51 protein-coding genes and 5 pseudogenes (2 of these 56 running past the window's edge) are annotated in these 56,242 nt (G+C 61.9%); 21 read left to right on the top strand and 35 right to left on the bottom strand.

From position 1 onward, the window contains the following. On the bottom strand, positions 1-417 hold the 5' portion of the coding sequence (locus QOS90_RS07360) for an RraA family protein (RefSeq protein ID WP_085273784.1). Its footprint begins 246 nt before the window's first position; 417 of the gene's 663 nt are visible here — the first part of the coding sequence; it begins with the start codon at positions 415-417; the stop codon falls past the left edge of the window. Positions 418-476: 59 nt separating this feature from the next. After that, positions 477-1,826 (bottom strand): MFS transporter, encoded by a 1,350-nt coding sequence (locus QOS90_RS07365; protein ID WP_085273785.1) that lies wholly within the window; start codon positions 1,824-1,826, stop codon positions 477-479. Between the two features lie 176 nt (positions 1,827-2,002). Between QOS90_RS07365 and QOS90_RS07370 the strand changes: the two genes are divergently transcribed. Further along, positions 2,003-2,902 carry a LysR family transcriptional regulator gene (locus tag QOS90_RS07370; protein WP_085273786.1) on the top strand — a complete coding sequence of 300 codons (900 nt, stop codon included), beginning with the start codon at positions 2,003-2,005 and terminating at the stop codon, positions 2,900-2,902. A gap of 99 nt (positions 2,903-3,001) precedes the next feature. Then, entirely contained in the window at positions 3,002-3,667 is a 666-nt protein-coding gene (locus tag QOS90_RS07375) for an RraA family protein (RefSeq protein ID WP_085273787.1), read from the top strand. A 75-nt stretch (positions 3,668-3,742) separates the two neighbouring features. On the opposite strand, the pseudogene QOS90_RS07380 reads toward QOS90_RS07375, so the two are convergent. The 6 genes and pseudogenes from QOS90_RS07380 to vasI form a co-directional block, all read right to left on the bottom strand. Further along, positions 3,743-4,272, bottom strand: a pseudogene (locus QOS90_RS07380) (helix-turn-helix domain-containing protein); the annotation flags it as partial. 34 nt (positions 4,273-4,306) lie between these two features. Continuing rightward, on the bottom strand, positions 4,307-4,762 hold the full coding sequence (locus tag QOS90_RS07385; RefSeq protein WP_085273788.1) for a hypothetical protein: 456 nt from the start codon (positions 4,760-4,762) through the stop codon (positions 4,307-4,309). Further along, positions 4,759-5,784: a hypothetical protein gene (locus QOS90_RS07390; protein ID WP_085273789.1), complete on the bottom strand. Its 1,026-nt coding sequence runs from the start codon at positions 5,782-5,784 to the stop codon at positions 4,759-4,761. The genes QOS90_RS07385 and QOS90_RS07390 overlap by 4 nt, the downstream gene beginning before the upstream one ends. A gap of 10 nt (positions 5,785-5,794) precedes the next feature. Further along, a complete protein-coding gene (tssM, locus tag QOS90_RS07395; RefSeq protein ID WP_085273790.1) occupies positions 5,795-9,403 on the bottom strand; it encodes a type VI secretion system membrane subunit TssM in 3,609 nt (1,202 codons plus the stop codon). After that, positions 9,400-10,866 carry a type VI secretion system protein TssA gene (tssA, locus tag QOS90_RS07400; RefSeq protein WP_085273791.1) on the bottom strand — a complete coding sequence of 489 codons (1,467 nt, stop codon included), beginning with the start codon at positions 10,864-10,866 and terminating at the stop codon, positions 9,400-9,402. Before tssA ends, tssM begins: the two co-directional genes overlap by 4 nt. After that, complete coding sequence (gene vasI / locus QOS90_RS07405; protein WP_256577483.1) at positions 10,854-11,393, bottom strand: type VI secretion system-associated protein VasI; 540 nt, start codon at positions 11,391-11,393, stop codon at positions 10,854-10,856. Before vasI ends, tssA begins: the two co-directional genes overlap by 13 nt. Positions 11,394-11,749: 356 nt before the next feature. Here vasI and tssB point away from each other — a divergent pair, with 356 nt between their 5' ends. From tssB to QOS90_RS07445, 8 genes and pseudogenes are all read left to right on the top strand, one after another. Beyond that, positions 11,750-12,253: a type VI secretion system contractile sheath small subunit gene (tssB, locus tag QOS90_RS07410; RefSeq protein WP_085273793.1), complete on the top strand. Its 504-nt coding sequence runs from the start codon at positions 11,750-11,752 to the stop codon at positions 12,251-12,253. Positions 12,254-12,270: 17 nt separating this feature from the next. After that, positions 12,271-13,044: pseudogene (gene tssC, locus QOS90_RS07415) on the top strand (type VI secretion system contractile sheath large subunit); the annotation flags it as partial. A gap of 845 nt (positions 13,045-13,889) precedes the next feature. Continuing rightward, complete coding sequence (locus tag QOS90_RS07420; protein ID WP_143491087.1) at positions 13,890-14,942, top strand: hypothetical protein; 1,053 nt, start codon at positions 13,890-13,892, stop codon at positions 14,940-14,942. A gap of 61 nt (positions 14,943-15,003) precedes the next feature. Further along, the gene (locus tag QOS90_RS07425) at positions 15,004-15,555 is read left to right on the top strand and encodes a hypothetical protein (RefSeq protein WP_085273795.1); all 552 of its coding nucleotides are present in this window, start codon (positions 15,004-15,006) and stop codon (positions 15,553-15,555) included. 55 nt (positions 15,556-15,610) lie between these two features. Further along, positions 15,611-16,852, top strand: a complete 1,242-nt coding sequence (locus tag QOS90_RS07430) for a hypothetical protein (protein ID WP_143491088.1) — start codon at positions 15,611-15,613, stop codon at positions 16,850-16,852. Between the two features lie 60 nt (positions 16,853-16,912). Next, positions 16,913-17,092: pseudogene (locus QOS90_RS07435) on the top strand (hypothetical protein); the annotation flags it as partial. 17 nt (positions 17,093-17,109) lie between these two features. Further along, positions 17,110-17,217 (top strand): annotated as a pseudogene (locus tag QOS90_RS07440) (type VI secretion system tube protein Hcp); the annotation flags it as partial. Positions 17,218-17,290: 73 nt separating this feature from the next. Then, a pseudogene (locus QOS90_RS07445) lies at positions 17,291-18,274 on the top strand (type VI secretion system Vgr family protein); the annotation flags it as partial. A gap of 257 nt (positions 18,275-18,531) precedes the next feature. Here the strand turns inward: QOS90_RS07445 and QOS90_RS07450 are convergent. The 13 genes from QOS90_RS07450 to pedF all read right to left on the bottom strand — a co-directional run bounded on the left by QOS90_RS07450 (position 18,532) and on the right by pedF (position 31,767). Beyond that, positions 18,532-20,259, bottom strand: a complete 1,728-nt coding sequence (locus tag QOS90_RS07450; RefSeq protein WP_027596455.1) for a PAS domain-containing hybrid sensor histidine kinase/response regulator — start codon at positions 20,257-20,259, stop codon at positions 18,532-18,534. Next, a complete protein-coding gene (gene ercA / locus QOS90_RS07455) occupies positions 20,243-21,406 on the bottom strand; it encodes an alcohol dehydrogenase-like regulatory protein ErcA (protein ID WP_027596454.1) in 1,164 nt (387 codons plus the stop codon). The genes QOS90_RS07450 and ercA overlap by 17 nt, the downstream gene beginning before the upstream one ends. A gap of 89 nt (positions 21,407-21,495) precedes the next feature. After that, on the bottom strand, positions 21,496-22,638 hold the full coding sequence (gene pqqE, locus QOS90_RS07460) for a pyrroloquinoline quinone biosynthesis protein PqqE (protein WP_085273798.1): 1,143 nt from the start codon (positions 22,636-22,638) through the stop codon (positions 21,496-21,498). Beyond that, a complete protein-coding gene (pqqD, locus tag QOS90_RS07465) occupies positions 22,616-22,888 on the bottom strand; it encodes a pyrroloquinoline quinone biosynthesis peptide chaperone PqqD (protein WP_085273799.1) in 273 nt (90 codons plus the stop codon). The genes pqqE and pqqD overlap by 23 nt, the downstream gene beginning before the upstream one ends. Next, positions 22,885-23,637, bottom strand: a complete 753-nt coding sequence (pqqC, locus tag QOS90_RS07470) for a pyrroloquinoline-quinone synthase PqqC (protein ID WP_027596451.1) — start codon at positions 23,635-23,637, stop codon at positions 22,885-22,887. Before pqqC ends, pqqD begins: the two co-directional genes overlap by 4 nt. A gap of 31 nt (positions 23,638-23,668) precedes the next feature. Beyond that, complete coding sequence (gene pqqB / locus QOS90_RS07475; RefSeq protein WP_085273800.1) at positions 23,669-24,583, bottom strand: pyrroloquinoline quinone biosynthesis protein PqqB; 915 nt, start codon at positions 24,581-24,583, stop codon at positions 23,669-23,671. A 53-nt stretch (positions 24,584-24,636) separates the two neighbouring features. Further along, positions 24,637-24,708, bottom strand: coding sequence for a pyrroloquinoline quinone precursor peptide PqqA (pqqA, locus tag QOS90_RS07480; RefSeq protein WP_003253598.1), 72 nt, complete (start codon positions 24,706-24,708; stop codon positions 24,637-24,639). Between the two features lie 229 nt (positions 24,709-24,937). Next, entirely contained in the window at positions 24,938-26,458 is a 1,521-nt protein-coding gene (exaC, locus tag QOS90_RS07485; protein WP_085273801.1) for an acetaldehyde dehydrogenase ExaC, read from the bottom strand. Between the two features lie 135 nt (positions 26,459-26,593). Then, positions 26,594-28,408: a PQQ-dependent alcohol dehydrogenase PedH gene (gene pedH, locus QOS90_RS07490; protein WP_027596448.1), complete on the bottom strand. Its 1,815-nt coding sequence runs from the start codon at positions 28,406-28,408 to the stop codon at positions 26,594-26,596. A gap of 278 nt (positions 28,409-28,686) precedes the next feature. Beyond that, positions 28,687-29,625 (bottom strand): quinoprotein relay system zinc metallohydrolase 1, encoded by a 939-nt coding sequence (locus tag QOS90_RS07495; protein ID WP_027596447.1) that lies wholly within the window; start codon positions 29,623-29,625, stop codon positions 28,687-28,689. Between the two features lie 41 nt (positions 29,626-29,666). Next, positions 29,667-30,428 carry a quinoprotein dehydrogenase-associated SoxYZ-like carrier gene (locus QOS90_RS07500; protein WP_027596446.1) on the bottom strand — a complete coding sequence of 254 codons (762 nt, stop codon included), beginning with the start codon at positions 30,426-30,428 and terminating at the stop codon, positions 29,667-29,669. After that, the gene (locus QOS90_RS07505; RefSeq protein ID WP_027596445.1) at positions 30,425-31,300 is read right to left on the bottom strand and encodes a substrate-binding periplasmic protein; all 876 of its coding nucleotides are present in this window, start codon (positions 31,298-31,300) and stop codon (positions 30,425-30,427) included. The genes QOS90_RS07500 and QOS90_RS07505 overlap by 4 nt, the downstream gene beginning before the upstream one ends. A gap of 5 nt (positions 31,301-31,305) precedes the next feature. After that, on the bottom strand, positions 31,306-31,767 hold the full coding sequence (gene pedF, locus QOS90_RS07510; RefSeq protein WP_027596444.1) for a cytochrome c-550 PedF: 462 nt from the start codon (positions 31,765-31,767) through the stop codon (positions 31,306-31,308). A gap of 254 nt (positions 31,768-32,021) precedes the next feature. On the opposite strand from pedF, the gene exaA reads away from it, so the two are divergent. Then, entirely contained in the window at positions 32,022-33,917 is a 1,896-nt protein-coding gene (gene exaA, locus QOS90_RS07515; RefSeq protein ID WP_033694345.1) for a quinoprotein ethanol dehydrogenase, read from the top strand. A 65-nt stretch (positions 33,918-33,982) separates the two neighbouring features. Beyond that, positions 33,983-34,642: a pentapeptide repeat-containing protein gene (locus tag QOS90_RS07520; RefSeq protein ID WP_085273802.1), complete on the top strand. Its 660-nt coding sequence runs from the start codon at positions 33,983-33,985 to the stop codon at positions 34,640-34,642. 177 nt (positions 34,643-34,819) lie between these two features. Here QOS90_RS07520 and QOS90_RS07525 read toward each other — a convergent pair whose 3' ends face one another. Together QOS90_RS07525 and QOS90_RS07530 are read right to left on the bottom strand one after the other, a co-directional pair. Next, complete coding sequence (locus QOS90_RS07525; RefSeq protein ID WP_027596441.1) at positions 34,820-35,458, bottom strand: response regulator; 639 nt, start codon at positions 35,456-35,458, stop codon at positions 34,820-34,822. Then, positions 35,458-36,732: a sensor histidine kinase gene (locus QOS90_RS07530; protein WP_085273803.1), complete on the bottom strand. Its 1,275-nt coding sequence runs from the start codon at positions 36,730-36,732 to the stop codon at positions 35,458-35,460. Before QOS90_RS07530 ends, QOS90_RS07525 begins: the two co-directional genes overlap by 1 nt. 164 nt (positions 36,733-36,896) lie before the next feature. On the opposite strand from QOS90_RS07530, the gene QOS90_RS07535 reads away from it, so the two are divergent. From QOS90_RS07535 to QOS90_RS07560, 6 genes are all read left to right on the top strand, one after another. Then, positions 36,897-38,084: a lanthanide ABC transporter ABC transporter substrate-binding protein PedA1 gene (locus QOS90_RS07535; RefSeq protein WP_085273804.1), complete on the top strand. Its 1,188-nt coding sequence runs from the start codon at positions 36,897-36,899 to the stop codon at positions 38,082-38,084. 30 nt (positions 38,085-38,114) lie between these two features. Continuing rightward, positions 38,115-39,104 (top strand): YVTN family beta-propeller repeat protein, encoded by a 990-nt coding sequence (locus tag QOS90_RS07540; protein WP_085273805.1) that lies wholly within the window; start codon positions 38,115-38,117, stop codon positions 39,102-39,104. Beyond that, positions 39,101-39,847, top strand: a complete 747-nt coding sequence (locus QOS90_RS07545; protein ID WP_085273806.1) for a lanthanide ABC transporter ATP-binding protein PedB/LutE — start codon at positions 39,101-39,103, stop codon at positions 39,845-39,847. Before QOS90_RS07540 ends, QOS90_RS07545 begins: the two co-directional genes overlap by 4 nt. Then, on the top strand, positions 39,847-40,638 hold the full coding sequence (locus QOS90_RS07550) for a lanthanide ABC transporter permease protein PedC (protein ID WP_027596436.1): 792 nt from the start codon (positions 39,847-39,849) through the stop codon (positions 40,636-40,638). The genes QOS90_RS07545 and QOS90_RS07550 overlap by 1 nt, the downstream gene beginning before the upstream one ends. Before the next feature lie 616 nt (positions 40,639-41,254). Further along, positions 41,255-41,815, top strand: a complete 561-nt coding sequence (locus tag QOS90_RS07555; protein WP_085273807.1) for a PQQ-dependent catabolism-associated CXXCW motif protein — start codon at positions 41,255-41,257, stop codon at positions 41,813-41,815. A gap of 57 nt (positions 41,816-41,872) precedes the next feature. Then, the gene (locus tag QOS90_RS07560) at positions 41,873-42,538 is read left to right on the top strand and encodes a response regulator (RefSeq protein ID WP_027596434.1); all 666 of its coding nucleotides are present in this window, start codon (positions 41,873-41,875) and stop codon (positions 42,536-42,538) included. On the opposite strand, the gene QOS90_RS07565 is transcribed toward QOS90_RS07560, so the two are convergent. The 10 genes from QOS90_RS07565 to QOS90_RS07610 form a co-directional block, all read right to left on the bottom strand. Further along, positions 42,535-44,838, bottom strand: coding sequence for a hybrid sensor histidine kinase/response regulator (locus tag QOS90_RS07565; RefSeq protein WP_085273808.1), 2,304 nt, complete (start codon positions 44,836-44,838; stop codon positions 42,535-42,537). The genes QOS90_RS07560 and QOS90_RS07565 overlap by 4 nt on opposite strands. Then, positions 44,768-45,931, bottom strand: a complete 1,164-nt coding sequence (nosP, locus tag QOS90_RS07570; protein ID WP_027596432.1) for a nitric oxide-sensing protein NosP — start codon at positions 45,929-45,931, stop codon at positions 44,768-44,770. Before nosP ends, QOS90_RS07565 begins: the two co-directional genes overlap by 71 nt. Before the next feature lie 145 nt (positions 45,932-46,076). Further along, positions 46,077-47,264: a porin gene (locus QOS90_RS07575; RefSeq protein ID WP_027596431.1), complete on the bottom strand. Its 1,188-nt coding sequence runs from the start codon at positions 47,262-47,264 to the stop codon at positions 46,077-46,079. Between the two features lie 215 nt (positions 47,265-47,479). After that, positions 47,480-48,844 (bottom strand): sensor histidine kinase, encoded by a 1,365-nt coding sequence (locus QOS90_RS07580; RefSeq protein WP_085273809.1) that lies wholly within the window; start codon positions 48,842-48,844, stop codon positions 47,480-47,482. Beyond that, on the bottom strand, positions 48,841-49,503 hold the full coding sequence (locus tag QOS90_RS07585) for a response regulator (RefSeq protein WP_027596429.1): 663 nt from the start codon (positions 49,501-49,503) through the stop codon (positions 48,841-48,843). The genes QOS90_RS07580 and QOS90_RS07585 overlap by 4 nt, the downstream gene beginning before the upstream one ends. 2 nt (positions 49,504-49,505) lie before the next feature. Continuing rightward, complete coding sequence (locus QOS90_RS07590; RefSeq protein ID WP_027596428.1) at positions 49,506-50,147, bottom strand: tetratricopeptide repeat protein; 642 nt, start codon at positions 50,145-50,147, stop codon at positions 49,506-49,508. Further along, positions 50,144-50,950 carry an SDR family oxidoreductase gene (locus QOS90_RS07595; RefSeq protein ID WP_027596427.1) on the bottom strand — a complete coding sequence of 269 codons (807 nt, stop codon included), beginning with the start codon at positions 50,948-50,950 and terminating at the stop codon, positions 50,144-50,146. The genes QOS90_RS07590 and QOS90_RS07595 overlap by 4 nt, the downstream gene beginning before the upstream one ends. Beyond that, positions 50,937-51,626, bottom strand: coding sequence for an iron-containing redox enzyme family protein (locus QOS90_RS07600; protein WP_027596426.1), 690 nt, complete (start codon positions 51,624-51,626; stop codon positions 50,937-50,939). The genes QOS90_RS07595 and QOS90_RS07600 overlap by 14 nt, the downstream gene beginning before the upstream one ends. An 8-nt stretch (positions 51,627-51,634) precedes the next feature. After that, complete coding sequence (locus QOS90_RS07605) at positions 51,635-53,098, bottom strand: AMP-binding protein (RefSeq protein WP_085273810.1); 1,464 nt, start codon at positions 53,096-53,098, stop codon at positions 51,635-51,637. Next, entirely contained in the window at positions 53,088-53,765 is a 678-nt protein-coding gene (locus QOS90_RS07610) for a thermostable hemolysin (RefSeq protein ID WP_027596424.1), read from the bottom strand. The genes QOS90_RS07605 and QOS90_RS07610 overlap by 11 nt, the downstream gene beginning before the upstream one ends. Positions 53,766-53,900: 135 nt before the next feature. Between QOS90_RS07610 and QOS90_RS07615 the strand changes: the two genes are divergently transcribed. Beyond that, positions 53,901-54,392, top strand: a complete 492-nt coding sequence (locus QOS90_RS07615) for a DUF1543 domain-containing protein (RefSeq protein WP_085273811.1) — start codon at positions 53,901-53,903, stop codon at positions 54,390-54,392. Positions 54,393-54,556: 164 nt separating this feature from the next. Here the strand turns inward: QOS90_RS07615 and QOS90_RS07620 are convergent, their stop codons facing one another. Next, positions 54,557-55,198: a DUF1109 domain-containing protein gene (locus QOS90_RS07620; RefSeq protein ID WP_085273812.1), complete on the bottom strand. Its 642-nt coding sequence runs from the start codon at positions 55,196-55,198 to the stop codon at positions 54,557-54,559. Beyond that, positions 55,185-55,772, bottom strand: coding sequence for a sigma-70 family RNA polymerase sigma factor (locus tag QOS90_RS07625; RefSeq protein ID WP_027596421.1), 588 nt, complete (start codon positions 55,770-55,772; stop codon positions 55,185-55,187). Before QOS90_RS07625 ends, QOS90_RS07620 begins: the two co-directional genes overlap by 14 nt. 167 nt (positions 55,773-55,939) lie before the next feature. On the opposite strand from QOS90_RS07625, the gene QOS90_RS07630 reads away from it, so the two are divergent. Together QOS90_RS07630 and bufB are read left to right on the top strand one after the other, a co-directional pair. Next, positions 55,940-56,218 carry a BufA1 family periplasmic bufferin-type metallophore gene (locus QOS90_RS07630; RefSeq protein WP_085273813.1) on the top strand — a complete coding sequence of 93 codons (279 nt, stop codon included), beginning with the start codon at positions 55,940-55,942 and terminating at the stop codon, positions 56,216-56,218. A gap of 16 nt (positions 56,219-56,234) precedes the next feature. Then, positions 56,235-56,242, top strand: partial view of an MNIO family bufferin maturase gene (gene bufB, locus QOS90_RS07635; protein ID WP_085273814.1) — the 5' end (the start) only. 826 nt of this gene lie beyond the right edge of the window; only the first 8 of its 834 coding nucleotides appear in the window; its start codon is at positions 56,235-56,237; its stop codon lies beyond the right edge, outside the window.

A 56,242-nucleotide genomic window follows, 5' to 3' on the forward strand; every position in this document is an offset into this window, starting at 1 on the left:
ACGGTCCTTGCCTGTGCGCATGAAGCGCCCCTGGGTAAACAGCGGATAGCCATCGCCCAAGGCCTTGTTCACATCGCGGCAGACGCCGTCGATCACCGTGCCAGCAATCTTCCGGGCCCCAGCATACTGGGTCATGATATCGCCCCACACGGTGCAGTCGGTGCGGCCATCATTGTCGATCACCACGATGTCGCCCTCAGCGACCTCTTCGATGAAATCACCAACGGTGCCCGGTGGCACGCTCGCCGATACGTACTTCACCGTGAACGCCGGCCCCACGACCACCTGCTTGTAGTTGTCCAGCGGCATCACACCAAAGCAATGGCCAGGCAGGCCGAGCTTGTCCAAGGCATCCGAGACGCCGGGCGTATCCAGGCCTTCGAACAGTGCGACCAGCGCTTTATCTTCTGCGTGCATCATTAGCTCCTTTCAAACAGACGGATTGATCACAACGGGTGACACCACAGGCCGTGAGGTCACGCCTTTTGGGTCTTCGACACCGGCTCCAGAATCGTCAGCAACAGCACAAAGCTGGCGAACGAACCCATCGCAAGGTAAGAGAACACGTAGTTCCAGCCATAACTGTCAAGCAACAAGCCGGTCAAAAACGGCGTCGCCGCAGCCCCCAGCTGCCCGACCATGTTGACGATGGCGTTGGCGACGGGGAACGTCTGCTTGGTCGCCAGTGCCATTGGGTAAACCATGTAAGAAGAGAACCCGAAGCTCAGCACGATGCCGGTCGCCATCAGCAACAGGCCATACGAGAACGGGTCGGCAGGCGAATGAATCAACAGGTACATCATCACCGAGGTACCCAGCGCTGAGAGCAGCATCCCAGGCTTGCGCCGCCCGCCCAACCAGCGGTCCGAGCAATAGCCGCCCAACAAGTTGCCCAGCACTGCCCCAACCCAAGGCGCAGCCGAGACCAACCCCATATTCATCAACGAGAAGCCTTTGACGGTGATCAGGTAGGTGGGGATCCAGGACAACAATACGCTGGAAACACCCAGCTGGAAGCAGTACGCCAGCGCACTCCCCCAGATCAACCACGAACCGAAGACCTGGCGCTTGGTCTCCAGCGCCGCTACCTCGCGCCGACGAATGAAGAAGTCCAGGCGCTCGAAGCCTCGCCCTGAGGTCGTCTGCACGGTGGGTTCAGTGCTGGCGACGTTTTCGCGCGGCGTTTCGTCAGTGATGTAATCAAGCTCCGCCTGATTGACGAAGCGGCTTTTCGAAGGGTGGTCGGCAATCAGAAAGTACCAGGCGATCGACAGCAAAATGCCCGGCACGGCGAAGAAATAGAACACCTCGCGCCAGCCCCACACCGCGATGATCACGGCACACAGCGGCGGTACGATGACCGGGCCGAACTTGACCGCAGACAGAAAAATGCCTGAAGCAATGCCCTTTTCTCTCGGGGGAAACCAGTTGTTGATGGTGGTGGTCATGCTGATCGGCAGCGGCCCTTCGGCAAGGCCCAGGCCGAACCGATAGATTTTCAACGCCAGCAGTGAGCCTGCGGTACCTACCAACCCGGTCAGCACCGACGTCATGACCATGGCGGTCGGCAAGATCCGGCTCACGCCCAGGCGGCTGAAGGCCAAGCCTGCCGGGATTTGTGCCAAGGCATAAGCCAGCAGGAACAGGCTCATCAGCCCACCCGCTTCGGCGTTGCTCATCTCGAACTCTTTGCGAATAAAAGGCAGCGCCACGCCGAGATTGGCGCGGTCGGCGGCAGCGATGGTGTAGATCGAGAAGATCATGCCAGCCACGATCCACCGGTAACTGCTGCGCCCTTTGGCATAGGCAACTTCAGCGATCGACATAGGTACATACCTTTGTTTTTGTAATTCGGCGGTAATCTAGGCGCCGCAAAGGTAGAAAAAAAGCGACAAATACTCACCACTTATCATCACTTTTAGTGGACAATCGCTTTCATTCACCTGCCTTGAAATCACTTCGGGGCCGCTCTGAAACGGGCTTTTCACACCTGGAGCACGCGATGATCACGCTGAAGCAAATCGAGGCCATCTACTGGATTGTCGAGCTGGGCAGCTTTGAAGCAGCTGCCGCCAAACTCAATATGTCTCAATCGGCGATCTCCAAACGCGTGCAAGAGCTCGAGGATGCCTTTGGCGTAGCCATCTTCGACCGCTCGAAACGCAGCGCCCGGCTGACCCAAAAGGGCTTAGAGCTACATGGCTGCGCCGTTGAAATGTTGCGCCAGCGGGATAACCTGCTGGAGCGCATCAGCTCGAAAGAAACGCTGGTCCGACGCTTCAGGCTCGGCGTAACGGAACTCACGGCGCTCACGTGGTTGCCGAACCTGGTCGATCAGATTCACCAGACCTACCCCAAGGTCGATCTGGAACCCTCGATCGAGTTGAGCACCGACCTGTTGCGCCGGCTCGAGGCTGACGAGCTTGACCTGATCATCGTGCCTGACATCTTCCGCGATGCCCGCTTCATCAGCACCCCGCTCGCCTCTGTCGAAAACGCGTGGATGTGCTCACCCTCGCTGTACCCGAGTGACGCCCCCATGGACTTGCAATCGCTGTCGTCTTTTACGGTACTCACCCAGGGAGGCAGCTCAGGCACCGGAAAAACCTACGAACGCTGGCTGGCGGAACATGACGTGCGGCTGACCAAGACGCTCACCAGCAACTACCTGGTGGCACAAGTCGGGTTGGCGATTTCGGGTGTCGGGCTCAGCTACCTGCCCAGGCAATGCATGAGTTCGATGATCGAGCAGGGCCGTTTGAAGGTCGTACAAACCGACTTGCCACTGCCGCCGATCAGCTATGTCTGCGTGCACCGGGCTGACCGCTACCAAGGGCTCAGCAATGAAGTGGCGCGGTTGGCGCAACAGGCCTGCGACTTCACCCGGCTTATCATCACCTGAAGCGATGTTTTTTGATCAATAAATATCGCTAAAAGTAACGGCAGTTCTCTCCTACTATCGACCCATACCCCACTGGGTCAAGTCATTCAGGAGATTGTCATGCTGTTACCCGGGTCTCGTATCCTGCCGTCGCCAACACTCGCCCCTGCGCATGTGATCGAATCGTTCCGATCGGTCGTCACGCCGCACATCAGCGACAACCTGGGTCGACACATTGGCGCGCGAGGGCTTACCCGCTACAACACCTCGGGCAAGCTGGTCGGCACTGCGCTGACCGTCAAAACGCGCCCCGGCGACAACCTGTTCATCTACAAGGCACTGACGCTGCTCGAACCCGGTCACGTACTGGTCATCGATGCCCAGGGTGACACCAACAATGCGGTCATCGGCGAGTTGATCAAGCTCTACGCAGAGCAGCGTGGCTGCGTCGGTTTCATCGTCGACGGGGCGATTCGCGACGTTGAAAGCTTCAAGACCAGCCCTTGCTATGCACGGGCTGTCGTGCACTGCGGCCCTTACAAGAGCGGGCCGGGCGAAATCAACGTGCCGGTTTCGATTGGTGGCATGCTCATCTCACCCGGTGACATCATCGTTGCTGACGAAGACGGCATCGTCGCCTTCCCCCAGAACCTGGCTGAACTCGTGCTAGGCAAAGCGCGCGAACACGAGGCTCACGAAGAGGCCGTCAAGGCAGAGATTGCCACGGGTGCACTGGACCAGTCGTGGCTCGACAAGGTGCTGGATAAAGCAGGCTTGTCGAACTGAAGTGAACTGAATTGCCATTCCAGGCTAGCCGGCTCCCCCCGTGTTAGTGTGGTGTTTCAGAAATACCACTAAAAATTACTTGCCCAGTGCCCGTGCCGCACGGGCGACTGAGGCAAGGATGTCCTCGGCCTTTTTTATACCACCGAAATGGCTTCGGGTTTTGGTTGTGGGTTTCCAGATAGTGCTCGATCGACGCTTCAAGATCCTTGACGCTGACACGGGCCTGGCGCTTGATCCACTTTCCGCTCAGCGTTGAGAAAAATCGCTCAACCAGATTCAGCCATGACGCCGAAGTCGGCGTGAAGTGGATGTTGTAGCGTGGCCTCGCCGCAAGCCATGCCCTGATCTTTTCGGTTTTGTGTATTGCGTAGTTACCCACGATTCGGTGAATCGGCATCTCAGCAGGGACTTATGCGTAGGCCCGTCTCACGGCTCATCCGTCGCGTGCTCCAGTGACTGGAATCGTCGGGCTTACCCTGCAATACCTGATTTACTACTTGCTGAACTAACTCATCCGAAATGGTACGAGGGCGGCCAGGGCGCGGCTCATCGCTCAAACCCAGCACTCCCAATTTTGAGAAGCGTTGGCGCCAGCGTGACACGACAAGGGTGACAGCTAGACCGAAGCCTGATGCGCGCTTACGTGCAATCATCAAGCATCTGCTCAGGCGTCAGCGCAATGGCCACCGTCACCTCACTACACACTGCTGTGCGTATCTCCTCATAGGCCTTGCGTGGCAGCAAGCGCTTGGCATGACGCATGAACAGTGCTTGCTCCGACAGTTGGGTCAGCAAGGTCAATCTTCGTCGCTCCTCCTTTTGCTGGAACTGCGCCAGACCACGATCAACCCGAAGTCCTGCCAACTCCTTCTTGGCCATGATGATCGCGTAGTTGATTCTTCTCAGCCACTGGGTGTCCAGCGCCTTACGCCCTGCGTGAGCCTCCTGCCGGGCGAGCTTGACCTGTTCACGCATCGAGGCAATTTCCGAGACCAAAGTGGCTTCCCGACTGAGCATGTCGACAAGGCGGCAACCTCGCTCATGTTGTTCCTTTGCCAGCCGATCGATGACCTCCCCCAGTACACCGCTCGTCATCGCTGGACCTCCCGAGATGGGCTGAGTGAATAGTCCTTGTGGATCATCTCCCCTGTCGCACTCGGATTAACAAGCGCCGGCCTCACCCACACCATCCGATCCTGCAATCGTCGAATGTGCCCCCGCCGCAAATGCCCCCTTGGAGAGGCATGATGACCGCCTGCGCTAGCAGCCCCACTTCGGGGTGCCTCGACCTCAAGCACGTGGTAACTGAAGAACGGCGGTTTGCCTTTGGCCTTGCGTTTCTTGTTCAACAGACTGGGAGCAGCAACGTCGCCCAGGCGCACATTGGCGCAGTTCAGCATCACGCTGGCTTGCAGGAAGGCCCCGACCTCTTCACGGGTTTCTTTGATAATGCATGCAAGGGAGCTTTCAAGCCCAAGCTCGACACAGCAATGATCGAACTTCTCGGGCATGAGAACCGTAGGCGCGACATTGAATTTTTGTAGCCTGGAACAGGCTGGGTTCACCTCCAGCAACCAGTCGCTGGCCAAGCGGTCTAACAATGTCGCCTCCTCTGGCACATAGTCTGCCACCTCGTTCTGATGGGGAACAAACACGCCACCTATCGGCAGGGTCCATCGACTCGTCGCGTCATTCCAATACAACGAGTACACCACCACGCCACCATGCTCCTCTTTGAGAAACTTTCTGGTATCGGGCAGCAACTCAGCCAGCTCAGGCCCCATAGTGACGCACAGGGCGATGCGCTTTGTTGAACGGTGACAGCCTGGCTTATCCTCGCCTTCGTTGCCGACGAACACCCAGGGTGATTCCAGCGCTACCACCGGAAAGGGCAGTCTCGCCAAGTCCAGATGTGCCTGGCGGATTTCGCCCATATCAACCAGCTCAGCGCAGTTGGGCAGGATAAACTTCACACTTTCACGCAAAAGCCTCACCAAGACGTGATGGGCGTGCAAGATGCCGGGCATATCCTTACGCACGGTACGCATGCCTAACTCCAGTTGCTCGATGGCCTGCGTACAGTAATTCAACGCTTTTACACGCTCTTCCGTTTGCATGAGCTCCCCCTTATAAGCCGGCCTGCGTGGTCGGCTCCAGCTTGGGCGATTTCTGCAACAACCCTCGTGGCAACTGGAAGCCTTTGAAAGGTTCTTGCGTGATCGGGTTGAAGGCCTTCTCCGCGTTGAGCCTGTAACGCATCACGCCATCGCCGGTCCTGAAACTCAGGTCCACGCTGGTCGCCGTACGCCCGTTGAGCGATCCACGGCTGAGCAAGCGGAACATCGACCAGGGGCCACGGTATTCAAGGCTGCTGCTATTGCCGTTCTGCCTGAGCAAGGTCAGGTTGCTGCGCACCTGCTGCCCCAAAGTATTAGGCCAGACAATCCCGGTGATCTGACTCGGGCCATGGGTGTAGGAAATCAGTTGGCCGTCCAGGTCCAACAAGCTTGTGCGCTGATTGGCACTCAACCCCAACGGCTCGATGCTGAACTGCACGCTCAGGTTGCCGCGCTGATCAAAGAAGGTCTCGCGGATACGATCTGCTCGCTCCAGCTGTTCGAGCACATCACTGCGGATCAGTGATTGCCCCTGCTGGCCGGCTTGCAGGGCTTCGAGGTTATCCTTCAGGAAGACCTTGAGGTACTGATCATGAAACTGCTGTAGCCGCCCTTTCGGCCCGAAGAAAGCCTCGAAATCATCCAGTGAGGCATCGGGTGCCCTCACCACGAAGGGGTAGCGTCCTGCCAGCCGCTGCTGGAAGAAGCTAAACACTTCGGCATCCCAGCGCCGCTCCAGCTCGCGTAGGGCTTCGACATTCAGCACTTGTGCTGTTTGATCGGCAATCTTCCTGACCTGATGGTTGATGGGCTCCGGTATGCCAGTGGCCACCCGCTGCAGGGTGCCGATCGGGTCTTGCCCTGTCATCGAGAATCGCTGATGCACGGCCTGCAGTGCAGCCTTGCCTCTGTCGGGGCTGTCTTGCACCGCCTTGGCATATTCGTGCACGGCCGCGATGGCGCCATGGGTTTCATCGTAGTAGCTGGGTTTCTCACCGGTTGCCTGTAGCATGGCACTCAGCCCGGCAAAAGCCCGCTGAATAGCCCATGCCTGCTGTTGCTCGGGGTTGCTACTGTTCGGTCGCAACGCGTCGGTCTCTGCAGGGGACTCAACGCCCACGGGTGATGAAAGTGATGTGTTGTCCCTTACAGTATCCAGCAGCCGCTGCAGCGGGGCCGTTGGACCGGTGAACTGCTGCAGGATAGCCACCCCATGATCCAGATCGCGGAAGTCAGCCACCGAAATTGCGTTCAAGGCACGCCGCCAACTGTCAATGAAATCGGCGCTGTACAAGTTGCGCAGCCGCTCGCTCAGCGCCTCCCGGTCAGCGTCCGAGTAATCAAGCTGGCCGCGCTCGCCCAGTGCCCATTGGTCGATCATCGCCATGTCGGCAAACCGCTGACTGCGCGGCTCAAAGTAATCCTTGAAGCCTTTGGCGGTGAGCATCGATGCCAGCAAGACGTCATCGTCCTTCCTGGAACTGCCAGTTGACTGATACACCACATCAAAGGCCGGCCCCACCTGCTGACGCAGATCCAAACCGGTGTGCAGCTGTTCCGCGGCCTGCTGTTTCAGGCTCGCATAGACCCGCTCTGGCAGCGGCACTTTGCGCAGAACCTGCTGCACCTCGGCGATACGCTGGTTGTACTGTGGCAGTTCGGTATCGGCATAGGCCAACGCGTACTTCAGGTGCTGCATGAGGTCGCGTTGCAGTTGCCCCTGCCCTGGGAAACGCTGCTGCCACTGGCGTGCCATCCAGTCTTCGACCCATTCGGGCCGGCGGTTCTGGCGATCCTCCAGCATGCGGTAAACCCTGAGTGCAGCCATCTGCTGCTCACTGCCTGGGGGCGCCGCGTTCATGGCATCGATCACACCACTGGCCAAGGCCGGCAGGAAGCGTTTGGAAAGCAAGCTCAGGTAGGCCTCGTCGACCGTAGGGCCGATGGCACGCCCTTGGTACAACCCCAGGTCAGCAACACCCGGCCACGCAGCACGATAGTCACCAAACACCGAAACGGCATCGCGGATCTGGTCCAACGGCCCCAGCAGGTTGCGCCCGGTCGGATCCAAACGCTGGTCCACTTCGTGGTGGCTGTATTCCTTACTCTTGGCGAGCACGTTGGCGGCTTTGGCACCATTGATATCAAAGAAGCGCTGCCAACTGGCGAGGCCGACACAGACCGCCAGGACGCCCACAGCGGAGCCGACCCAGAGCAGCTGGCGCTTGCTGCGCGCCACTTTGATGTTGTCCCCGGCAAGGCCGGCTTCCTGATAGATGACCCGTCTGAACGCGTGCTGGATGAAATAGGCCAGCGCCTTGCCTTGCGCCTTGCCCTCACGCAGGGGGAGTTCCGTCTTATAGGGTTGTGCCGCCTCACGCACGAACGCATTGAGCATGTCGCCCTGCTGCACGACCGAAGACCAGTACACGCCACGCACCAAGGCAGGCGTAGTGAAACGATCGCTTGCCAGTGTTTCTTTCAGAAAGCCCAACAGTATCGGGCGCAGCCCGATCAACTGGGCATGTAACGAGAACAAGCGAGCTCGCAGTGGCGCACCGCCTACTCCATCGAGTCGGTCCACCACCTGCTCAAACAATTGACTGATCAACCGATCGTAATGATCGCCATATTCATCCAGCCAGGCATCGAACGTGCCGACCGCATCCAGTTTGAAGGTAAAGCCCAGCATCTTTTCCCGCGTGCCAGCGGGAAGCCCGGCGTACAGCTGGTCAAAACCGTCCAGCAGATCGAACTTGGTCAGTACCACATACAGCGGCAGGCGCGAACCCAACTGGCTACTCACTTCATACAGCCGCGTGCGCAGCACATGCGCCAAGGCGACACGTTGCTCAGGCGTGCCATGCAACAGCGCAGGCAAGTCGACGACCAACAGCAAGCCGTTGAGGGCTCTCTGGCTGCGGTTGCGCAGCAGCCAACCCAACAAGTGCTGCCACAACCTGGCCGGAGTGGCGGGAGGAACTTGCGATGCGTCTGCTTCCTCGGCTGACAGAACTGACCGCGATGCTTGACTGATGAAAGTGCCCGGAGGATCGATGATCACCGCATCGTTGCTGACCCACCAACCGATCGGGTAGGCCAGCGCTTGCGCTTGTCGGCCGCGCGCCTGTGCTTTGTCGATGCGGGTCAGAGAGAAACTTTGTTCGGTACGGTCGATGAAGCTGGTCTTGCCTGCCTGCTGGTCGCCCAACACCAGGTACCAGGGCAATCGGTACAAGGCGCGTCGCCCACCCGCATTGTGCAGAAACCGCGAAAGCCCTTGGTCCAACGCCTTCTCTTGCGCTTGAACGAACGGCAACGCTCGGTCCAGTTCGGCGGCCACTGCCTGATTGCGTTCTGCCTGCAAGCGGCGAAAACGCCTGCGCAGCACAACAAGCCAGCACAGCAGTGGTACCAGCACGAGTACCAGACTTGCCAGCCCTCGATGGGCCACGCTGGACAACGGCTGCTGCTCACGCCACGTCCATTGCGGACCGAGCCACCAGATGGCAACGAGCATCAGTGCAGCCCCCAGCCCGAGCAGCAGCGGCATGGCCAGACCGATACGGGTCACCAAGGGCAAGCCCCAGCGTTTTAGGTGCTTCCATAGTTGATTCATCGTGACTCCCGTTCCTTGTTCCGATCAGTCTGCATGTGCGGTGCCGCATACTGCTGAAGACGTTGAAACACCTCCGGTTCCCAGGCGCTTGCGGTGGTTTCCTGCATCGTTCTGGCTACACCTGCGCACAAGTCGCGGGCCAACCAGGACACGCCCCGAGCGGCCAACAGGTCAGCTGCAATGACGGTGGTATGGCAGCGTTCGCGGGGGGCGTGGAGCTCCGCCTGCATCCCCTGCAACCTGAGCAAAACCGGCTCCACGCCGCCCGTTTCCAGCTGGCTGACTAATTCTTCGCGCAGGCTGACAAACTCATGGGTGGCCGCCCCCTGATCGGATGTACCTTGTGTACCCTTGAGCCACGCCAGGCTTTGGTCATCGACAAATACCCTGCCGTCGCTGAAACACAGCTGCTGCAGCGCTGGCATGCGCTGCACGAACCGCGCAGTCGCAGCGCGAATGGCCTCGGCCACCTCGCCCATGGCCAGCCGCGTGGCAGCGGTTGCCGCCAGGAAACTGCCGCGTATCCAGTAGGGGCAAGCCGTCACGCTCTTTTCGATCCGCAGAAGCAATGCCGCGTCAATCGCGCTGCTCGAAATGGCCTCTTCATAATCACTGGCAATATCCTGAGGCACTGCCATCAGCTCTGTGCGGTTGCCTTGCTTGGTTTGAGGCGCCGCCTGGATATGGGCCCACAAGCCGAACCGCCGTAGCTGGTAACCGGTCGGGTCATACGGGTCCTGCTGATTGATCTGCTCGGCCATAGACAGCACGGCCCTTCGTGACTCACGCTCGTTGCCTAGCGATACGCGCGGCATCGGTGTAGCGACGACCTCGGCCAGCGGTACGGGCTTGATGCTCGCCGCAGAGGCCTTGACCGTGGCCGACTCGTCCACGCCGTTGGCAAGCTCTGTGTGTTTGTCAAGCAGGCGCGTCAGTTCGCCCAGGGCTGCTTCATCCAGCTGCGCAGCAGCTTGCTGCTGTTGCAAACGCTGCAATGCGTCCTGGGCCGCCGCCGCATGAGCAGGGCTGTAGGTGAAGCGGTCCAGCCGTGGCAGCGCTTCGATCAAACGATTGAGCATCAGGGCAACCAGCTTGCGTTTGCCCAGGAAGCCTTTAGGGCCAGGTTTCGGGTATGAGCCTTCCCAATACTGTTCGATTAGGCCAGCGAGCATTGCCAAGGTAAAACCCCATCGCTCCCAGCATCGGCTACGCAGCCAGGCGGCACTCAGATGCGCGGCGATGCGCAAATGCTTGCACTGCTCACCCAGGTACTGACGAGACGCTTCTTCGATGTAGGCCCAGTCGATGGAAGCCTCCTGCAGCCCACCCAGCTTGACCATCTCCTGGTCAATGGCCTGGTACGTTTCGTCCTCCACGTCGAACAGGCCGGCAGGGTTATGCGCGTCGATGGGGGCAAGCAACCGAGTAATTTCCTGTGCGATGACCTCGGCTACCAGCGACATGCTTTGCGCGCCTCATTGATGAGTGGATCCAACCCCTGAGCGTCGAAAACCAGGCCGTCAACGGCTCGGTTGTCGCTCTCGACGTGAATGCGATGAGCCCCAATCAGTTGCTTGATCTGCTCGATACCCGGTAGGCCTCGCCCGGCATCGAGCACTTGGCCGTTCTCCATCACCTGCCATGGCCTGGTGGTGGTTGCACCGCGCTCCCCACGCAGGCGCACGTTGACACGGCCTGTGTCGATAGGATGCGCGGTAACCAGCTGCAGTCTGGAGATGCTCTGCACACAACTGATCACCAAGTAGGGCTGAGGGCTGGCCGAAGCAATTGCAGGAGCTGAAATCATCATCCCGTCGTCCCCGGAACTGAGACGAAACATCAGGTCCTCTGGCGGGCGCCCCTGTTCTTGGGCCATCACGCGGCGCAACGTGGGCGCATCCTGCTCCTGTGCTGACCACTGTCGATTCGTCGTGAGCCCCAGGGTACCCGCCGCCTCATCGAAGCACGCCAAACGCTCAACATTGGACACGATTCGCGGACAGTCCCGCGATTCCGTCGCTAAGGCGGGCGTCGAGCAAAACAGCAGTAAGAGCCAAACTCCATTTGCATATCGAACATTCATCCCATTTCAACTCTCTTAAGCACGCGCACAGGCAATCACCCGATCACCCAACAGCGAAAAGAGGCTAGTACACGGAGACAGATACATACAAGAAATTATTCTGTTACATATTTAAACTCGACCCACGGCATTTTTTAAGCGCATGGTTTTTAGCAACACGACATTCAAGCCTCGAAAGCTTGAGCAGCACGCGTTTAATATTAAACGTCAACCTGTAGGACCCATCCTACATATAAGCCTGGCGCTAGCAAGGATATATACCCATGACCAAATCATCCGGTTCCGTCGCACCCAAAGAACGCATAAACATTAAGTACGTACCCGCCAACGGCGATGAGCAAGCCGAAGTAGAGCTGCCGCATAAGATGCTGGTGCTGGGTGATTTCGGCCTTGATGACACGCGCGCTTTGGAAGACCGCTCGGTCATGCGCATCGATAAACACACCTTCAACAATGTGCTGAACGATGCCGATGTCAACTTGGCCTTGTCCGTACCCTCCGTGCTCAGCACAGCCCCCGATGCGGAACTGGCGATCAACCTGCAGTTCAAGTCCATCAACGATTTCGGGCCAGACAGCATCGCCCGCCAGGTCCCGGAGCTGAACAAGCTGCTGGAGCTTCGCGAAGCATTGGTCGCCCTGAAAGGCCCGCTGGGCAACGTGCCCACGTTCCGCAAGCAATTGCAGCACCTGCTAAACGACAAGCACGCGCGCAAACAACTGGCCCAGGAACTGGACCTGGTGCTTGAAGCGCCAAAAGTAGACTGAGACAACGGAGCGTCCCCATGCCGAAGCAAAACAGCACGACCGTCGCGGTTGAAACAGTGACCGAAACGCTGAGCAACGCCACCCTGCTCGACCAGATCATGGCGGAAACCAAGTTGGTGCCCACTCAAGAGGGTTATCAAGTCGCTCGCCAGGGTGTATCTGCCTTTATTGCCGAAATCCTTAAAAGCCATGACCCAGATCAATTAATCAACAAACACCGTGTCGATCAAATGATTGCGGAGTTGGATCGAGTGCTCAGCAAACAGATGGATACCATCCTGCATCAACCTGAGTTCCAGCAACTTGAATCCGCGTGGCGCAGCCTCAAACTTTTGGTTGACCGAACAGACTTCCGCGAAAACATCAAGCTTGACGTCTTGCATGTCAGCAAAGACGACCTGCTCGATGACTTTGAAAATGCGGCCGACATTACCTGCAGCGGTATCTACAAGCATGTTTACACCGCAGGTTATGGCCAATTTGGTGGTGAACCCGTTGCAGCAATGGTCGGCAATTACAGCTTCGGGCCCTCTTCTCCAGATATCAAACTGCTAAGTTACATGGCCTCGGTCGGCGCCATGGCACACGCACCTTTTCTCGCGGCGCCCTCTCCTGAATTCTTCAATTTGAGCAGCTTTGAAGAACTCCCCAATCTCAAGGAGATCAAGGACATCTTTGCCGGCCCGCGGCATGCCAAGTGGCGCGCGTTCCGTGAAAGCGAGGATTCCCGTCATGCTGGGCTGACCGGACCTCGCTTTATGCTCCGCTCTGCCTATCATCCGCAAGAAAAGATGTTGTTTGGCGAACTGATCGACCTGGCCTACGAAAAAATGGGGGCCTGGTTCCTCGTCAAAAAGCTCGGCGGGCTAGCCACCCGCTCCGTGCTCAAGAACATCATCGGCGGTGTTGCCGGAACGACCGGCGTCGGGCTGGTAGTCACCGCCGGAATGGCCGCGTGGACCTTGACCGATGTCATCGACACCGCCACGGAAGTTGCCGAAATGCTCGGGCCGCAAGGCCAGGAAATCCTCGCTGATTTGATGGACCTGGACAATCTGCAGGCAAAAATCGAAGCCAAGGCGGCAGCCTACAAGAAGGAACCGGACAAATTCCTGGCAGAATTTATGGAACTCCAGGCCCGACGCAGCCCCTGCATCAGCGCACGCAAGTGCATGCTAGTCCCCTATAACAATTCTAAAAAGCCGCAAGTTAATAAAGGCGAAGGCTGTTGTCCGGGACAAACTGGACACCATGTGATACCCGATGCAGCGATGAAGGGAAACTCTTGCTATAGCGGGAAAGGTGGAGCGCCCACGATTTGCCTAGAAGGTACAACACAGCGACATGGAAGTCATGGGAAAGCTCATGAACGATTAGAGAAGATATTAGAGGATCAAGGACTTGCCAACGGAGATACTACTTCTTACAAAACCATACGCGACTCCTCGATTGAAGCCATTCAAACTGCAGGCGCGGCACACTGCAGTAAAAAATGTTTGCAAGCACAGCTAGATAACTTTTACAACGCATGCAACAAGGGCGACCAAAAAAACATATCAGCCCACTCCGGCTTTCCAAGGGGTAAACCCACCGGCACAAGCAGTGGAAACGCGGATAACACTACGGAGTAAAAATCATGGAAATAACTACACCCAACTTTTCAAAAAGACTGCTTGGCTACCGGATTACGGACTGCGCGGTCCGAAGGAGAGATTTTTTTTATTTCGTAGCCCGCGAGGACAACACTCAGTGGACTGATTGGACGGATGATGGAAGCTATCCCAGTGAAGAAGCTCTTCAGAAACGAGTTATTACTTTCATGAGGAAGAAGTCGCCAGAAAGTCAATGGGGACATGGATGGTTGAATGGCTTTTCGAGGTTAACCTGCGAAGTTTCAAACGTGCCAAAAGAGCAACTTATTGTGGGATCTCGAACTGGCCAAATATATGTATTGGGCGGAGGTGACGATGAAATTCAAAATGAAATCAGAAGCCAATTGAAAGGCTCACTAAACCGGCTTCATCATATTGATGGAAAGCTATACCTAGCCGGAAGCGGAAGAAGCGTTGGTATTCGCGAGGGCAAAAATGACTGGAGATGGATATCAACCGATTTACCTTACAAAAAAGAAGATGAAATTTTTTCTGCGGGTTTCGAGGCATTGGACGGCTTCTCACAAAATGATCTTTATGCAGCCGGAGGTAAGGGGGATGTCTGGAACTTTAATGGGCAACAATGGCGCCGCATTGACTTTCCTAGCAATCTGCGTATTGAGACCGTCTGCTGCGGCGGCGACGATCGTGTCTATATCAGCGGCTACGACGGCCATACCTTTGTAGGTCGAGGTGAAACTTGGAAAAAAATTGAGACCAGGGAACTTATCAGCCTCGCATTCAAAGATATGGTCTGGTACGAGGATCGCGTCTGGTGCACCAATGACTACGGCGTGTGGTGGATCGTCGGCGACCAGTTGGTGAAAGCCGACATCCCTGCCTTCGCCCAAATCAGTGCGGGCCATCTTTCCGCCCGTGATGGCGTCTTGCTGCTAGCCGGTTTCTATGGTGCCGCGTTCCTTGAGCAAGGCCAGTGGCACAAGATATTTAGCTACAACGAGATGGTAGACCGCTGCAGGACCGAAGGCTTGTATGACGGTGTGTTGCAAGCCCGCTGGCATGAGCTCAAGGACTGATACCAGAACCTTTCGCTCTCGCCAACGCCCGCGAGCGCCATTCGACAGTGAGCGATTCATCATGAAATTCACCGCATCACAGCAACACGAATTCGACACCCTCATCGGCCAGGCCGCAGAGGCCTCGCAAGGTGGCCGACATGCGCGTGCGCTGGAGCACCTGGAAGCAGCACGCATCAGCCTCGTGTCACTGGACATCCAGGACGACTACGACTGGTCGGGTTGGTACGACCTCAAAATGGAGGTCCTGATGGCGCAGGGCTTGGGTGAACAGACAGCTCTAACGGCGCGACAGATGCTGGAGCAAGTCAATCCCAAGCCGAGCGACTTCACCGAGGCGCACCACCGCATTATTCAGGACAGCCTCATAAGCGCAGCCCGCGTGCTGAGTAAGTACCTGTTCGCCCAGGACAGGACAGGATGTAACGAGGAAGAGTTGCGTCGCACGTTGAAGGCAGGCATCAGCATGGCCTACCGGCAGGAGCGCGAAGAAGCGCTGCAAGAGCTGCAGCAGCTACACAGCAAGGCTTTCGCCATCCCCTATGAGCTCCCTGACGAGATGGATTGGGAAGACGCGCAGAACGATGCAGAGGGCCAGGGCAATGAGCGTTGAAGCCACAACCATGGGCGGCCGTGCCGCCTTTCACTACATTCCGGTACGGTGAACCATGCCTACGACAGCCACTACTTCGTTGCGCCGCCCCGTCAATCGCTACATCTTGAACCAGCATGCCGAAGAGACCGCCTTCTGCTGGTTGCGCCGCCAGGAGGCCCTATGGCGTCCTAGCTATCGTTGCTCGCACCTGCAACGCCTAGATCAACTGCTGGATGCACACTTAGAGGGCTTACGTGTAGCCGCCCAGGCGGCGCTCCCCATCGTGCTCAACAACTTGCAGCGCTGGAAGACACTAGACGAGGTATTCGCCTGCACCTACACCCTGCTGCACTGCGGTGCAGTGGATTGGTCGCCACTGGAGCGGGTGCTCGAAGCGCAGCCAGCCGCGGCCAAAGGGGCGGCAGCCGCGCTCATCTGGAGTTCCGGACCATCGGCTGAAGACTGCCTGCAGCGCTGGAGCAATTCGGCCATACCCGCCCTGCGTGTGGCTTCGGCGTCCGCTTATGTCGCGCTCCACGCCAATGACAGCCCCGATGTCCATAACGTTTGGCTGGCAAAAACTCTGGTCGATCCGGCGTCTGAAGTACGTGCCTGTGCTCTGCGTCGCATCGGAGAATGGCGCTTGTCGGCACAGACAGAGCACCTGCAGAACGTCTTCATGGGGCACGACGCCTTATGCCGATTTGAAAGCGCCTACGCAATGGCTTGGCTGGGGATGCCCCAGGCCGACGCTGCCTTGCTCGAAACCATGCCCCTCGTGCAGGGCAGTCGCCAACGGCGAGGGACGCTGCTGTTTGCCATGACCGCGCAGCCCGCAGCGTTCGAAACCTGGGTGCAGCAGGCGCAAGTCGACTCCACACAAACCCGGGCACTTATCTGGTCACTGGCATTTCGTGGGAACGCGCTTGCGCTGTCGAAACTGCTTGAATACCTGCGTATGCCGCAGTACGCCCGGCTGGCCGGATATGCCATCGGGCATATCTCGGGCATGGACCTGGATGAACAAGGGCTGTGGCAGCCAGAACACCAAGATGCAGAGCTTACCCCACATTTCAGCGAGGACGATGGCCTACTGATGCCTGATATCGAGAGGTTGACTGAATGGGTGGGACGCTACGTGAACAGCATGCCAAAGGGCGCTTCCCTGTTGGCCGGCAAGGTCATGCGCACCGACAATGCACGCCCCCTGTTGCAGGCTGGCTGGCAGCCCCAGCGCTGGCAGGCTTCGGTGCTCCTAGATATGGAAGATCGCCGACGACACTTCTTATCCCAGGTGCCTTCGCCGCAGCTGTAAGACGGCACCCCGCTCCTGTCCAGGCTTTTCGATCTCCCAGACGGCGGACAAGGAATGCTCATGCCTAGCCAATCCGATCTGCGTTACAGCTTTCAGGCCCTCGTGGGCGATGCTGAATTCGAAGTCGTGTCGTTCACGCTCACGGAAGGGATCAGCCAGCCCTTTGCGCTGGACTTGAAACTAATCAGTTTCCAGCACGACTTCGACCAATTGCTCGACAAGCCTGTGCTGTTCACTATCAAAACAAGGTGAACGAAAACTACACGCAGCTGGTCGAGGTTGCGCTGACCTATCGGAAGATCGTCTGGGAGCACACTGTAGCCGGTACTGGTGGCTCTGATGATTGGCGCGCACCAGCCGCCTGAGATCTACACATGCTCCGGGTGGGTGATCCTGCCCGGACTTTGTGTCACCTCAGACGGCGGACAAGGATTGCTTATGCCTAGCCAATCTGACTTGCGTTACAGCTTCCAGCCGCTGGTTGGAAATGCTGAATTCGAAGTGGTGTCGTTCGAACTCCGAGAAGGGATCAGCACGCCCTTCGAGCTGGAGCTGAAACTGATCAGCTTCGAAAACGATATCGACTTCGGCCACCTGCTCGACAAACCCGTGCTCTTCACCATCTGGGAAGCGGAGCGCCCGGTACGGTATGTGCACGGACTCGTCAGCCGTTTCAGCCAGGCTGAAAGCGGCTCCTACCGCACCTACTATCACACGCTGGTCGAGCCCCAGCTGGCCCGTGCCAACCTGCGCTCGAACTGGCGCATCTTCCAGCAAAAGACGGTCCCGCAGATTCTTGAGCTTATGCTCCAGCGCCAGGGCATCAATCAGTACGAACTGCGCGCCAGCATGGACCATCAGGTTCGCGAATTCTGCGTTCAGGCCGGTGAGACGGACCTGGCATTCATCGCCCGTATTGCTGCGGAAGAGGGCTTCGTCTACCGCTTCGCACACAGTGAAAAGCTGCACAAGCTGATCATCACCGATCGCCTGCAGTCCCTTGGCTTGATCAGCCATGGCGCCATCAAAACCGAGGATGAAGACGAGCCTGTAGACCGCAACATCGTCTTGTACCACGCCAACAGCGGTGGCGATCAAGCCATACCCTGCCTTCGTCGCTTGCGCTACAGCGAGCAGGTGCGCACCGCTCGCCAGGTTCAGCGCGACTACACCTTTACCAACCCAGCCTACCGCCAGGAACACAGAGCTGCAGGGCCCTTCCTGGAGCATCAGTCCAAGGAGTACAAATACTTTGATTACCCGGGCCGCTATAAACGCGATGCCGTGGGCAAGCCGTTCACCGATAACCGCATCACCGCGCTTCGCCATGATGTACGCAATGCCGAAGTCCAAGGTGAAGATGTTCGCCTGCAACCGGGCCTGAGCTTCACCCTGACTGGGCACCCTCGTGACAATCTCAACACGCCTCGTCAGTAGCAGACTACGAAGCTCTGCTGCCGTGGGACTGCTCGCCAGAGACGCCACGGTAAGCCGTTAACCCACTGCTTGGGGAGGTGGGGTTTGTGGACCGCATACGTATAAAGCAGGCTTGTCGAACTGAAGTGGAACGAATTCGCTTGGGTTCAGATTGTGGGTCAGGGTTGTGCAGGATTGCCTGGGCGACTGAGTGGGCTGTTATTGGGGCCGCCGCGCAGCGGACCCTTTGGCCCCAAACCGCCCTACCCCAACAACTGGCTCAACACCGCCCGCAACTTCCCCGGTTTGACGGGCTTGTTCAGCAGCGGCGCGCCAAGCTTCTGCAAGGCGCGCCGGCACTGATCGCTGCGGTCTGCGGTAATGATCACCGCAGGAATGGCGACGGCAAAATGCTCGCGCAAATGCCTGACCACCTCGCAACCCACAACGCCGTGGTCCAGGTGATAATCCGCCAGGATCAACTCCGGCGCCTGCCCCCGCAAGGCCAACAGGGCACCGGCCTGGTCGGTCGCAGTCACCACCTCACAGCCCCACTGCCCAAGCAGCGCGCCCATGCTTTCGAGGATGCTCACTTCGTTGTCCAACACCAGCAGCCGGCGGCCGGGTAACGGGTTTCCGGCGCTGGCTTGCGGCATCGCCGGGTGAGCAGGCAGCGGCATTTCTGTGCCGATCGGTACCTCGATGCTGAACATCGAGCCACGCCCCGGCCACGACCGTACCTGGACGCGGTAACCGAGAATCTTGGCGATCCGCTCGACGATAGCCAACCCCAGGCCCACGCCTTTGCGATCGGCAGCACGGCCGACGTCCAGTTGGTTGAACTCAAGGAAAACGGCCTCCAACCGATCTTCGGCAATGCCCCGCCCGGTGTCCCAGACCTCCAGGCGCAAGTGGCTGCCGCGACGCCTGGCCCCGAGCAAGATCTTGCCTTCGTCGGTGTAGCGGCAGGCGTTGCTGAGAAAATTGCGCAAAATCCGTGTCATCAGCCGCAGGTCGGTGTTGATGGCATAGTCGCCAATGTGCGCCCGCAGCTTCAGCCCTTCAGCGTCCGCCACCGAACTGAACTCCGAGACCAGCGGGCCAAACAGCTCGTCGAGGCGGTACAAGGCCACGTCGGGCTTGACCGCCGCCTGATCGAGCCGGGAGATGTCCAACAGGTCGGTCAGCAGGTCTTCGGCACCCTCCAGTGCCTGGTGGGTGCGCTCCACCAGCACCTGCTCCGCCTCCGGCAACTGCCGTTCGCGCAGGGTCGAGATCAGCAGGCGGGCGGCATTGAGCGGTTGCAGCAGGTCATGGCTGGCAGCAGCCAGGTATTTGTCCTTGCTGCGGTTGGCGGTTTCGGCGGCGTCGCGGGCATCGCGCAGGGCGCGGGCAATCGCTTTACGCTCGGTGATCTGCTGCTGCAGGTTGCGGTTGGCCTCGAGCAGTTCATCGGTCCGCGCGGCGACCCGTTGTTCGAGTTCGTCGTTGAGTTGCTGCAGGTGCTGCTGGGCCTGCTTACGTTCGGTAATGTCGGCGACAAAGCCTTCGACCAGCCCTTCGTGGCCAGGCTTTAGCAGCAGGTTCATCAGCACATCGAGGTGGCTGCCGTCGCGGCGCCGCAAGCGGGTTTCGTAGCCGTGCAGGCTGTGTTCGCGGGCGAGCGTCGCAGTGATCGCATGCAGCTCTTCGGCGCCGCCTACAAACAGGTTGGCGGCCAGGTCCGTCAGGGAAAACAGCACCGCCTGCGGGCTGTCGTAGCCAAGCATGCGCGCCAGCGCGGGGTTGGCGGCGCGCATGCCTTCTTGCAGGCTGGCCTGGAAAATCCCGTGGACGGCATTTTCGAACAGCCATTTGTAGCGGTTGCGTTCGGCCTCCAGCTCGTCCAGGCGGGCTGCCAGCTCCGGGTAATGGCTCTTGCGTGCCGAGTGGTCGCCCAGCCCCAGCAGCCCGGCGAGCGCCCGCTGCTGCTCGTCAGAGGGCCTCGCCATAAACGACCTCGACATCACGCTGGCTCGACGCGCGGGGGTTGGTGAGGATGCACGGGTCATCCATCGCATGTTGCGACAGGAACGGGATGTCGGACGTACGCACCCCATGCAGGCCCAGGGTTTCGTGGAAGCCGATCGCGTGCTTCAGGGCAATCAGGTGCTCCACCAGGCGCCCGCAGATCTGCCGGTGGTTAAGCCCGCGGCAGTCGATGCCGAACACCTCGGCAATCACCTTGAAACGCTCGGGTGCCGAGCTGTAGTTGAACGCCACCACGTGCTCCACCAACACCGCGTTGCACAAGCCGTGGGGCAAGTCGAGGAAGCCGCCCAGGCTGTGGGACATGGCGTGGACCGCACCCAGAATCGCATTGGAAAACGCCAGCCCGGCCTGCATGCTGCCCAGCATGATCTTCTCGCGCAGGGCGATATCGGTCGGGTTGGCGATCATCTGCACCAAATTGCCATTGATCAAGCGCATGGCTTCCAGCGCATGCGGGTCGGTCAACGGCCCGTGGCCGGTGGACACAAACGCCTCGATGGCATGCACCAGCGCATCGATGCCAGTGCAGGCAGACAGGAATGGGTCCATGCTCAGGGTGGTTTGCGGGTCGATCAGCGAGACGTCGGGCACCACCGCCTTGCTGACGATGGAGAACTTCATGCGCTCCTGCTGGTTGGAAATGATCACGAACTGCGACACGTCTGCCGAGGTGCCGGCCGTGGTGGGGATGAGGATCAGCGGCGGGCTGGGCACGCGGATCATGTCCACCCCTTCGAACTCGAGAATACTGCGCCCGTGGGCGACCACGATGCCGATCGCCTTGCCGCAATCCATCGGGCTGCCGCCGCCGACGGCAACGATCACGTCACAGTGGTTTTCCCGGTAGATCTCGGCGCCGAGCATGACCTCTTCGACCCGCGGGTTGGGCGACACGGCCGTGTACAGGCAGTAGTCGATGCCTTGGGCCTGCAGGCTGGCCTCGACATCCGCCACCCAGCCCGCAGCGATTACGCCGGGGTCGCTGACCACCAGCACCTTGCGCGCACCGAAGGTCTTGGCGTAATTGGCGACGTTGTGCCGGCAGCCGGCACCAAAGATGATTTCAGGCGAAACGAACTTGCGAAGCGGGCTGAAACTCTGGCTCATTGGTAAGCCTGTTCTTATTGTTCTGGAAGGTAATCGCCAGCGTAAAGCATCCCGCAGCGAAAGCAACCAGACCAAAGCGGGGGCCCGGCTTAGCCACGAAAAATCAGCCGCGACGCCTGCTCGTTGCGCAGGGTCAGCTGCGCCATGCCCTGCCCTGCGGTCTGCGCTTGCTCTCGGGCCTTGAGGATCACACCGTGGTGCGGCGACTTGCTGCACACCGGGTCGGCGTTGGCGGCATCGCCGGTAAGCATGTACGCCTGGCAGCGGCAGCCGCCCAAGTCCTGGTGTTTTTCATCGCACGAGCGACAGGGCTCCTTCATCCAGTCATTGCCACGGTAGCGGTTGAAGCCAAAAGAATCGCTCCAGATGTGCTCGATGCTGTGCTCGCGCACGTTGGGGAAGGCCACCGGCAACTGGCGGGCGCTGTGGCACGGCAGCGCAGTGCCGTCTGGGGTGATATCGAGAAACAGGTTGGCCCAGCCGTTCATGCAGGCCTTGGGGCGTTCTTCGTAGTAGTCCGGCGTGACGAAAATCAGCTTGCACGGATGCCCCTCCGCCTCCAGCCGCTGTCGATACGCTTGGGTAATGGCTTCGGCCCGCTGCAATTGCTCGCGGGTCGGCAGCAGGCCGGCACGGTTGAGCTCGGCCCAACCGTAGAACTGGCAGGTCGCCAGTTCCACGAAGTCCGCCTGCAACGCCAGGCACAGCTCGATGATGTCGGCAATCTGGTCGATATTGTGCCGATGGGTCACGAAGTTCAGCACCATCGGGTAACCCTGGGCCTTGACTGCCTTGGCCATCGCCAGCTTCTGGGCGAACGCTTTGCGCGAGCCGGCCAGCATGTTGTTGACCGCCTCATCTGCGGCCTGGAAGCTGATCTGGATATGGTCGAGCCCGGCGACCTTGAAGTCGCGGACTTTCTGTTCGGTCAGGCCAATACCCGAGGTAATCAGGTTGGTGTAGTAGCCCATGTCCCGCGCGGCCTTGATCAGCTGCGCCAGGTCCTGGCGCACCAGCGGTTCGCCGCCTGAAAAGCCCAACTGCGCGGCGCCCATCGCCCGCGCTTCGCGGAACACGCGGATCCACTCGTCAGTGGTCAGCTCCTGGCCATGTTGGGCAAAGTCCAACGGGTTGGAACAATACGGGCACTGCAACGGGCAGCGGTACGTCAGCTCCGCCAGTAGCCACAGCGGCGGCCCCGGGCGCGTGTCATTCGATCCAGTGCTTGCCACGGGCCACCTCCAGAAACGCCAGCACATCCTCGTCCAGCCCCTGTGCATCGGGGAAGCGCTGCGCCAAGCCGTCAATGATCTTCGCCACACACCGCTGGCCGTCCAACAGTTCCAGCACCCAACCGGCGCTGGCATTGAGCTTGATCATGCCCTCGGGGTACAGCAGCACATGGCAATCCTGGCGCGGCTCCCATTGCAGGCGGTAGCCGCGGCGCAACCCCAGCACCTGTTCGCCATCGATCAGTTTCACAGGGCGATCCCCCGATGCCAGACGTTTTCCTGGGTCACGCTGTGATAAGGCGGCCGCTCCAGCTCATACGCCATGCTCATGGCATCGAGCATGCTCCAGAGCACGTCGAGCTTGAACTGCAGAATCTCCAGCATCCGCTGCTGGCCGGCACGCGTGACGTAATACGCCAAGGTGATACGCAGGCCATGTTCGACATCGCGCCGCGCCTGGCCCAGGCGTGTGCGGAAGTAGTCGTAGCCGGCGGCATCGATCCAGGGGTAGTGCTGGGGCCAGCTGTCCAGGCGCGACTGATGGATCTGCGGCGCGAACAGTTCGGTCAGCGAGCTGCTGGCAGCCTCCTGCCAGCCTGCGCGGCGGGCGAAATTGACGTAGGCGTCCACGGCAAAACGCACCCCAGGCAGGACCATCTCCTGGGAGAGGATGCGCTCACGCGTCAGCCCGACCGCCTCCCCCAGGCGCAACCAGGCTTCGATACCGCCTTCGCTGCCCGGCGCGCCATCGTGGTCGAGCACCCGTTGCAACCATTGCCGGCGCACCTCACGGTCTGGGCAGTTGGCGAGGATTGCCGCGTCCTTGAGCGGGATGTTGACCTGGTAGTAGAAGCGGTTGGCAACCCAGCCCTGAATCTGCTCACGGGTCGCACGCCCGGCATACATCGCCTGATGGAAGGGATGGTGGATATGGTAATAGGCGCCCTTGGCACGCAAGGCCGCTTCGAATTCAGGGGGTGTCATGGGGGTGTCGGTCATTGCGGTTCTCCAGGGCACGCGGTGCCAGCCACTACAGCGTGATAGACAAGCCGTCGTACGCCACTTCAATCCTCCGTCGATCCAGCAAGGCCCGTTCGGCCGAGTCTTCATCGAGGATCGGGTTGGTGTTGTTGATGTGGATGAGGATCTTGCGCTGGCGGCTGAAGCCCTCCAGCACCTCGAGCATGCCACCGGGGCCACTCTGCGCCAGGTGGCCCATTTCGCTGCCCAGGCTTTGGCCGACTTCGCACACCCGCATCTCGTCGTCGCGCCACAGCGTGCCGTCCAGCAGCAGGCAGTCGGCATGGCGCATCCAGCTCGCCACTTCGGCATCGACCTGCCCCAGGCCCGGCGCATAGAACACCGAGGCACCACTGCGCCGGTCCTCGATGAGCAGGCCAATGGTGTCGCCCGATTGCGGGTTGCCGCGGTTGGGCGAATACGGCGGCGCGTTGCTCAGCAACGGGACCGCGCGAAATTGCAGGTTTGGGCAGGCAGCGATGCGAAACGGTTCGCGGTCCAGACCGATGCATTGCCACTGCAAGCCACCGTTCCAGTGCTTGAGCAGGGTAAACAGCGGGAAACCGCTACTCAGGTCTTCATGCACCCGCTCGGTGCACCACACCGTGTGCGGGCAGCCTTCGCGCAGGCTGAGCAGGCCCGTGCAATGGTCGATCTGGCTGTCCAGCAGCACTACCGCGCCAATTGCCGTGTCGCGCAGGCGGCGCGCCGGTTGCAAAGCGGGGAAGCTTTCGAGCTGGGCGCGGATGTCGGGTGAAGCGTTGCACAGAATCCACTGCTCGCCATCGTCGCTCACCGCGATCGAAGACTGCGTGCGCCGCTGCGCCCTCAGGCTGCCATTACGCACACCGGTGCATTGACGACAGTTGCAGTTCCACTGCGGAAAACCTCCGCCAGCGGCGGAGCCGAGAACACGAATGTGCATGGACAACGATCCCCAGAGAAGGAACGGCCATCGCTACGATGGCCGCAGAGCCATCAACGATTGGCGAAATACATCGTCACTTCGAAGCCAATGCGCAGGTCGGTAAAGGCGGGTTTAGTCCACATGGGGCGGTCCTCTTCTTGTGCCGGGCAATTCCGGTAGAGGCATTAATGCACGGGGGGCGGCGGGGCCGAATGCTACTTTGGAACGAGCTTGCGGGGTGCGTTGGTAGGGGGTGACGCGGGCCTTTACCCACGCGGGTGACGCACGCGGGGAGGCGCCCACCCAGAGCCCTCCCCACGTGCGTCGTTGCATCCAGGCCTGGCGGCACCCTACCGCCGGGCCTGTGTGCCCTTAGAAGAAGCCCAGCGGATTGATGTCATAGCTCACCAGCAGGTTCTTGGTCTGCTGGTAGTGGTCGAGCATCATCTTGTGGGTCTCGCGGCCCACGCCGGATTTCTTGTAACCGCCAAACGCAGCATGCGCCGGGTACAGGTGGTAGCAGTTGGTCCACACGCGGCCAGCCTTGATCGCCCGGCCCATGCGGTAGGCGCGGTTGATGTCACGGGTCCACAGGCCTGCGCCCAGGCCGAACTCGCTATCGTTGGCGATGGCCAGCGCTTCGGCTTCGTCCTTGAAGGTGGTCACGCCCACCACCGGGCCGAAGATCTCCTCCTGGAACACGCGCATCTTGTTGTGGCCCTTGAGCAGGGTCGGCTGAATGTAGTACCCGGTGGCCAGGTCACCGTCGAGCCGCTCGGCAGCGCCGCCGGTGAGCAACTGCGCGCCCTCCTCCTTGGCAATCTCCAGGTAGGAGAGAATCTTGTCGTATTGCTGCTCGGACGCCTGGGCACCCACCATGGTGTCAGTGTCCAGCGGGTTGCCACGGGTGATCTTGGCGATCTTCTTCATCACCTCGGCCATGAACGGCTCGTAGATCGATTCCTGGATCAGCGCCCGCGACGGGCAGGTGCACACCTCACCCTGGTTGAAGAACGCCAGCACCAGGCCTTCGGCGGCCTTTTCGATGAACGCAGGCTCGGCCTGCATGATGTCTTCGAAGAAGATGTTCGGCGATTTGCCGCCCAGTTCGACGGTAGACGGGATGATGTTCTCGGCCGCGCATTTCATGATGTGCGAGCCCACCGGGGTGGAGCCGGTAAAGGCGATCTTGGCGATGCGCTTGCTGGTGGCCAGGGCCTCACCGGCTTCGCGGCCAAAGCCCTGGACAATGTTCAACACACCGGCTGGCAGCAGGTCGGCGATCAGCTCGGCGAAAATCGTGATCGACAACGGGGTCTGTTCAGCGGGTTTGAGCACCACGCAGTTACCGGCGGCCAGGGCCGGGGCGAGCTTCCAGGCGGCCATCAGCAGCGGGAAGTTCCACGGGATGATCTGCCCGACCACACCCAGGGGTTCGTGGAAATGGTAGGCCGTGGTCAGCGCGTTGATCTCTGCCGCCCCACCTTCCTGGGCACGGATGCAGCCGGCAAAGTAACGGAAGTGGTCCGCCGCCAGCGGCACGTCGGCATTGAGGGTTTCGCGCACAGCCTTGCCGTTGTCCCAGCTTTCGCTGACGGCCAGCACTTCCAGGTTTTGCTCGATGCGGTCGGCGATCTTCAGCAGCACCAGGGCGCGGTCCTGCACCGAGGTTTTGCCCCAGGCGTCGGCAGCGGCATGCGCGGCGTCCAGGGCGTGGTCAATGTCCGCGGCGGTGGAGCGTGGGAATTCGGCAATCGGCTGGCCATTGACCGGCGAGCTGTTGGTGAAGTACTCGCCACCGGACGGCGGTACGAACTCGCCGCCGATGAAATTGCCGTAGCGGGGTTTGAACGACACGATGGCGCCTGGGGTTCCGGGTTGTGCGTAGATCATGCTGAGCCTCTGCGGGTCGATGCCTGTCCAACGACAGGCGATGGACCGATGGTAAAAAGCCCCGCGTGCCAGACGTATGCATCGTTGGCAGCGGAGCTCTCGTCATTTGGTAGTAGGGCCGCAAGCGGCCCGGTGTCAGCTTTGCGGCTTGGCGCTGGGTGCTGGCGCCTCGGCACTGGCCGCTTGCTGCAGCTGTTTAGGCAACTTGAAGGTCCAGAGCATGCCGCCCTGGTTGAAGTCCTTCACCCGCTTGGCCACTTCGCCGCCCCACAGCGGCACCGCGCCCCCCCAGCCAGACAGCACCGAGACGTACTGCTCGCCGTCCATTTCCCAGGTCACGGGCGAGCCAAGTACGCCGGAGCCCGTCTGGAACTCCCAGACTTTCTCGCCGGTCTTGGCGTTGAACGCCTGCAGGAAACCTTCCGGCGTGCCGGTGAACACCAGGTTGCCTTTGGTGGTCAGCACCCCGCCCCACAATGGCGCGAAGTTCTTGTGGCGCCACACTTCCTTGCCGCTGACCGGGTCGATGGCGCGCAGCACGCCGATGTAGTCTTCGTTGAGCGGTTTGATGGTGAAACCGGCCCCGAGGAACGCCGCGCCCTTCTTGTAGGCGATCCCTTCGTTCCAGATGTCCATGCCCCATTCGTTGGACGGTACGTAGAACAGCCCGGTGTCCCTGTTGTAGGCCATGGGCATCCAGTTCTTGGCGCCGAGGAATGCCGGTGCGACGAACACGGAACTGCCCTTGGCCTCAGTGCCCGGTGCCCCTGGCCGGCTGGCCTCGTTGTAGATCGGGCGGCCATTCTTGTCCAGGCCGGTTGCCCAGGTGATCTTGTCGACGAAGGGGAAGCCGCGGATGAATTTGCCATTGGTGCGGTCCAGCACGTAGAAGAAGCCGTTGCGGTCCGCGGTTGCGGCGGCCTTGACCTCCTTGCCGCCGTCCTTGTAGTTGAACGAGATCAGTTCGTTGACGCCGTCGAAATCCCAGCCGTCATGAGGCGTGCTCTGGAAGTGCCATTTGATGGTGCCGTCGTCCGGGTTCAGGGCCAGGCGCGACGAGGAATACAGGTTGTCGCCTGGGCGCAGGTGGGAGTTCCACGGCGCCGGGTTGCCGGTGCCGAACAGCAACAGGTTGGTTTCAGGGTCGTAGTAACCGCCCAGCCACGGCGCTGCGCCACCGGTCTTCCACAGGTCGCCGGGCCAGGTCTTGCCCGCCTCGCCGCCCGAGATACCGTTCTCGATGGCCTTGCCGTCTTTGTAGACGTAGCCCATGTGCCCTTCCACGGTCGGGCGCATCCACAGCAGTTCGCCGTTCTCCGGGTTGTACGCCTGGATCTTGCCCACCACGCCGAACTCGCCCCCGGCCACACCGGTGATCAGCTTGCCGTTGACGATCATCGGCGCAGCGCTGATGGAATAGCCTTCCTTGTGGTCGGCGACCTTCTTGCTCCAGACCACCTTGCCGGTGTCTTTGTTCAGGGCCACCAGCTTGGCATCCAGGGTGCCGAAGAACACCAGGTCGCCGTACAGCGCCACGCCGCGGTTGATCACGTCACAGCAAGGGCGGATGTCATCTGGCAGGCGCGCATCGTATTGCCAGAGTTTTTTGCCGGTACGGGCGTCGACGGCGAACACCCGCGAGTAGGAGCCGGTCATGTACATCACGCCGTCCTTGATCAGCGGCTGGGCCTGCTGGCCGCGCTGCTTTTCACCGCCGAACGAAAAGGCCCAGACTGGCCGCAGTTCCTTGACGTTGCCGACATTGAGCAGGTCCAGCGGGCTGTAGCGCTGGCCCTGGACCCCCAGGCCATTGGTCACGATCTGCTGCGGGTTTTTCGGGTCCTGGAGGATTTCTTCATCGCTGACAGCGGCCTGTGCCGCGCCGGACAGCAGCATGGCGCTGAGCACCAGGCTCACGGCGAACAAGGGACGACGTGGGGATCGGGTCATGACGGCTACCTTTGGTTTTTTTGTTGTGCCCGGGAAATTTTCCCGGTGTGCCGAGAATTCTTGTGCCCGACCTGCTTGCCAACAATTGCCCGCAATGTGGAGTTTTCTACTTCCTTGGTACAGGGGCTTTCATAGAACAGCGCATAGCTTGTTGAGCTAGCAGGGACTCTGTGGGAGCGGGCTTGCCCCGCGAACACCGGCAAAGCCGGTGCCAAGCACCGCGTAGCCCCATTCGCGGGACAAGCCCGCTCCCACAGCCTGTAGGCTGCTTCTTCGGGTCAGAGAGGCGGCTTGCCGTCGATACGCTGCAACCGCAAACGCTCATACCGCGGGTACAGGTGACTGACGCTGCGAATCAACTCATAACGGGTCAGGCTGATACCGGCAAACCGCTCAGGGATCGGGCTGCGGATCATCTCGACCATGTCATCCCCACGCGCTGCCCCCTCGCGCATCAAGCCATCCAGCCAGCCCAGGTAATCACGCATCTGCGCAAAAGGCTTAGCATCGCTTGCCACCGGCCCATGCCCCGGCACGAGCTGCTTCCAGGGCAAGGCCTGCAAGGTGTCCAGGTCCTTGAGCCAAACGTCCAGCCCTGGGCTGTTGGGGGTGGTCAGGGCGCGCTCGTAAAACACCAAATCGCCGGCAAACAGCACCCCAGTCTTCTCATCGAGAATCGCCAGGTCTGCACCGGTATGCCCGCCCAGCGCCAACAGTCGCAACCGGTGCCCACCCACCTCATGCACACCCGGTTCCAGCACCCGGGTCGGCAGCACCACCTCGGTGCCGCGCATCCAGTCACCGACCAGGCGGTACATGTTCTCGGCCATCGCCTCGCCCTGCTGGCGTAACAGGTCGCCTGTGCCAGCCAGGGCACCGATGGGCACATCGGTAAAGGCTTGGTTGCCCAGCACATGGTCGGGGTGATGGTGGGTCAGCAGCACTCCGACCACCGGCTTGTCGGTGGTCGCGGCAATAGCCTGGCGCAGGGCCTCGCCGTAACGCTTGGACGGCCCGCTGTCGATCACCACCACACCGCTGTCGGTGACGATGAACGCGGTATTGACGATATTGCCGCCATTGGCCTTGGCGAAATTGTCGGTGCTGCCCTCCAGCAGCCAAGTGCCTTCCGCGATTTGCCGGGGCGTGAGTCGATAGTCCAGGTCCGCCCAGGCCGGCAGGCCCAGGCATAGCAACAACAGCAGCATCCAACGCATGACAGGCGCCTCTGGTCAGGGGGTGAAGGCAAGCAACGCGCTCACGGCACCGCCGCTTCGAACTGGTTACCGCTGTTGTCCCGCAACAGCAGCCGGGTAAGCCCGGGGCCCTGGATATCGAACCCCAGGTTGGGGTTCTCACTGACTGCCGGATACAGCGCGAGGCTGGCCAGGCGCTGGCCATCCGCGCCTTGCAATTCGGCATGTTCGAGGAAGAACTCAGGGATGCCGCTGACCAGGCCGTTGTCCATCGGGTGGGACACCTGCAGGCGCAAGCGGCTGCCATCACCGCGCGGGTAGCGCCCGCCCAGCACCTCACCGACATGCTCCTCCCAGCCAGGCTGGGTGCGCACCACGCTGGGCGCGGTACAACCGCCGCCAGCTGCATCGATCAGGGTTGAACCGACATGCCACACGCCGTCACGCGTCAGCACCGCAGCGCGCAGCGGCGTGGCTTGTTCGATGCGGATGCGGATCGACAGCCACGGCAGCACACGTTCGCCAGGCTCGAAGTCGACAATACGCGGCAGGGGGTTGAGTTCGGCCCAGGCAAGAATCCGAACCACGTCGCCCGCGAATGCGCGGGCGTCGATCTCCAGTGGCACTTGCCGGGCGTCCTCGGCAAAGGGCGGCGCCAGCAGTTTCACTCGCTCATCGAAAACGAACGGCGCCTGCCCCAGCAGTTGCTTGTGGTAGAAATCCCACATCACCGAGGGCACCGGGTCGGTCTTGCTGCTCGGTTCACCGGCCTGGGCTGCCCAAGGCATCCAGCAGGCCAGCAGTAAGGTCGCCCGCCAGTTCATTGGTACATCTCCGGTACCTCGTAGCGCAGGCCGTAGGTGGCGTACAGCGCCTTCAGCCGGCCATCGCGGATCATCGCCTCGAGGGCTTCCTCCACCGCATAGGCCAACTGCCGGTTGCTTTCATGCACGGCCATGCCGATGTCCCATGCTTGCTTGCCCAGGTTAGGGTAGGCGTTTTCCGCCAGGGCCAGTTGCGGGTCGGCGGCCTGATGCAACTGCCAGTCAACCTCGCCGCGCATCGCCATCACCGCGTCCACCTGGCCGGCCTGTAGCGCGCCGAACGCCTGTTGCACGCTGGGGTAATGGTGGGTGTTGGCGCTGAGCATGCCGTTGAACACCGAGGTCAGGTAGAACGACGGCACACTGTCCACCTCGACCCCGATGGGGTGCTGCTGGAACACCGCGACACTGGCCACCGAGGGCAGGCGGCGGCGGTCATAGGCCACCTGCCAGCGCTCCTCCTGATAGGGGCCGAACATCACCACCTGGGCGTTTTCCAGCTCGCCCAGCTCGTTGCGCTTCTGCGCGTAGGCGTGGTCGTAGGGCACCCGCATCATCAGGTCGGCCAACTGCTGGTGGCGCAGCGGGCTGCCGCGCCAGATGTAGTCGCGCAGGTCGTCGTCGAGCTTTTCCCCTGGCGGCGCCCAGATCAATTGCAGGTGCACCCCCAAGGCCGTGGCCAGCGCTTGCGCCAGCTCCACATCGACGCCACGCGGCTGGCCGTGGTCCTCGAAGCTGTAGGGCGCGAAATCCTTGTACACCGCCACCTTCAATTCACCGGCAGCGATGATCGCGTCGTAGTTGCGCACCTGAGCCTGCACTGCCGCGCAGCACAGCAGCAGGCCACTCAACAGCACGGCCGACAGACGCATGGCGATCACTCCTCGACGTGCACGCTGTCCAGGTAGGTGCGTACCGCCCACAGGGCTTCCTGGCTCAGGTAATCGGCCATCTTCGGCATGTACACCCGCCCGTCACGCACCGCGCCGTGGCGCACCCGCTCAACGAACCACTCATCCCCGGCCTCGCCCACATCGAGCAGGCGCAAATCCGGGGCGATACCGCCAGACTTGGCTTCCAGGCCATGGCAGGCGGCGCAGTTCTGGTTGTAGGCCGAGGCGCCGATTTCCACGGCTTTGTCGTGCTCTGGGGAGGTGCGGTAAGGGTTGACCGCGGCCCAGCCGTCGCCGTCCAGGCTTACCCCAGCATCTTTGATCGGGGTCAGGCCCTGGGTTTCCACCGCCTGGGGCACCACATTGCCATGAGCCCACACCGTGCCCGTCAGCAAAGCACCGGCCAGCAGGCCTGTAGCGAGCAAGACGTTGCGTTTTTTTGTCATTGTTATGCCCTCAAGATTGCACGCAAGGCCTCAACCACAGAGGCCGTGCCGCCATCTTAGAAACAGCCCGCGCGCGGCCGTATGCTGCTTTGGTGGCCGGGCCTTACTCCCTTGGTAGTAGGGCTTGTGGCGAAGGGCCAAATGAGGTGCCGCCCGGGAACTATTCCCGGCAAGGGCGGGACTTTTTCCGTATCCCCAGCCGCCGTCCCGCCGCCACCCTGTGCAGGCCAAAACCTCCACAGGGAACTGCAACCATGACAATAAGATCGCTACCCGCCCTTTCCCCTCTGGCCCTCAGCGTGCGGGCCCTGCTGCTGGCCGGTAGCCTGGCCCTCTGCACGGCGGCCACCGCGGCCACCGCCCCCGCCGCACCTGCCAGCAAGAACGTGACCTGGGAAGACATCGCCAACGACCACCTGACTACCCAGGACGTGCTGCAATACGGCATGGGCACCAATGCCCAGCGCTGGAGCCCGCTGGCCCAGGTCAACGACCAGAACGTGTTCAAGCTGACCCCGGCCTGGTCCTATTCTTTCGGCGACGAAAAACAGCGCGGCCAGGAATCCCAGGCCATCGTCAGCGATGGCGTGGTCTACGTCACCGGCTCCTACTCGCGGGTATTTGCCCTCGATGCCAAGACCGGCAAACGCCTGTGGACCTACAACCACCGCCTGCCAGACAACATTCGCCCGTGCTGCGACGTGGTCAACCGCGGGGCGGCCATCTTCGGCGACAAGATCTACTTCGGCACCCTCGACGCCCGCCTCATCGCCCTCGACAAGCGCACCGGCAAGGTGGTGTGGAACAAGAAGTTCGGCGACCACAGCGCCGGCTACACCATGACCGGCGCCCCGGTGCTGATCAAAGACAAGACCAGCGGCAAGGTGTTGCTGATCCACGGCAGCTCTGGCGATGAGTTCGGCGTGGTCGGCCAGTTGTTCGCCCGCGACCCGGACACCGGCGAAGAAGTGTGGATGCGGCCCTTCGTCGAAGGCCACATGGGCCGCCTGAACGGCAAGGACAGCACCCCGACCGGCGACGTCAAGGCGCCGTCCTGGCCAGACGACCCGACCACCGAGACCGGCAAGGTCGAGGCCTGGAGCCACGGCGGCGGCGCACCCTGGCAGAGCGCCAGCTTCGACCCCGAGAGCAACACCATCATCGTCGGTGCTGGCAACCCTGGCCCTTGGAACACCTGGGCGCGCACGTCCAAGGACGGCAACCCCCACGACTACGACAGCCTCTACACCTCGGGCCAGGTCGGCGTCGACCCAAGCACCGGCGAAGTGAAGTGGTTCTACCAACACACGCCGAACGATGCCTGGGACTTCTCCGGCAACAACGAGCTGGTGCTGTTCGATTACAAAGACAAGGACGGCAAGGTGGTCAAGGCCACCGGCCACGCCGACCGCAACGGCTTCTTCTACGTGGTGGACCGCAACAACGGCAAATTGCAGAACGCCTTCCCCTTCGTCGACAACATCACCTGGGCCAGCCATATCGACCTCAAGACCGGCCGCCCGGTGGAAAACCCCGGCCAGCGGCCAGCCAAGCCGCTGCCGGGTGAAACCAAGGGCAAGCCGGTGGAAGTTTCGCCGCCATTCTTGGGGGGCAAGAACTGGAACCCCATGGCCTACAGCCAGGACACCGGCCTGTTCTACATCCCCGGCAACCAGTGGAAGGAGGAGTACTGGACCGAAGAAGTGAACTACAAGAAGGGCTCGGCCTACCTGGGCATGGGCTTCCGGATCAAGCGTATGTATGACGACCACGTCGGCACCTTGCGCGCCATGGACCCGGCCACCGGCAAGCTGGTCTGGGAGCACAAAGAGCACCTGCCACTGTGGGCCGGCGTACTGGCGACCAAGGGCAACCTGGTGTTCACCGGCACTGGCGACGGCTTCTTCAAGGCCTTCGACGCCAAGACGGGCAAGGAGCTGTGGAAGTTCCAGACCGGCAGCGGCATCGTCTCGCCACCCATCACCTGGGAACAGGACGGCGAGCAGTATATCGGCGTTACCGTGGGCTATGGCGGCGCGGTGCCGCTGTGGGGCGGCGACATGGCCGAACTGACCAAGCCGGTGGCCCAGGGCGGCTCGTTCTGGGTGTTCAAGATCCCAAGCTGGGACAACAAGACCGCGCAGCGGTGATCGCCTGCGGGGAGCGCCCAGCGCCCTCCCCGCACCTGCCCTCCTTTCACCGAGAGTCTTCGAACATGAATTACCTGCCCTTTGCCCTGCTGTTGGTCCTTGCCCCTGCCCTGGCCGTGAGTGCGGACGACGACGGCAACGATGCGCCCTTGACCGTCAACGGCTGCGTGATCGCCGAAGGCAGCCAGTGCCCGGGCGCCAATTTGCGTGGCGCCAACCTGGCCAACCAGGACTTGCGCAAGATGAACCTGGCCGGCGCTGACCTGCGCGATGCCGACCTGCGCCATGCCCGCCTGGACCTGGCCAACCTGGAAAACGCCCGCTTGCAGGGCGCCAACCTGACCCGCGCCAGCCTGCAGCAGAGCAACCTGCGGTTGGCAGACCTGAGCCATAGCACGTTGATTGCCATTCAAGGCTGGGGGCTGTTTGCCCAGGGTGCGCAGTTCGAAAAGGCCGACCTCAGTGCGGCGTACCTGCAGTTCGCCAGGCTTTCCGGGGCGAACATGCACCAGGCCAACCTGCGGGCGGCGGACCTGGAGATGGCCTGGCTGAGCAAAACCGACCTGCAAGGGGCCAACCTTGGCGATGCTAACCTGCAGGAAGCCAAGTTTGGCCAGAGCAACCTGGCGCAAGCCGATCTGCGCGGCGCGCGGCAGCATTATGGGAATTTTCAGGAGACCAACATGGAAGGGTGCAAGGGATGCCCTGAAACCTGGGACAAGTGAGCGCAGCCAGTCTGCAGCGACTCGGTCACCTGTGGGAGCGGGCTTGCCCGCGAAGAAGGCGACTCGGTGCCTGGCACCGGCTTCGCCGGTGTTCGCGGGCAAGCCCGCTCCCACAGGGTCCCTGCTAAATCTATGAGTCATGTGTTCGTCTGAGGCCCTGTCAACCACCACAAAACCTCACCCCGCCACCCGCACCACCCCCAGATCGATCCCCAGGTGCACCAGCTCAGCATGGGAACTCACCTGCAACTTGCTCTTGAGCAAGGTCAGGTGATTGGAAACGGTCTTGGCACTGATGCACAGCTGTTCGGCAATCACCCGCACCGGGGTGCCCTTGGCCAGCATCACGAAAATCTCCAACTCGCGCTGGGTCATGCGCTGCAAGCGCGGGTCGCTGGCGTTCTGTTGCGGTGTGCAGGCCAGTTGTGTGGCTAAAGGCTGCTCGATATAGGCATGCCCGGCCAACACCCGGTGCACCGCCTCGATCAACACCTGGGGCGCCGAATTCTTGGTCAGGTAGCCCGAAGCCCCCGCCTCCAGGGCCTGGCGCACCAGGGGCAGCTCATCATGCATGCTGAAAAACAGCACCCGCAGTTGCGGCAGGCGCTGACGCAGCCGGCGGGTGGTCTCCAGGCCGCTGATGCCGGGCAGGCCGAAGTCCATGATCACCAGGTTCGGCACTTGCTCCTGAACCCGCACCAGCGCCTCTTCGCCGCTGGCAGCCTCGCGCACTTCCATCGCCGGCAGCACCGCCCGCAACAGGCTGGCATAACCCTGGCGCACCACGGCGTGGTCATCCACCAATACGATATTCATCAGGCCTCCATGGGAATGTTCAGGGCCAACGCCCAGCCGGCACCCGGGCGACTCAGGATGCGTAATTCGCCGCCCAGGCTGCGCGCGCGCTCGGCCATCGAATGCAGGCCTACGCCGGGCCGCTGTGGCTGGCTCGCGCCGCAGCCGTTATCACGCACCAGCAGGCGCAAGCCCTTGGCGCTGCGTTGCAGGCGCACCCGCACCTGGCTGGCGCCGGCATGCCGGGCAACGTTGGTCAACGCCTCCTGCAGCAGGCGATACAAATGCGTTCTGCTGGGGCCAGGCAGCACCGGCAGGCGCTCACCGACCCGCAAACGGCAATCGATGCCCTGGCTGGCCTGCCATTGACTCACCAGCACACCAAAGGCTTCGGCCAGTGGCACGTGTTGCAACGCCAGCGGATACAAGTCGTGTACCAAGGCACGAAAGCCTTGCTGCAGGCGTTCGCAATTAAGCTCCAGGGCTTGCGCGGTCTGCTCCACCACCGTCGGCTGGCCTGCCACCATTCGCAGCAGACAGACCTGGGCGCGGATACCCGCCAGGTACTGCCCGAGGTCATCGTGCAGGGCCTGCGCCAGGTGGGTGCGCTCCTGTTCCTGTACCGCCAACAGGGTTTGGGTGAGCTGGGCATTGTCAGCCCGGGTCTGCTCCAAGGTCGCGGTCATGCGGTTGAAGTGCGCCGCCAACTGGCGTGCCTCCGGCAGGCCGGATTCGCGCAGGCGAGTGGTCAACTGCCCACCCGAGACCTGGCGCAACGCACGCAGCAGTTCATCCAGCAGGCCCATGCCGCGCCGCACCGCCCAGCGGATGGACAACAGGCTCACGAGCAAGGCCAGGCCACACAAGCCCAGCAACTGCTGCAGGGAATCCCGGACTTCGTCGATTTCATCCCGCGCATCCACGGCGATCAATACCCGGCGCCCCTCGCTCAAGTCCAGCAAGCGGGTGCTGTGGCGGCGATCACCGAACAGCTGGCGCCCCAGCCAGGCATCCAGGCCGGCCTCCCGCGGCATCTGCGCAGTTTCGCCCGCCGCCAGCCAGTGCACCCGCACGTGGCGCAGGCTCTGGGTCAGCCGCGGTTGCAGGCTCGCCGGGTTGCGTTCGGCCGTGTCGGCGAGGTACGCCACCACAGCTTCGGCAGACTGCAATTCGCGCTCGACATCGGCCACCGCCTGGTGCAGCAGCAACCCGCCACAGGCCAAGGTGACCAAGGCGAAAAAGAACGTGACCCACAGGTTGATCCGCCACTGGGCCGACAGGTTGATGAGGCGCATTGGGCAGTTTCCTCCGGGTGAACGCGGCCAGGGCTGCGACCCATCGTAAAACCGAGGCCTTAGCGGTGATTTACTACCTTGGTACTGGCCGAGCGCTACTTTCTGCATATTTCCCCCTCCCGGCCGGCTTCCTATGCTGGCGCCATCTGCCGTGGAGTACGTTTATGCGCCAGCCTGCCCCTCTTGCCCTGACCTGCCTGCTGGCCCTGGCCACGGCGCTGTGTTCGGCCTTCGCATCGGCCGCCCCGCCAGAGCAGCAATTGCAGGTGCGCATCGGCTACCTGGGCTATCGCCCCGACCCCGGCCCGCTGCTGTCCAACATCATCCCCGAGCCCGCCGACGCGGGGCTGCAGGGCGCCGAGCTGGCGATTGTCGACAGCAACAGTACGGGGCGTTTTCTCAAGCAGGCGTTCACCCTTGCCAGCACCCACGTAGACAGCCCCGAGGCCCTGCTGCAAGCCGCCAAGGCCCAGCATGACCAGGGCCTGCGGCTGTTTGTGGTGAACGCGCCGGCCGCCAGCCTGCGCGCGCTGTCTGCCGCCCTGCCCGACAGCCTGCTGTTCAACGCCGGCAGCCCCGACGACAGCCTGCGCAGCAGCCAGTGCCTGGGCAATGTGCTGCATAGCCTGCCCAGCCGCGCCATGCTGGCCGATGCCCTGGCGCAGTTTCTGGTACTGCGCAAATGGCAACGGGCGTTGCTCGTGGTCGGCCAGACCGAAGACGACCAGGCCTACGCCGCGGCCCTGCGCCGGGCGGTGAAGCGCTTCGGCGTGCAGCTGGTGGCGGAAAAAACCTGGCGCTTCGACAACGACCAGCGCCGCAGCGCCCAAGCCGACATGCCACTGTTCACCCAAACCGCCGAGTACGACGTAGTGCTGGTGGCCGACGAACGCGGTGACTTCGGCGAATACCTGCCCTACCAGACCTGGTATCCCCGCCCCGTGGCCGGCACCCAGGGCCTGACCCCCACCGGTTGGCACAAGACGGTAGAAACCTTCGGCGCGGCGCAGTTGCAAAAACGCTTCGAAGCCCAGGCCGGACGCTGGATGAACGACCGCGACTTCGCTGCCTGGATGGCCGTGCGCAGCATCGCCAGCGCCGTCAGCAAACTGCGCCAGGCCGAGCCACGCGCCCTGCAGCAACTGCTGCTCAGCGACCAGCTGCCGCTGGATGGTTTCAAGGGCCGCAAGCTCAGCTACCGCCCTTGGAACGGCGAGCTGCGCCAACCCATCCCGCTGGTTCAGCCACGCGCGCTGGTCAGCACTTCGCCCCAGGAGGGCTTCCTGCACCCTTTCAACGAAATGGACAGCCTGGGCTTCGACAAGCCCGAAGTGACCTGCGGCTACCCCTGAAACCGATAATCACAAAAAAAGGATTCCGCCATGCGTCGCCCCCTTTGCTACCGGCCTGTGCTTTTCCCCACCCTGCTGGCCGGCGCGCTGGCGCTTGCCACCGGGCACGCCAGCGCCGCCACCGCCTGGGTCTCGAACGAGAAGGACAACAGCCTCAGCCTGATCGACCTGCAAAGCCTGGAAGTTATCGAGACCCTGCCCGTGGGCCAGCGCCCACGTGGCCTGCTGCTGTCCCACGACAACAAGCGGCTGTACATCTGCGCCAGCGATTCGGACCGGGTGCAGGTGATGGACGTGGCCACCCGCAAGATCATCAAGGAACTGCCCTCCGGCAAGGACCCCGAGCAGTTCGCCCTGCACCCCAATGACCGCTGGCTGTATGTGTCCAACGAAGACGACGCACTGGTAACGGTGATCGACACCGAAACCGACAAAGTGCTCGGGCAGATCAACGTCGGCATCGAGCCGGAGGGCATGGCGGTAAGCCCCGATGGCAAGTGGGCGGTCAATACCAGCGAAACCACCAACATGCTGCACTGGATCGACACCAGCACCCAGACCCTGGCCGACAGCACCCTGGTGGATCAACGGCCGCGCTTCGTCGAGTTCAACCAGGATGGCTCGCGGCTCTGGGCCTCGGCAGAAATCGGCGGCACGGTGACCATTCTCGACGTGGCCACGCGCCAGGTGCTGAAAACCCTGAATTTCCAGATCAAGGGCGTGCACCCGGACAAAGTCCAGCCGGTGGGCATCAAGCTCAGCGCCGATGGCCAGTACGCGTTCGTCGCCCTGGGCCCGGCCAACCATGTGGCGGTGATCGATGCCAAGACTTACGAGGTGCTGGACTACCTGCTGGTTGGGCGGCGTGTTTGGCAGCTGGCGTTCACCCCAGACCAAAGCCAATTACTGGCCACCAACGGGGTCAGCGGCGACGTCTCGGTGATCGATACGAAAACCCTCAAGGTGCTCAAATCGGTAAAGGTCGGGCGTTACCCCTGGGGCGTGGTGGTCACGCCATGAATACCCTCGACGTCAGTGACGTGAGTTTCGCCTACGGCCAGCGCGAGGCGCTCAAGCACGTGGGGTTCAGTGTGGCGCCTGGGCGTTTTGCTGCGTTGCTGGGCCCCAATGGCGCCGGCAAGTCGACCTTGATCGCACTGCTCACCCGGCTTTACGACGTGCAACAGGGCGACATCCGCGTCTGCGGCTGCTCGTTGCGCAACGCGGCGCGCCCGGCGTTGCGACAACTGGGCGTGGTGTTTCAGCAAAGCACCCTGGACCTGGACCTGAGCGTCGAACAGAACCTGCGCTACCACGCCTCGTTGCATGGCCTGTCGCGGCGCCAGGGCAACCTGCGGGTCGACGCCGAACTGGTCCGCCAGGGCCTCGACGAGCGCCGGCGCGAGCCCGTTCGTGCGCTGAATATCGGGCACCGGCGCCGAGTGGAAATTGCCCGCGCCCTGCTCCACCAACCGCGCTTGCTGTTGCTCGACGAAGCCAGCGTCGGCCTCGACCCGGCCAGCCGCCTGGCGCTCAACCAGCACCTTCGGCACCTGTGCCGCGAGCAGGGGCTGAGTGTGCTCTGGACCACCCACCTGCTGGACGAGGTGCAGCCCAGTGATGACCTGCTGATCCTGCACCAGGGGCGCCTGGTCGCCAGTGGCACCGCCGATGCCCTGACCCAAGCGCACGGCGGCGACCTCGACAACGCCTTCGCACGCCTGACCCGCGCGCCCGGCCCCACCCCAGGAGTGAAGGCCTGATGAACGCCTACTGGCAATGTTTCAACGGCATCCTGCTGCGCGAATGCCTGCGGTTCGTGTTGCAGCGCACGCGGTTTCTCAGCGCCCTGGTACGCCCTCTGCTGTGGTTGCTGGTCTTTGCCGCCGGGTTTCGTGCGGCCCTGGGTATAGCGATCATCGAGCCCTACGACACCTACATCCCCTACGAGGTGTACATTATCCCCGGCCTTGCCTGCATGATTCTGCTGTTCAACGGCATGCAGGGCTCGCTGTCGATGGTCTATGACCGCGAAATGGGCAGTATGCGCGTGCTGCTGACCAGCCCCTTGCCGCGGGCGTTTCTGCTCGGCAGCAAACTGCTGGCGACCTCGTTGATTTCCCTGCTACAGGTTTATGCGTTTCTCGCCATCGCCTGGCTGTATGGCGTGCAACCCCCAGCTGCGGGGTTGTTGCTGGCGCTGCCGGCCTTGTTGCTGGTGGCCTTGATGCTCAGCGCTCTGGGGCTGTTGCTGTCGAATGCGATTCGCCAGTTGGAGAACTTTGCCGGGGTGATGAATTTCGTGATCTTCCCGTTATTTTTCCTGTCCTCGGCGCTGTACCCGCTGTGGAAGATGCGCGAGGCCAGCCAGTGGCTGTATTGGCTGTGCGCCCTGAACCCCTTCACCCACGCCGTGGAACTGGTGCGTTTCGCGCTGTACGAACGCTTCAATCCGCTGGCGCTGGCGGTTTGCCTGGGCCTGACCGTGCTGTTCACCCTGCTCGCGATACTGACCTTCAACCCCCAGCACGCAGCGCTGCGCAAGCCGCGCTGACAGCTCATGCCTTGCGAAAATCCCTGTAGGAGCAGCCTTGTGCTGCGAAGAGGCCAGTGACAGCACAGAGAATATTCGCTGCTGTCGCCGACCTCTTCGCAGCACAAGGCTGCTCCTACCGGTCCGTGCTGAGCGAAGGAATAACTGAACACACGCAAGGGCTTTGCAATGATTATGGAGTGACGCTGAGCCAATCATCATGTGCAATCTCTGTAGGAGCAGCCTTGTGCTGCGAAGAGGCCAGTGACAACACAGAGAATCTTCGCTGCTGTCGCCGACCTCTTCGCAGCACAAGGCTGCTCCTACCGGTCCGTGCTGAGCGAAGGAATAACTGAGCACACGCAAGGGCTTTGCAATGATTATGGAGTGACGCTGAGCCAATCATCATGCGCAATCTCTGTAGGAGCAGCCTTGTGCTGCGAAGAGGCCAGTGACAACACAGAGAATCTTCGCTGCTGTCGCCGGCCTCTTCGCAGCACAAGGCTGCTCCTACAGTGGCGTGCGACAGCAGCGGGTTAGGCCCTACTACTTTAGTACTGGCTTTACTGTCTATCGTCGCATTCACAAAGCACCGCCGCTGGCATGTAATGGGCCTATAACAAAAAGGATAAACCCCATGCCTCGTGCCCTGCCCAGGCTGCCACGTGCTTTGCTGGCAGCCCTTTCGCTGAATCTGCTGCTGGGCGTCGCCCAGGCCGGCACCACGCCGCTGTTTTCTGCCGAGGGGTATCGCACCACCCTCTACCGCAGCCCGACACCGCACCAGGTCGAGGGCGCCCAGGTCATCGACACCGCCACCTTGCAAAACCTGCTGGGCCAGCACCCCAAGCCGGTGCTGGTCGATGTGTACCGCCGGCAATGGCTGCAAGGCCGTTTCATCGAAGACGAACCCCACGCCAACCTCCCCGGCAGCCACTGGTTGGCCAACACCGGCGACGGCGAGCTGAGCCCGGCCTGGCAAGACTACTTCGTGCGCCACCTGCAAACAGCCACCGCCGGCCGCCTGGAGCAACCGCTGGTCTTTTACTGCCGCTCCGATTGCTGGTTAAGCTGGAACGCGGTAAAACGCGCAGCATCCCTGGGCTATAAGACGTTGTATTGGTACCGCGACGGCCTGGACGCCTGGGAAGCAGCCAACCTGCCATTGCAGCCGGCCCAGCCAGAGCCCTTTCCCTGAACTCACTACCGGTAAACGCGTGCGCGCCCCATCCAATAAAAACGAGGTGAAAAGGCCATGTACAAAATTCTGATTGCCGACGATCACCCACTGTTTCGCGAAGCCATCCACAACGTCATCAGCGATGGCTTCCCAGGCAGCGAAGTCATGGAGACTGCCGACCTGGACAGCGCCCTGGCGCTGACCCTGGAACATGACGACCTCGACCTGATCCTGCTCGACCTGAACATGCCCGGCATGCACGGCCTCAATGGCCTGATCACCCTGCGCAACGAGGCACCGACCACACCGGTGGTGATTGTCTCGGCCGAGCAGGAAAAACAAATCGTGCTGCAGGCCATCACCTATGGCGCCGTGGGTTTCATCACCAAGTCCTCGCCACGTTCGCAGATGATCGAAGCAATCGAGCAGATCCTCACCGGCAATGTCTACCTGCCACCCGACATCATTCGCGCCAACAAAAGCAGCACCAGCCGGCGCCAGAGCGATACCCCAAGCTTCCCACCCGAGATGCTCCAGGCCCTGACCCGCAAGCAGTTGCTGGTGCTCGAGCGCATGACCAAAGGCGAGTCGAACAAGCAGATCGCCTACACCCTGGACATCGCTGAAACCACGGTCAAGGCCCACGTTTCGGCGATCTTGCGCAAACTCAACGTGCACAACCGGGTGCAGGCCATCCTCAGTGCTGGCGATATCGACTTCGGCGACTACCTGCGCCGTTAAAGTGGCTGAACGGGGCTGTTGGCCAGCAAATGGCTCATCGCAGCCTTGAGTTTCATTGGCCGCACCGGCTTGTGCATCAGGGTGTGGCCCCGCTCGCGGATCTGTTGCTTAAGTTCGTTGCTGTAGTTGGCGGTGATCATCAATGCCGGAATCGGCACGGCGCGGCGGGCACTGATCCTGGCCACGGCATCGACACCATTGCAGTCGTTGTCCAGGTGGTAGTCGGCGATCAACAGGTCGGCTTCGGCGTGGTAGTTGTCCACCTGCCGCGCCAGGTCTTCCTCCGACAGCGCAGTGACCACCCGGCAACCCCACCCTTCCAGCAGGGTGCGCATGCCGGCACAGATCGCCGCATCGTTATCCAGCACCCACACCCGCGCACCGCGCAGGCGTTCGAGCATCGGCTCGCTGATGGCCAGGCTCGGCGGGGCCTTGGGCGCGGTTGCGCTCAGCGGCACTTCGACGGCGAACACCGAGCCTTTGCCGAGCCAGGAACGCACCCGAATCCGATGGCCGAGAATGCCCGCGATCTTTTCCACGATTGCCAGGCCCAGGCCCAAGCCACGGTCTTGGTCCGGGCGCTGTACATCGCCCCGCTTGAACTCCTGGAACATTTCGTCCAGGCGCTCTTCGGCAATGCCGATCCCGCTGTCCCAAACTTCGATCCACAGGCCCCGGCGCTGGCGCCGACAGCCCAGCACCACGCGGCCGCTGCGGGTGTAGCGGATGGCATTGCTGAGCAGGTTGCGCAGGATCCGCGCCAACAGCTGGATGTCACTGTGCACCAAGGCCGAACAGCCCACGAAGTGCAGTTTCAGCCCTTCGCTGCGCGCCACCTGGGCGTATTCGGCGGCCAAATTGTCCATCAATTCGCTAAGGGCGAAGGGGGCGATATCGGCCTTGATCACCCCGGCATCAAGCTTGGAAATATCCACCAGGGTGCCTAACAGGTTTTCCACGTCCTCCAGGGAATTACTGACGTTGCGCACCAGTTGAACGCTCTGGTGCGGCTCGCGGTGTTCGAGCAACGCGCTGGTGAACAGCCGCGCCGCGTTCAGGGGTTGCAGCAGGTCATGGCTGACCGCAGCGAGAAATTTGGTTTTCGACAGGTTGGCCTGCTCGGCCTCGCGCTTGGCCTCGCGCAACCGTGATTCGGCCCGGCTGCGCTCATCGATCTCGCGCAGCAACTGGTCGTTGAGGCTGGTCAGCTCGGCGGTGCGCTCGCGCACCCGTTGTTCAAGGTTCTGGTATGCCTGGTGCAGCGCCTCGGCGCTCTTGCGCCGCTCGGTAATGTCGCGGATCAACACGAAGATCCCCACCACTTCGCCATTGGCCAGGCGGTTGGGGACGTAGGAGCGCAGCATGTAGCGCTCCTGGCCGTTGATGTTGTTTTCGGCAAACTCGAAGGTCACGCTCTCGCCCGCCAACGCGCGCGCCACGTAGGCCTCCAGGCGTTGGTAATGCGACTCGCTGTGGGCTTCGCGCAGGCTCTGGCCCAGCATCACGCCGCGGGGCCAGCAGTACCACTGCTCATACACCTTGTTGGTGAACTCGTAGACCAGGTCGGCATTCAAGTAGGCGATCAGCGCCGGAACATGGTCGGTGATCAGGCGAATCAGTTGCGATTTCTGCGCCACCGCCTGCTCGCGGCGCAAGGTCTCGCTGAGCTTGACCTCGGTGATGTCGGTGAACAGGAACACCCGCCCGCCTTCGCAAGTAGGCCGTTCGCTGACTTGCAGCCAGCGCCCGTTCTGCAGGCGGTACAGCAGGTGCTCATCGGCCGGCCCGCGGGGCTCTTCGGTGAACACCCCGCTGGCGGTCATCAGTTGCTTGACCTCGGCCAAGCGCATGCCGGCGATGATCCGCACCCGGCTGTTGGCCCAGAACGCCTTGAAACGGCTGTTGCACAGCACGATGCGCTGGTTCTGGTCGAACAGCACGAAGGCGTCGGAGATGCTTTCGATGGCGTCGATCAAGTGTTGGTGGGCGGTCTCAGCCCGCAGCCGCGCTTCACTGAGCAGGTGGTTACCGGCCTTGAGCTCGGCCATGGCCTGGTTGAGGGCGTCGGTGCGCTCGCGGACCTGCTCAGCCAGCACCACCGAGTGCTGGAATGCCGCGTAGGGGTCGTTGCCGCGGGTCACGCCCGACTCGACGCGTTCGATCAGCGCACTGTTGATGCGCTGCAGCTTGCGGTTCTCGTGCTGCAGCCGAACGACCTCGGCCTGCAGTTCAGCGGCTGACGGGTGGCCGGTTGCGGGCAATGGCGACCCCGGTGAAGGTCTGGTTGATATGCATGCCATTGAACTGTTCTCCATAGGTGTTGAAGCCCATCACCCGCTGCTCGCGCAAGAACGCGCCGACCTGCTCCAGGCCGTCGTGGGCTTCCAGTTCCAGGCGCCGCAAGAAACAGTCGCAGCCAATGGTCAGCAGCAAGGGGCCCAGGCGCTGGTGCAGCCCGTCGAACAGGGTGTGCAGCTTTGGCAACAGCGGGCCCGGTGTCATGGCCGTGAGCACGATGCCGTTTTCCACCGCACAGTAGAAACTCAGGCTCAGGTCCGGGTGCACCTGCTGGATTGCCCGGACGTAATACTGATCGTGAATCCGCACCGCCAACGGGTGGGCAGCGAATACCCGGTGATCGAGCTCGGCCACCGGCACGCCGATGTGCCGGGCGTATTCCTCGGCAGCGGGTTCGGCATTGAGTTCGAAGACCCGCCGCTGAGCACTGTCGGCGCCGGTCACCACCAGCTTTTCATCACGCGGCAGGATGTGGTGCGTGGTGAACACTTCAAAGTCGAGCCAGGTATTGACCAGCACCACTACCGCCGCGCCGCTGTGGAACGCCCCGCCGAAGTACACATGGGTACGGGTCAGGTAGTTGTCGTCGCCGGCCGACCCGCCGAAATGCGGAATGTCCCCCAATGCCGCGCTCAGGGCGCCAAGGAACATCTCCTCACGGCTGGACAAGCCGTCGAGCAGGGTCAGGGCAAAGCTGTGGCCTTTGATCGGCGCGAGGGTATTGCTGCGGCAGGTGCCGACCAGCCGTTCGACCATCTGCTGGGCGTCGATCAGGCTGAAGCGTTCCATTTCATCGATCAGTTCGGTGGCGATGGAAAACTGCCGATGATCGAACCCCAGCGCCGTCACGCAGTTACGGCCGTAGCCTAGCGGGGTGATTTCGCCGGCACTGGTGCAGCCCACCAGGCGAATGCCGCCGAAACCCTGTTCCAAGGCCTCGCCCAGTTCCTGCAGGTCGTATTCGGCAGAACAGAAGAACAGCACGAACCCCAGGTGCGGGTGCAGCAGCTGCCGCGCCAGGTCCTGGGCTGCAAGCCGCGCATCGGTTGCCTGGGACATGGCGCTGACCACACCGTCGTTCTGGGCCTGCTGCATCGTGGTCTCCGGCGCGGGTTGTCTGAAGGTTGAGTGTACGGAGGACGTCCCGGAGGGCGAATGCTACTTGGGTAGCGGGTAGGCGGTTCCATGGGAGGATGGGTTGCACGTGCAATTGCTGGGGCCGCTTCGCGGCCCCAGCGGTCTACCAGGTCAGCACCGCCCCCAATGCAAGGGTATCGGTGTCTTCGTTCTGGTCGCTGGTGTCATGCCCATCAATGGAAAACTGGTTGTACTCGGCCACCAACGTGAGGTTGTCGTTGACGTCATGAAACAGCGCCACACCCCGCGTCTCGTAATCCGCGCCACTGCCCACCACACCGTTGCCATCGTCCTTGGTCTTGCCGTAGGACAACGCCAGGCGGTTTTTACCAACTTTGTACGACCCTTGCAGCAGGTAACCGTCGCTGTCGACATTGCGCAGGGTCGGCTCGCCGGCGTTGTTAGTGAAGAACGGGTTGATACCCTTGGCCTGGAAGCCGGAGCCGGTGAGCGACAGCCCGCCCATCTTCGCCTGCACGCCATAGCCGACACCTTTGGAGGTGATCGACTTGACCGTCGAGTCGGTGTTGTCCGAGGTCTGGTAGCTGCCATTGATCCAGCTGTAGATCTTGGCGCCGGCAAGGTCGAACTGGTAGGTGATCTCGCTCTCGGTGCGGGGGTTTTCCTGATACGCCTTGCCGGTCGGGCTACTGTCGTTGGTGTCCACCGGGTCCATGATGCCCACCGCCACCCGCAGGCCCTCCATCACCGGTGTGCGGTAGGTGATCTGCGAGGTGGGGAACGGGTACGGGTAACCGCTGCCGATGTTGCCGAACGATACCCCGCCGCCGTCCACCAGCCCCAGGCTGTCACTGACCTGGCCGTAACCGGCAAGCAGCTCGTCCAGCAGAATGTTGGAACGCGCAAACAGCCCGAAGTCCTTGCCGATCAGCACCTCGCCCCACTCGGGGTTGGCCACGGTGCCGTAGAACTGACGCACGTCGATGGCGGTGTCGGTGCCGTTGGTTTCGCTGTCGTTGATGGTCACCCAGAACGAGGCACGCGCCCCGAGCTTCAGGTCATCCACCTGTTTACCCATGTTGAAGCCCAGGTAGTTGGGCAAAAAACCCATCTTCACCCGTGACTGGCGGCGGTCGAATTGATCGCCCGCCCGGTCGACATCACTGTTGACGTAAAAGGCATTGATGTAGCCGTCGGTGGAAAACGTGGTCTGGTCCTTGTCGTACAGCATGATCTCGGCCTCGGCGACGCCGCTCAGGCCCAGAGTTGAAAGGCTGGCGATGACAGCCGTCAGGATACGAGGCGATAGTTTCTTATTGTTGTTGTGCATGACGCGCTCCAAAAACGTGGGCTCGGTGTTGGAGGCGATTATCAGAAGCAGGCACACCGCTCGGTACGCTGCCTTGGAGGGGGTTGCAGGCTGCTTTGGGCCGGCGCGCGTGGCGCGATGATTAAGGCCCGAGACCGGCTTAGGCCAGGGGGCAACACCAAGGGTGTACGCCTGATGATCAGCGAAGGATCAATACCCCAGGCTGAAGCGCCCGCTCACCGCAAGGGCAGTGACAACGTTGCGGCCAACCCGCCGTTGGCGCGATTGTCCAGGCGTACCTGCCCGCCCATCCGCTCGATGATGGTGGCCACGATCGAGAGCCCGAGCCCTGCCCCATTCGGGCTATTGCGGCTGTAGAATCGCTCGAACACACGGGTGAGGCTGGCCTTGTCGATGCCCGGCCCATCGTCGTCGACAGTCAGCTCGAAACGACTGCCCAAGCGCTTGAGTGAAACCGTGATACGCCCGCCGGGTGGCGAGTGCTCGACCGCGTTGGAGACCAAGTTCTGCAATGCGATACCCAACGCGCCGGCATCGATCGCCAGGTGAAGATCACCCTCGCCAATCTCCAGCGATGGCTCAAGGCCGCGGTCCAGTATCCAGGGGGTGAGCTCTGCCAGGATATCGGTGACGACCTCGCCCAGATCGACCTCGGTGGTGGCACGCTGACCGAGGCGCGGTTCGACCCGGGCCAGGGTCAGCAACTGGTTGACCACCCGGGTCAGGCGGTCGACGCCGCCAATCAGGTAGCCCAAGGCTTTCTGCCGCTCGGCATCGGTATTGGCGGCCTGGGCGTTCTGCGCATGCAGGCGCAGGATGGCCAGCGGCGTGCGCATTTCATGGGCCGCATCGGCAATGAACCGGTGTTCACGGCGCAGCAGGTCCTCGATGTGCGCCAACAGGCGGTTGATGGCGGCCTGCATGGGTTCCAGCTCCGACGGCAGCGGCACCAGTTGCAGGGGTTCGAGCGAGTCGGCATGCCGTGCGCGAATGACATTGGCCATGTTCTGCAACGGGCGCAGGCCCCAGCCAATGGCGGCCCAGACCAACAACGCCAAGCCCAGGCTGCCCAACAGGAACGGGAACAACGTATGGCGCACGATGCGGTCGATCAGGTCGAAGCGCACATCATCGCGCTCGCCCACCCAGATCATCCAGTGCTTTTCCGGCACTGGCAGAACGAAACCGCGCCATTGCTCGCCCTCACTGGAAAAATCATAAAAACCCGGCGCCGTGGGCGGTGGGTCGAGTGTCGGTGCACTGGGCGTCTGCACCAGCAGCCCTGCCCCGTCCCCCCAGACCTGAAACGCCAGTTTGCTTTCATAAGGGTGCCCAACCCGGTGGCGCCCGGCCTTGCTCAGTGCCTCGTTGAACGCGCGATACAGTTGCTCGCGGTTGCCCTCCTGCACCGGCAAGCTCATCACCCCCTGTAGCAGCCGGGCATTCTGCGCCAGGTGGGCATCGTAGACCTCGTTGATCTCGCGCCGGCTGTCATGGTAGTTGTACAGCGCCAGCAGCCCTGTACCGAGCAACATCAGCAGCATCACCCGCCACAGCGTGCGTTGACGCAGTGAGCTCATACCTTGCCCTCGACCAGATAGCCGATGCCGCGAACGGTGCGGATCAGGCCGTTGAACAGTTTTTTGCGCAGTTGGTAGATGTTCACCTCCAGGGTATTGCTCTCCGGTTCCTCGTCCCAGCCGTACAGCAACTGGGTCAGGCGCTCACGGGTGAACACCTTGCCCGGCTGCGCCAGCAACTCGTGCAGCAACCGGTACTCCTTGGGCGTCAAGACCACGGGCAGGCCGTTGTAGTGGACCTGCTGAGTGCTGGGGTCAAGGGTCACTCCGGCGTGCTCGATGAGCACTTTGGCCCGCCCGGCGCTGCGCCTGAGCAGCGCGCGCAGGCGGGCCTTGAGTTCGTTGAGGTCGAACGGCTTGACCAGGTAGTCGTCGGCGCCAGCATCCAGCCCGACGATGCGGTCCTCGGTGGCATCACGGGCGGTGAGCACCAGCACTGGCAGGCTCTTGCCCCCCGCCCTGAGCCGGCGCAGCAACTCGATGCCGTCCAAGCGCGGCAGGCCCAGGTCGAGGATGGCCAGGTCAAATGCCTCGTGCTGCAGGGCATGCAGCCCGCTCACGCCATCGCGCAACCAGTCGAGGGTGTAGCCCTCTTGGCGCAAGCCGTCGCAAATCCCCTCGCCCAGTGCGGTGTCGTCCTCAACCAGCAGCAGCCGCATGTTCAGTCCTGTTTGTCCTTGATGGCTTTGAGTAAAGCATCGATATCGCCACGCCGGCCCTGGTCGGCCAGTTCACGCCCCGGCCGAGGCGGCGCCTGTCGCGCTTTCTGAAGGGCCGCGGTGGCTTCGGCATAGCGTTTTTGCCGGTAAAGATGATCGGCCCAGAAGTAATTGCTGTCGATGCCGTTGGGGTTGATCTGCAGCGCCTTGCGCAGCAAGGCGTCAGCCTTGTCGCTGTCGCCGAAGCCGATGGGCCAGCCGGGTACCTGGTCGTACAAGGTCCCCAGGCTGGTGTAAGCGGAACCTTGCAAGGCGGTGGGGTCCATTGCCATCGCCTGCTCGAGGCTCGCCTTGGCGGCCTTGACCTTGCCCAGCGCACTGAGGCCGCCGATGGCCCCGGCCCAACTGCTGTTGATGATGCCGTCCCAGATCAAGGGTTCGGCCGACCCTGGGTGCTGGTGGACCAAGGCCGAGGCGTCGGTCGACAGTTTTTCGAAGGCATCCGCGCGCTTGTCCTTGGGCGTCTGATACTGGATCTGCGCCCAGCGTTGCTGCAGCGCGGCCAATTGCTGCGTGCCCGCCTGGTCCAGCGCCCAGGTCAGGGGTGTGAAGGCCAGCAGCCCGACAACGAACAGACGTTTCATTTGAGCGACTCCTTGGAATGGCTACCGATGTAGCGACGAATGACCGGCAGTTGCTTGCGCAGAGTGCGGTCCACCACGCCGGGCAGCATGCCGTTGATGCGCACGAAGAGCTTTTCTGGCCAGCCGAGGTAGAGCTCGCTGCGCTCGGACTGAACCGCCTGCAGGACGGCGCGGGCCACATCGGCGGGGTCGTCCATGCCGACCTTCAGCGCTTCGTTGAGCGCCATGGCTGCACTGCTGTTCATCGCCGTGCGGGTCGCCCTGGGGGCCGCGTACAGCACGTTCACCGAGGTATCGGCCAGTTCGCGGCGCAGTGCCTCGGAGAACCCACGCAGGGCAAATTTGCTGGCGCAGTAAGTGGCATAACCCGGGTAGCCGATAGAACCGTAGGTCGAGCCGACATTGACCACCAGCGCCTTGGGTTGCGCACGCAGCAGTGGCAGGCAGACACGCGTGAGCTGCAAGGCCGCCTTGATGTTGATGTCCAGCAGTTCGTCGAGGGCCTGCTCGTCGAGTTGGTCGAGCAAGGCAAAGCGATTGACGCCGGCGGCGTTGATCAGCACGTTGACACCGCCCATGTCCCGGGCACGGGCGAGCACCTGTTCACGGCCGTCTGGGGTACGCAAGTCGGCCGACTGCCAGCGCAGCCTGTCAGGGTAGCGGTTCATCAGGCTGGCGAGCTTGCCCATCTGCCGGCTCACCGCCAGTACCCGGGCACCGGCTGCGCACAACTGCTCGGCCAATTGCAGGCCAATGCCGCCGCTGGCGCCGGTCAGCACTACCACGGATTCAGACAAGCGCATGGCGCACCTCTTGCTGGCCCAGCTGGCTGCCACGCGGCAACCCCTGGAACATCTCGGTGTACAGGCGGTACACCACCTTGGCGGCGTGGACCACCGCCTGCTGATCGTCAGCAGTGTCCAGGCGGTCCATCAGGCGCTTGTAGGTCACCATATGGTCCTGGTCCAGCGCACCGTGCGAACTGAGGTAGCTGAACGCCTTGTCCGGCAGCGCCAGGGTGCGCTGGATGCTGCCGGCGGCATGAGTCGCCAAGGCAATGCTGGTGCCTTCAAGCACATTGACCATGCCAAACAACCCGACCGGGTTGCCGCGGGCGATCAGGTCGTAGAGGTAGGCGACCATCAATTCGATCGCCATTGCCGGTCGGCCGTCACGCACCGCTTGCCAGTTACCCTCACAGGCATCGATATCGTTGAGAATCCACTGCTCGTGGCCGTACTCCTCCTCGATGTACTCGCACACGGCGCCGCGCAGCCACTCCAGGCGTGATGGCAAGCGTGCGCCGCACGCCATCATCAGTGGCACGGTGTGACGCACATGGTGATACGCCTGGGTCAGGAAGGCGACGTAGCTGTCCAGGCTGACCTGGCCGGCCAAGGCTTCACGGATCACCGGCACACTGAACAGTGCCTGGCGCTCGTCGGTGGTTTGCAATTGCAGCGTGTCGAAAAAGGACATGGCGAACCTCACAATGGGATGTCGGATAACAAGCCTTGGTAGTGCTGCAAAATGGCCTCGCGCCGTGGGCGGCCATTGGCGGTCAGGGTGCCATCAGCGCAGCTGAGGGGGCTGGGTAAGCGTCGCCAGGCATGAACCCGGGCGTAGTCAGGCAGTGACGCATTGCTGTGCTGCACGGCCTGTTCGATCGTGGCATCAGGGGTACTGGGATCCAGTGGCCAGAGCAGTGCCACATTGCGCGGCATGCCCTCGCCGTGCACGAACGCCTGGGCGATGACGCCACTTTGGGTCAGTTCGGCCTCCACCCACTCAGGGTTGACGTTGCGCCCGAAACTGGTGATGAACTGGTGCTTCTTGCGCCCGTTCAGGTACAGGTAGCCGTCCTGATCGACATAGCCGAGGTCACCGGTGGCCCACCATGGCGTGGACACAGGGGCTTCGCCCAGGTAGCCGATCAGGAGCGAACCTGCCACCAGCACCTCACCGTCGTCGGCGATGCGCACCTGCACATGGGGCAGTGGCTTGCCGACACTGCCGAGGCGCTGGGCGCCGGGGCGGTTCAACGCCACCACCGAAGCACACTCGGACAGGCCATAGCCCTCGAACACCGGTAAGCCGATCGCTTCGGCCCTCGCCAGCAGGCTGGGCGAAACCCGCGCGCCCCCGACGGCGACGAAGCGCAGCGGCCCCACCCGCATCAGGCCGCGCTCGATCGCGGTAATCAGCCCCATTAACAGCTGCGGCACCAGAATCAGGCTTTGGGCGCCACTCAACGCAATGGCACTCAGCAAGCGCTTGAAGTCGACCTGGCTCGCGCCCCCCATGCCCAATTGCACCTGGGGATAGAGTTGCACGCATGCCCCTGCGATCAGGGCGGCGTACACGCCAAGGTTTTCCAGCAGCACGCCAAACGGCAGTACCGCCAGATAGCGCTGGGGGGCGCTCGGCCGGCTGGCGGCTTCAAGTTCCCGGGCCACGCGCAGCATGGCATCGGCACCCAGGCAAACGCCTTTGGGTTGGCCCGTGCTGCCAGAGGTGTAGGTGATCTTGGCGGTACCGCTGGGCAGCGCCACCTCCCCACCGACAGGCCGGGCCCAAAACGCGTCCTGCTGGACAAACCCCAACTCGACGAGCGTATCTATCCACTGCGCCTCGCACAGCACATGGCTGGCGCCGCTTTGCTCGATACAATGCCTGAATTGTGCAGCACTGAAGAACCCAGGGACGATCACGCAAGGGCGCTCGGCAAACAACGCCGCCAAGTCCCAGAACAGCAGTTCGGGGCCGTTATCCAGGGCCAATACCAAGGGGCCTCCCGATTGCGCACGCAAGGTATGGGCCCGTGCTTCGACTTCAGCCAGCAGTTGCCGGAAGGTGAAGCGCCCTGCTACACCTTGCACGGCTACGGCCCGCTCCTGTTCACTTGCATACTTGAACAGCAACTGACGGAAGTACTCCAGCTCATGCGGCATGGCCGGTCTCCTCGATGATCGATGGCAGCCCCAGGCGCTCAAACACGCCAGCCTTGCTCAGCGCCTCGAAACCGAGCCCGATGTTGCCGGCGAACACCTGCGGATGCTGGTCGTAATAGGTTCCCCAATGGTCCATCTGCTCGCCCAACCGCTCAGGGTCGGCCGCAGCTAGCACCGTAGGCATCAGCCCCAGGCGCTGGAAGCTGTTGATCAGCGTGGCCGCCCCCGTGAATGCCACCCATTGCAAACCGCGCGTGGCCAGCAGCCAGGTCACGGCAATGATCATGATGCGTGCACTGCCAGCGCTCAGCGAGGCCAGATTGCCCACCTCGACCATGCTCTCCCGCGCTAGCGGGTAGCCGGCCACGCGGGAAACCGACGCCTCCAATGGCTCGTCCAGGTATCGCTCGAGAAACAGCGCACCACTGCTGGCCGGGCGCATGCCTGCGGCGGCAATCATCCGCCCATGGCTGTCATACAACGCCAGGAGTTCAGGCAGGTAATGGTGCACATCGGCGTGATGCACGCTCAGAAAACACTGGTGAATGAAGTGCTCAAGGTCACGACGCCCTGCATCAGGCTCCAGGTGCAGGGACAGTTGGGCATGGTGGTCGGCGTGGCTGCCGATACGTAGCGGCAGCAGGCTGCTCCATTGATGCGGGTTCATGAAACGCCCCCCGTGGGATTCGATGAGGGGAGTATCCGGCGTGAATCTGAAAGGAATCTGAAGTCAGATGGACTTGCTGATCGGGCAGACGCCACGCATGCTGGTCATTGTCACTGTCAAACCACAGGTTATTCCATGCTCTACGTCGTCATGCTCGGCGGACGCCACCCCCGCGCCAGCATCGAAGTTCACGATGTGGTATTTGCCCAGGCCGACTCGCTGGAGCAAACCTACCCCCTCTTGCGCAACGCCTGGTTCGGCAGCCCCAAAGGGTTGCACATCGACTCCTGGCTGGAAGTGCACGGAGTGGACGGGTATCGCATCGCGTTCAGCCAGGCAGCGCCACCGCCAGGGGCCATGCGCCTGTTTTTCCTGAACCTGGGGGGTTACGAGCGGCAGGTGTTTGGTGAAGCGCATCGCTACCAGCTAGTGGCTGCTACTGACAAAGCCGCCGCCAAACAACTGGGGAAGCAGCGTATGGCGGCAGGTTGGTTGAAACCCCATACCGACGCGGTGCTCGATGTAGACGATTGCTTACCGATTGATCTGCTAGAAGGGCGCTATGTGCACCTGGTTGAGGGTGAGCATTACGGCATTGTGCAGCGTAGCGATTACATTCTGATCTGAGTGACAGGTCATCAACGCCTGTACGTTTCGTGCAGATGACGCGCGACTAAATCTCGCAACAGGGGATCACAGAGTCCCTTCGATTGTTCTGACCGTTATCGTTTTCGCGAAGAACAGCCGATTTGTTAACACATTCGCGTGGGCTTTAGCGTTTTCGCTGCCTCTCACCAGCGCAACAACCGGGACCCTGCCAACGCCCCCACCAACGTGGGGAGCAGCATGCCCAACAGGTACCAGGTCCCCCAGAACGGCACCTGCATTTCCGGGCAGTGCAGGCAATACGCCAAGGTCGCAGTCGAACCGGCGAGCAGCCCTGCAGCGCCACCAGCCTGGCGCAACCGTGTTGGGGCCAGGCCGCGCACTGCCCAGAACACGGCGATGAACACCGGCACGCTCAGCAGCGAGATATTCAACGCGCAGGTGCGCCAGGTACGGCCGAAGATCAACTCGGCACGGGCCTCGACCGGGGCGCCCGACAAACTGATCGCCGCACCCAGCCAGACCACCAGCAACGGCAGCCCCAGCAGCCCCCAGGCCAGCCCACCCTTCACACCCGGCCGGGCCAAACGTTGCGTGAGCCATAGCGCAAGCAGCGCGAGGCTGCCAGGCAAGGCCAGCTTGGCCCAGAACAACGGCGTGCGCGCCACGTCGGCAAGGTCGCTGCGCACGCCATAGAGGGCCACTGTCATCAGTACTGCGGCGAGCAGGCCCGCGAGCAACGCCTGGGCCAGGCGCCGCGCCAGGGCATGGCGGTCCACCGGCCCTTCGCCAGCGGCCAGCAGGGTAATCAGTTCATCGGTTTTCATCGTCTTCACTGCCTCGAATCAGCCTGGCCAAGGCCTTGAGCCCACGGTGTATGCCTACCTTGACCGCCGAACTGGAGAGCCCGGTGATACGCGCGGTTTCCTCCACCGACAGGCCCTCAAGCTTGACGTGGACGATCGGCAAGCGCTGGCGCTCCGGCAACTGCCCCAGCAGTTTACCCAGGTCTCGGCTGGCCTGGGCTGGCGCTTCGTCGCTGGCGGCGAACAGGTCACTGTCGTCGTCCAGCAGGTCGTGCAGCGCATCGTGATGCGCGTAGCGGCGTAGGTAATCCGCCAGCTTGTAGCGGGCAATCGCCTGCACCCAGGCCGTCAGCGGCTGTTGCGGCTGATAGGTTTGCCGCGCGTTATGCACGGCCAGCAACACTTCCTGCAACAGGTCTTCGACCTCGGCAGGGCGCTGTTGCAGCCGCCGCTTGAGAAAACCCCGCACGTGCAGCGCCAGTGCCGCGAGAAATTCGCGGTAGGCCTGCGCATCACCCGCCAGCCCGCGCAGCAGCAAACCCTGCAACTGCGTCTCGCGAGCGGCGAGGAGGTCCTGTGGGTTAGTTCGTTGCATTGGGCGCCAGGGTTACACCGTCGGAAGGTTTCTTTTATCGAACCTTAGATGAGCCACAGCCACTGGAAAAAAATTTTCGTCGGCCTGTAACCCGGGCAGCGATCGCCGCGAACTACTCAATGAGCCTTCGGTACAACACCCTGGCCCCATCCTCTGGAGACACTCTCATGAAAACCCTCGCCCTCGCCACCGCCGCCCTGGCCCTTACTTCAATGGCCAGTGTCGCCTTCGCCGGCACCACCGCCGGCACGGGTACCGCCATGGAAAAATGCTACGGCGTCGCCATGGCCGGCAAAAACGATTGCAAGGCCGGCGCTGGCACCACCTGCGCCGGCAGCGCGAAAAAGGACTACGACGGCATGCACTGGAAGAACGTCCCGGCCGGTACCTGCACGTCGATCAAGACCCCCAACGGCATGGGGTCGCTGACCCCGATCAAGTCCTGAGCAGAGGCCGCCGACCATGAACCG

Origin of the sequence: Pseudomonas sp. LAIL14HWK12:I10, assembly GCF_900184205.1 — a bacterium.
GTDB classification, from domain to species: Bacteria; Pseudomonadota; Gammaproteobacteria; order Pseudomonadales; family Pseudomonadaceae; genus Aquipseudomonas; species Aquipseudomonas kermanshahensis.

Excerpts from the sequence above, each read along its gene's own strand:
- QOS90_RS07625 (WP_027596421.1), bottom strand. The coding sequence starts at position 55,772 with ATGCAACGAACTAACCCACAGGACCTCCTCGCCGCTCGCGAGACGCAG.
- QOS90_RS07420 (WP_143491087.1), top strand. The coding sequence starts at position 13,890 with ATGGAAATAACTACACCCAACTTTTCAAAAAGACTGCTTGGCTACCGG.
- pedH (WP_027596448.1), bottom strand. The coding sequence starts at position 28,408 with ATGACCCGATCCCCACGTCGTCCCTTGTTCGCCGTGAGCCTGGTGCTC.
- QOS90_RS07375 (WP_085273787.1), top strand. The coding sequence starts at position 3,002 with ATGCTGTTACCCGGGTCTCGTATCCTGCCGTCGCCAACACTCGCCCCT.
- QOS90_RS07575 (WP_027596431.1), bottom strand. The coding sequence starts at position 47,264 with ATGCACAACAACAATAAGAAACTATCGCCTCGTATCCTGACGGCTGTC.
- QOS90_RS07620 (WP_085273812.1), bottom strand. The coding sequence starts at position 55,198 with ATGAAAACCGATGAACTGATTACCCTGCTGGCCGCTGGCGAAGGGCCG.
- QOS90_RS07615 (WP_085273811.1), top strand. The coding sequence starts at position 53,901 with ATGCTCTACGTCGTCATGCTCGGCGGACGCCACCCCCGCGCCAGCATC.
- QOS90_RS07590 (WP_027596428.1), bottom strand. The coding sequence starts at position 50,147 with ATGAAACGTCTGTTCGTTGTCGGGCTGCTGGCCTTCACACCCCTGACC.
- QOS90_RS07560 (WP_027596434.1), top strand. The coding sequence starts at position 41,873 with ATGTACAAAATTCTGATTGCCGACGATCACCCACTGTTTCGCGAAGCC.
- QOS90_RS07610 (WP_027596424.1), bottom strand. The coding sequence starts at position 53,765 with ATGAACCCGCATCAATGGAGCAGCCTGCTGCCGCTACGTATCGGCAGC.
- QOS90_RS07500 (WP_027596446.1), bottom strand. The coding sequence starts at position 30,428 with ATGAACTGGCGGGCGACCTTACTGCTGGCCTGCTGGATGCCTTGGGCA.
- QOS90_RS07430 (WP_143491088.1), top strand. The coding sequence starts at position 15,611 with ATGCCTACGACAGCCACTACTTCGTTGCGCCGCCCCGTCAATCGCTAC.
- QOS90_RS07385 (WP_085273788.1), bottom strand. The coding sequence starts at position 4,762 with ATGACGAGCGGTGTACTGGGGGAGGTCATCGATCGGCTGGCAAAGGAA.
- tssB (WP_085273793.1), top strand. The coding sequence starts at position 11,750 with ATGACCAAATCATCCGGTTCCGTCGCACCCAAAGAACGCATAAACATT.
- pqqC (WP_027596451.1), bottom strand. The coding sequence starts at position 23,637 with ATGACCGACACCCCCATGACACCCCCTGAATTCGAAGCGGCCTTGCGT.
- QOS90_RS07600 (WP_027596426.1), bottom strand. The coding sequence starts at position 51,626 with ATGTCCTTTTTCGACACGCTGCAATTGCAAACCACCGACGAGCGCCAG.
- QOS90_RS07585 (WP_027596429.1), bottom strand. The coding sequence starts at position 49,503 with ATGCGGCTGCTGCTGGTTGAGGACGACACCGCACTGGGCGAGGGGATT.
- QOS90_RS07545 (WP_085273806.1), top strand. The coding sequence starts at position 39,101 with ATGAATACCCTCGACGTCAGTGACGTGAGTTTCGCCTACGGCCAGCGC.
- exaC (WP_085273801.1), bottom strand. The coding sequence starts at position 26,458 with ATGATCTACGCACAACCCGGAACCCCAGGCGCCATCGTGTCGTTCAAA.
- pedF (WP_027596444.1), bottom strand. The coding sequence starts at position 31,767 with ATGACAAAAAAACGCAACGTCTTGCTCGCTACAGGCCTGCTGGCCGGT.
- QOS90_RS07505 (WP_027596445.1), bottom strand. The coding sequence starts at position 31,300 with ATGCGTCTGTCGGCCGTGCTGTTGAGTGGCCTGCTGCTGTGCTGCGCG.
- QOS90_RS07595 (WP_027596427.1), bottom strand. The coding sequence starts at position 50,950 with ATGCGCTTGTCTGAATCCGTGGTAGTGCTGACCGGCGCCAGCGGCGGC.
- QOS90_RS07550 (WP_027596436.1), top strand. The coding sequence starts at position 39,847 with ATGAACGCCTACTGGCAATGTTTCAACGGCATCCTGCTGCGCGAATGC.
- nosP (WP_027596432.1), bottom strand. The coding sequence starts at position 45,931 with ATGCAGCAGGCCCAGAACGACGGTGTGGTCAGCGCCATGTCCCAGGCA.
- QOS90_RS07535 (WP_085273804.1), top strand. The coding sequence starts at position 36,897 with ATGCGCCAGCCTGCCCCTCTTGCCCTGACCTGCCTGCTGGCCCTGGCC.
- QOS90_RS07520 (WP_085273802.1), top strand. The coding sequence starts at position 33,983 with ATGAATTACCTGCCCTTTGCCCTGCTGTTGGTCCTTGCCCCTGCCCTG.
- QOS90_RS07605 (WP_085273810.1), bottom strand. The coding sequence starts at position 53,098 with ATGCCGCATGAGCTGGAGTACTTCCGTCAGTTGCTGTTCAAGTATGCA.
- pqqB (WP_085273800.1), bottom strand. The coding sequence starts at position 24,583 with ATGCACATTCGTGTTCTCGGCTCCGCCGCTGGCGGAGGTTTTCCGCAG.
- tssA (WP_085273791.1), bottom strand. The coding sequence starts at position 10,866 with ATGTCGCTGGTAGCCGAGGTCATCGCACAGGAAATTACTCGGTTGCTT.
- QOS90_RS07450 (WP_027596455.1), bottom strand. The coding sequence starts at position 20,259 with ATGGCGAGGCCCTCTGACGAGCAGCAGCGGGCGCTCGCCGGGCTGCTG.
- QOS90_RS07540 (WP_085273805.1), top strand. The coding sequence starts at position 38,115 with ATGCGTCGCCCCCTTTGCTACCGGCCTGTGCTTTTCCCCACCCTGCTG.
- QOS90_RS07370 (WP_085273786.1), top strand. The coding sequence starts at position 2,003 with ATGATCACGCTGAAGCAAATCGAGGCCATCTACTGGATTGTCGAGCTG.
- QOS90_RS07555 (WP_085273807.1), top strand. The coding sequence starts at position 41,255 with ATGCCTCGTGCCCTGCCCAGGCTGCCACGTGCTTTGCTGGCAGCCCTT.
- QOS90_RS07630 (WP_085273813.1), top strand. The coding sequence starts at position 55,940 with ATGAAAACCCTCGCCCTCGCCACCGCCGCCCTGGCCCTTACTTCAATG.
- QOS90_RS07365 (WP_085273785.1), bottom strand. The coding sequence starts at position 1,826 with ATGTCGATCGCTGAAGTTGCCTATGCCAAAGGGCGCAGCAGTTACCGG.
- QOS90_RS07530 (WP_085273803.1), bottom strand. The coding sequence starts at position 36,732 with ATGCGCCTCATCAACCTGTCGGCCCAGTGGCGGATCAACCTGTGGGTC.
- QOS90_RS07580 (WP_085273809.1), bottom strand. The coding sequence starts at position 48,844 with ATGAGCTCACTGCGTCAACGCACGCTGTGGCGGGTGATGCTGCTGATG.
- exaA (WP_033694345.1), top strand. The coding sequence starts at position 32,022 with ATGACAATAAGATCGCTACCCGCCCTTTCCCCTCTGGCCCTCAGCGTG.
- QOS90_RS07425 (WP_085273795.1), top strand. The coding sequence starts at position 15,004 with ATGAAATTCACCGCATCACAGCAACACGAATTCGACACCCTCATCGGC.
- QOS90_RS07565 (WP_085273808.1), bottom strand. The coding sequence starts at position 44,838 with ATGGCATGCATATCAACCAGACCTTCACCGGGGTCGCCATTGCCCGCA.
- QOS90_RS07390 (WP_085273789.1), bottom strand. The coding sequence starts at position 5,784 with ATGCAAACGGAAGAGCGTGTAAAAGCGTTGAATTACTGTACGCAGGCC.
- QOS90_RS07495 (WP_027596447.1), bottom strand. The coding sequence starts at position 29,625 with ATGCGTTGGATGCTGCTGTTGTTGCTATGCCTGGGCCTGCCGGCCTGG.
- QOS90_RS07525 (WP_027596441.1), bottom strand. The coding sequence starts at position 35,458 with ATGAATATCGTATTGGTGGATGACCACGCCGTGGTGCGCCAGGGTTAT.
- ercA (WP_027596454.1), bottom strand. The coding sequence starts at position 21,406 with ATGAGCCAGAGTTTCAGCCCGCTTCGCAAGTTCGTTTCGCCTGAAATC.
- tssM (WP_085273790.1), bottom strand. The coding sequence starts at position 9,403 with ATGAATCAACTATGGAAGCACCTAAAACGCTGGGGCTTGCCCTTGGTG.